Raw genomic sequence first — 57,671 nt, 5'->3', positions numbered from 1 at the left:
AGCGTCAGCGAACGATTTGCGGCCGATGGTCGCGTGGATGATACCTGCCTTGTCGGTACGGTACTGAACCTGGCCGGCTTTCGCGTTTTTCACGGCGGTAGCGACGTCAGGGGTAACGGTGCCAACTTTCGGGTTAGGCATCAGGCCACGTGGGCCCAGGATCTGACCCAGGGTACCAACGATACGCATGGTGTCTGGCGAAGCGATGACGATGTCGAAAGGCATGTCGCCGGCTTTGACGCGCTCAGCCAGGTCTTCCATACCAACCACGTCGGCGCCAGCTGCTTTAGCAGCTTCAGCCTTGTCACCGGTTGCGAACACAGCAACGCGCACGGTCTTGCCGGTGCCTGCTGGCAGAACCACGGAACCGCGAACAACCTGGTCCGATTTCTTCGGATCCACGCCCAGTTGCACGGACACGTCGATCGATTCGTTGAACTTGGCGGTAGCCAGTTCTTTGACCAGGGCGACAGCGTTGTCGAAAGCGTACACTTTGGTACGGTCTACTTTAGCCTTGATGGCTTGAGCGCGCTTGGACAGTTTTGCCATGATCAGATGCCCTCTACGGTGATGCCCATCGAACGAGCGGAGCCAGCGATGGTGCGCACAGCGGCGTCCAGGTCGGCAGCGGTCAGGTCCGGGGTTTTCAGTTTAGCGATTTCTTCCGCTTGAGCGCGGGTCAGCTTGCCAACCTTGTCGGTATGCGGCTTGGACGAACCTTTGGTCACGCCCGAGTGCTTCTTGATCAGGTAGGTTGCTGGAGGGGTCTTCATCACGAAGGTGAAGGACTTGTCGGCAAATGCGGTGATCACGACTGGGATCGGCATGCCTGGTTCCATACCTTGGGTCTGCGCGTTGAACGCTTTGCAGAATTCCATGATGTTCAGACCGCGCTGACCCAGCGCTGGACCGATTGGAGGGGATGGGTTTGCTTTACCTGCTGGCACTTGCAGCTTGATAAAGCCAATGATTTTCTTTGCCATTTGGGCACTTCCTATCGTTGGATTGAGTAGTAGCGCCCCACCTGGTCATACAACCTGGCAGGGCTCCTCTTGTTTCACAGATTTGACCGGAGCCGCGCTCCGTGCGGGCGCTTGATACGTCAGACTTTCTCGACCTGGCCGAACTCGAGTTCGACTGGTGTTGCGCGGCCGAAGATGGTGACCGAGACGCGCACTTTGGATTTCTCGTAGTTGACTTCCTCGACGTTGCCGTTGAAGTCGGTGAACGGACCATCCTTGATGCGGACTTGCTCGCCCACTTCGTACAGCACTTTTGGCCGAGGCTTTTCCACGCCTTCCTGCATTTGCTGCATGATCTTGTCGATCTCGCGCGCAGGAATCGGGGTTGGCTTGTTCGATTTGCCGCCGATGAAACCGGTGACTTTGCTGGTGTTCTTCACCAGGTGCCACGTTTCATCCGTCATTTCCATTTCAACCAGCACATAGCCAGGGAAGAAACGGCGTTCGGTCACGGACTTCTGGCCATTGCGCACTTCGACCACTTCTTCGGTCGGCACCAGGATCTGGCCGAACTGGTCTTGCATGCCGGCGCGCTCGACGCGCTCCATCAGAGCGCGCTGTACGCTTTTCTCCATGCCGGAATAAGCGTGCACCACGTACCAGCGCTTGTTGCTGACTGGCTTGCTCAGCTCTGCGCCAGCGTCTTGCGCCGGAACACTGTCCGGCGCGTTATCTTGCACATTGTCGCTCATTATTGTTTCCAACCCAGGATTACGTCGTACAACAGGAATTCCAACAGCTTATCCGTGCCCCACAGGAACACAGCCATGACCAGCACGAAACCAAACACGATCATCGTGATCTGCGTCGTTTCCTTACGGGTCGGCCAGACGACTTTTTTCGTCTCGCGGACAGATTCTTTGGCAAAATTCAGGAAATCGCGGCCAGAGGAAGACGTGTACGCAATGCCGGCGGAAATAAGCAAACCAACCACAAGCGCAGCTGCCCGCACCAGGGTTGGTTGACCTGCCAGGTAAAAGAACCCGACTACGCCCGCAATCGCAGCAACCACGGCCAGCACGACTTTGAACTTGTCGTTCGACGTGCCAACGGTTTGCACGGATTGATTAGACATTTATTTTACTTTCGGTGCCCTGCACCAGAATTCGGTGGCAGGGGCGGAGGGCATCGAACCCCCAACCTTCGGTTTTGGAGACCGACGCTCTGCCAATTGAGCTACGCCCCTACGTAAAACTTACTTACTTCTAACTTGCTGAATCCGTTATTCTAGCACCCAACAGCGTTGGGCGCTAGTACTTTGGCAGGATTCTTAGGCGATGATCTTAGCAACCACGCCGGCGCCGACGGTACGGCCGCCTTCACGGATAGCGAAGCGCAGACCTTCTTCCATAGCGATCGGGCTGATCAGTTTAACGGTGATCGACACGTTGTCGCCTGGCATAACCATTTCTTTGTCTGCTGGCAGTTCGATCGAACCGGTCACGTCAGTCGTACGGAAGTAGAACTGTGGACGGTAGTTGTTGAAGAACGGAGTATGACGGCCGCCTTCATCTTTCGACAGAACGTAGATTTCGCCGGTGAAGTGGTTGTGCGGCTTGATCGAGCCTGGTTTTGCCAGAACTTGACCACGCTGAACGTCTTCACGCTTGGTGCCGCGCAGCAGCAGACCAACGTTGTCGCCTGCTTGACCCTGGTCCAGCAGCTTGCGGAACATTTCCACGCCGGTGCAGGTGGTTTTCACGGTGTCAACGATACCAACGATTTCGATCTCTTCGCCGACCTTGATCACGCCACGCTCAACACGGCCGGTCACCACGGTGCCGCGACCCGAGATCGAGAACACGTCTTCCACTGGCATCAGGAACGTGCCGTCAACAGCGCGCTCTGGGGTTGGGATGTAGGTATCCAGGGCTTCGGCCAGGCGCTCGATGCACGCTTCGCCCATTTCGCCAGCTTGGCCTTCCAGCGCCATACGTGCCGAACCTTTGATGATTGGCAGGTCGTCGCCTGGGAATTCGTATTTGGACAGCAGCTCGCGCACTTCCATTTCAACCAGTTCCAGCAGCTCGGCGTCGTCAACCAGGTCGCACTTGTTCAGGAACACGATGATGTACGGAACGCCAACTTGGCGGGCCAGCAGGATGTGCTCACGGGTCTGTGGCATTGGGCCGTCAGCAGCGGAGCAAACCAGGATCGCGCCGTCCATCTGCGCGGCACCGGTAATCATGTTCTTGATGTAGTCGGCGTGGCCTGGGCAGTCAACGTGAGCGTAGTGGCGGTTAGCCGTTTCGTACTCAACGTGAGCGGTGTTAATGGTAATGCCGCGCGCTTTTTCTTCTGGAGCAGCGTCGATCTGGTCGTAAGCTTTGGCTTCGCCGCCGAATTTCTTCGACAGAACGGTTGCGATCGCAGCGGTCAGGGTCGTTTTGCCATGGTCAACGTGACCGATGGTACCAACGTTCACGTGCGGTTTGGTCCGCTCGAATTTCTCTTTTGCCATTTTAGACTCCTAACAATATATGAGAATGCCGGGCAATCGCCCTTCTGTCTTGTGGGATACGTACTGCAGGTACTGCGAATTCTGGTGCCCTTGACGTGGATTGAACACGTGGCCTCTCCCTTACCAAGGGAGTGCTCTACCACTGAGCTACAAGGGCTTATATTTGCGATGCCTGACACATAATGACATCGTGGCATTGCAAGAATCTCTGGAGCGGGTGAAGGGAATCGAACCCTCGTCGTAAGCTTGGAAGGCTTCTGCTCTACCATTGAGCTACACCCGCGAGGTTTCCACTTCACTGCTATACCCACTCAGTCTCTTGCAAGAAACTTGGTGGAGGGGACTGGATTCGAACCAGTGTACTCTGAGAGAACGGATTTACAGTCCGTCGCCTTTAACCACTCGGCCACCCCTCCGCGGGAACCGCAGAGTATGAAGCACTTACTTTGACTTGTCAACCTTGCCTACATTGTCGCTTTTGCTTTCGCATCTGCTTTACTCTGTAAGCGACGATGTTTCGTCTGCTTCGGGGCGAGATTATAAGCACACATTTTTCAAACTGCAAGGGCATTTTTTTAGATTTTTCTCATAATCCCCGTACAATTAAATTTATCGACGACAACGGAGTTACGCAAAGTGGAACGGACTTCTGCCTGGCGCGCTGCATTGCCTTCTTGCCTGCTCCTGTATATGGCCTACGTGGTGGCGGGCCGGCTGGGCCTGGCGCTGACAGTCGGCCCCACCTATGCGTCACCGTTATTCCCTTCCGCCGGCATTGCGCTGGCCGCCATCTTCACGTTCGGCCCCCGCCTGCTGCCCGCCGTCGCGCTGGGCGCCATCACCGTCAACCTGGTGCCGCTGGCGAACGGCGTGCCGATCGACAGCGGCCAGGTAGCGGCGGCGCTGGCCGCCGGACTGGGCGCTACCCTGCAGGCGTGGATCGCCATGCTGGCCCTGCGCCGCACGATCCATCCGGCCATCGGCGCCGGCCGCCACGTCCTGACCTTCATGCTGGCCACGCCCGTGCTGGCCACGATCAGCAGCACGGTGGCCATTTGCGGTGCAGCCCTGATGGGCAAACTGACGCAGGAAGAGCTGGCCATCAACTGGTTCACCTGGTGGCTGGGCGACACCATCGGCATCTTGCTGGCGGCGCCGCTGACCTGGATCGTCATCGGTCAGCCGCGCGTCCTGTGGCGCCGCCGGCGCATGCTGGTGGGCTTGCCGCTGCTGCTGTCGGGCGCCGCCTTCATTGCGATTTACTTCCAGGCCGAGCACTGGGAAAACGCGCAGCAAATGCAAACTTTCCGCCTCAAGGCGCAGCAGGCGGGCGATTTGCTGCAGGCACAGTTTTCCGAACACGAACGCTTCCTGCATGCCATGTCGCGGGCGCTGGGCGATCCGCGCCGCACGCTGGCGGCCGATGATTTTTCCGCGCTGGCGTCCGGCTACCTCGACAAGCGGCCGGAACTGGCGTCCATGAGCTGGCTGGTGCCGGTGCGGCGCGAACAGCGCGACGCATTCGAACAATGGGGCCGCGAACAGCTGGCGCCGGACTTTGAAATCCGCGAAGTGGGCGGTCCGCAGCATTTGCAGCGCGCGGGCGAGCGCGACCTGTACATGGTGCCCACCTTTATCGAACCGCCCCGCACCCGGCTGTACCGGGGCATCGACTTGCTGAGCGAGCCGCAGCGGTCGGACGTGGTGATCCAGGCGCTGCGCACGGGCCAGCCTGCCGCCAGTGCGCCGCTGAATTTCCTGCAAAAACAGACGGCGCGGGCCCTGCTGCTGCTGCAAGCCGTGCACCCGGCCGGCGGCGGCGAGTCGCCGGGCATGCTGCTGATCTCGATCCAGATCGAGCCGTATTTGCAGCGCATGCTGCAACAAGTGAATTTCCCGTCGCTGCAGGTGCGCCTGGAAGACATCACTGGCGGCAGCGGCATACCGCTGGTGGACCAGGTCCACCGCACGGCCCGCAATGGCGATGTGCAGCGCGTCATCAACTTTGGCGGCCGCCAGTATTTGCTGTTGCTGGCCCCCACTTCCGCTTACGCGGCGGCGCAGCGGGGCTGGCAAAGCTGGACCGTGCTGACGTGCGGCTTGCTGCTGACGGCGCTGCTGGGCGGCATGATGCTGCTGATCTCCGGCGAGCGGGCGCAAATCCAGGCCCAGGTGAAGGACAGCACGGCGCGCCTGCGCGAGCGCGAAGCGCGGCTGCAAGCGATCCTCGACAAGGCGGCGGACGCCATCCTCACCATCGCCCCGGATGGCGTGCTGCTGTCGGCCAATGGCGCGGCGGGCCGCCTGTTCGGTTATCCGCCGGAACAGATGGCCGGCCTGCCGCTGGCGACCTTGCTGCCGCCGCGCGAAGACCAGACTCCGGCCGACTTGCTGCGCATGGTGGCCGGCGGCGGCAGCCACGAGCATGAGGCGCAGGGTTTCCGCAGCGACGGTACCGATTTCCCGCTGGCGATTTCCGTCAGCGAAGTCGAATTACCCGATGAACACCTGTTCGTCGCCATCCTGCACGACTTGACGGAACAGCGCCGCGCCCAGGAACACATCCACCGCCTCGCTCACAACGACCCGCTGACGGGGCTGGACAACCGCCTGTCGCTGAACCTGCGCCTGGACCAGTTGCTGGCCCGCGCCCGCCGTACGCACGGCACGGCGGCCGTGATGTTCATCGACCTCGACCACTTCAAGAAAATCAACGATACGCACGGCCACCAGACCGGCGACTTGCTGTTGCTGGCCGTGGCCAACCGCTTGCGCGACATGCTGCGCGAAGTCGACACCATCGCGCGGCTGGGCGGTGACGAATTCATCATCGTCACCGACTGCGACATCACGCCGGAAGCGGCGTCGACAGTGGCGGTGCGCATCGTCGAAGCGCTGGCGGCACCGTTCGTACTGGCCGGAACAACCGTGCACACGGGCACCAGTGTCGGCGTCGCCATGTATCCGGCCGACGGCGACGACAGCGCCACGCTGCTGCGCCACGCGGACACCGCCATGTATGCCGCCAAGAGCCAGGGCCGGGGCAATTTCCAGTTCTTTTCCAGCACCATGAACCGCGCCACGCACGAGCGCCTGCTGATGGAAAGCCGCCTGTCGCAGGCGCTGGAAAAACAGGAATTCGAACTGTATCTGCAGCCGCAAGTAGCGATGTCCACTGGCCGGATCATCGGCGCGGAAGCGCTGCTGCGCTGGCACCATCCGGAACTGGGCATGATCAGCCCGGACCGTTTCATCCCCATCGCGGAAGAGTCCGGCCTGATTTTGCCGCTGGGCGACTGGGTATTGCGGCGCGGCGCGCAATTGCTGGTGCGCTGGCGCGAACAGGGCCTGGGACATTTGCGCCTCGCCATCAACCTGTCGGCGCGCCAGTGCCGCGGCACCAGTTTATTGCCGCTGCTCGATAAATTGCTGGCCGACAATGGCATCGCCCCATCGCAGCTGGAACTGGAAATCACGGAATCGGCCGCCATGCAAGACCCGGAAAGCAGCAGCATCCTGCTGCACGAATTGCGGGTGCGGGGCATCAAGGTGGCGATCGATGACTTCGGCACCGGCTACTCGTCGCTGAGCTACCTGAAGCTGTTCAAGCTGGACCGGCTGAAAATCGACCGCAGTTTCGTCAAGGATATCGAAACCGACCCCAACGATGCGGTGATCGTCAGCGCCACCATTGCGCTGGCCCATTCGCTGGGATTGGAAGTGACGGCCGAAGGCGTGGAAACCGAGGCGCAGCGGGCCTTCCTGTGCGGCAAGGGCTGCGAAACCGCGCAAGGGTATTTGTTCGCGAAGCCGGTACCGCTGGCGCAGTTCGAGGACATGGTGACCGGCGTCACCGTGTAGCCCGGTTCGAAGGTACGCCGGCTCAGGCCGGCGTCAGCGCCACGATCAACTGCGCCTTCAGCGCGCGGATCAGCGACGCCTCGTCCGGCGGCACCCCTTCCGGCGCCGGCACGGCGCGGTCCGCGTAAAACAGGCCCAGTTGCTGGCCCTGCACCACCAGCGGCAGCACGATGAAGCTGCGTGCATCCGGCAGCAACGTGCGGTGCCAGGGCGGCAGCAATTCGCGGATCTTGTGCGTGGCCGCCTCCGAGATCATCAGGTCGGCGTCGTTTTGCATCGCCAGGTGGAACAGGTCCGCGCCCGTCAGCGGGAAGGTAAAGCCCGCCATGCGCTGCGCATGGTCGTCGCCGAACGCGATGCGGGCGCGGTACTGGCTGGTCCGCATATCGCGCAGGCAGACCGTGGCAAAACGGAAGCCCATGCTGCGGTACAGGGTTTCCAGCACGGCCTGGATCAGTTCATTCAAGCGGCTGTGACCAGCGGCGCGCATTTGCGCCACTTCCTGCACCCCGGCCAGCAATTGTTCGCGCGCATTATGCGGCTTGCCGCTGGGATGCACGCCGGACGGCGCGCTGTCGCTGTCATTCATCGTGGCCATCAACAGCACATCCGGCAAGACATGGTCATCGGCTTCGCTTTCCTGGTCGCGCGGCCGCAATTGCATCGAATCCAGCAAATCGTTCATGCCGCTGCGCACATTGGCCAGCAACGCGGCCAATTGCTCGCGGTCCAGCCCCAGCGCCACGCCATAACGGTCCAGCAGTGCCTGCAGCACGCCATGCGCAGGCCCACCCTTGCGCGCCAGGATGCGCGCGACTTCCATGCTGAATGACACCACCACGCGCACCCATTCCGCCTTGCCTTGCGGCGCCTTCACGACGCCGGGCGGCAGCGGCGCAATCGAGCGCACGATCGGGTCCGGGATTTTCCACTCGTTGAGGATGGCGGCCGACAAGGTGTCGTAACTGCTGCCGAGCACGGATTGCGACGCCTGGTTGACGGTATGGGTACCGGCCGTGACCAGCGCCCCGATGTCGCGGTAGCGTTCATGCTGGTGGGCGGCAATCAGCAGTGGCCCGATATTGCGGAACAGCGCGCCGATGGACGCTTCTTCCGTGCCCTGGTGCGCGCCCGTGCGCGACATTTCCCGTCCCACCAGGCTGGCGCACAGCGCGGCTTCCAGTTCCGTGCGCACGCTTTGTTCCTGGCGTGTATTGATCAGCGTATCGACCAGCATCATGGCCAGCGCCGATGCTTTCACATTGTTAAAGCCCAGCAGTGAAATCGCGCGCGACACCGTGGTGACGGGCGTGCCGGCCTTGGTGCGGTATTGCGGCGTATTGGCCAGGCGCAGCACTTTTTGCGTCAGCCCCGCATCCGACAGCACGTAGTACGCGAGGTCGTGCGTGCCGCCGTCGTCGGAATCGATCAGTTGCACCACGCGCGCCACGGACACACCCAGCGCAAACACGTTTTCATCGCCGCACAGCTTTTTCAGCAGCGGTCCACGCACCGGCCGGGCAGGCTGATCCGGAGGTTGAAAGGCGATGCTCATGAAGTCTCCTGCAAGCGCGGCGCGCCCGGCTGTCTATGTGAAAGTATATGCCGGTGGTGCAGGAAAGAAACAGAATTCCGTGGGATTTGGAGAGAATTATCCCTGCGGCGGTGCTGGGCCGCCACAGGGTGTCAAATTGAACATGTCAGAGTGTCACGCCGCGTCATGCGGCGGCTGCTGCCCCAGCTCCGGGTCGCGCTCGATGACGTCCAGCAGCGCCTGCACCACGGCCGGATCGAACTGGGCGCCGGCACGCGCCTTTATGTACGTCATGACTTCCGGATAAGGCCACGGTTCCTTGTAAGGCCGTTCGTGCAGCAGCGAATCGAACACATCGACCACGGCGACGATGCGCGCGGAGATGGGGATTTGCTTGCCTTTCAACCCATTCGGATAGCCATTGCCATCGAAATGTTCATGGTGCCCGCCAGCGATTTCCGCACCGTAAGTCAGGTAGCTGACGCCATCGACCATGTTGGCGGCGCGTTCGAGGATGGTGCGGCCCACGCCGGCGTGGTCTTGCATCAGCGCCCGCTCTTCCGGCGTATGCGCGCCCGGCTTCAGCAGGATATGGTCGGGTGTCGCCACCTTGCCCACGTCGTGCAGGATGCTGGCCAGGCCGATCATGTCGACCAGTTGCGGCGTCACTTCATCTTCGTAAATGCCCTGCTCTTTCAGGCGGTTGGCGATGGCGGACGACAGCGCCTGCACGCGGCGCACGTGGCCGCCCGTGCCGCGGTCGCGGAATTCGGCCAGGTCGGCCAGCGCCACCACGGTGGCTTCCTGCGCCTTGCGCAACTGGCCGAAGATATACAGGTTGTCGAACGCCGCCGCGATGCGCTGGCAAAACACTTCCAGCAAGTCGCGCTGGATTTGCGCCAGCGGCCATGGCGGGGTGACGGAAATCGCCACTTCGCGGTTTTCCTGCGTGTGGATGAACAACACGTTGGCCGGATGGTCGAACTGGCTTTTCTTCTCGGCAAACGCCTTCGCAATGGTGGGCCACAACGGGTGGTTCTGCGGCATGCGCTCGTTTTCCGCCAGCGGCGCATAACCGCCGGTGGCCGCCACCACGGTGGCCGGTCCCGTATCGCCCTGCATCAGGCACAGCACACCGTCCGCGCCCACGTCGAGAATGGCGGAGACCTGGTTCAGCACACCGGAAGCGAATTCGCGCAGCGAATGGATTTGATACAGGTTGGTCGCGCCGGCGAGGATTTTGCCCAGGCCGATGCGCGAGCGTTCCAGCATGTTCAGGCTCTCGTATGCGCGCAGCGCGGAAATCACCGTGGTGAACAGCTTTTGCGTGGTCAGTTCCGTCTTGGCCTTGTAATCATTGATGTCATATTCAATGATGACGCGCTGCTCGGGCGCCTGGCCCGGCTGGCCCGTGCGCAGCACGACACGGACAATGGAGTTGTGCAATTCTTCGCGGATGCGGCGCGCCAGCAGCAAGCCCGCATCGTCTGTTTCCATCACGACATCGAGCAGCACCAGCGCAATGTCCGGCGTGTCGCGCAGGATTTCAAATGCTTCGCGCCCGGAGTGGGCGGAAAACAATTCCAGTTCCCGGCCTTTGAAGCTGACATTGCGCAGCGCCAGGCGGGTTACGGCGTGGACATCGACGTCGTCGTCGACAATCAGGACGCGCCAGAGGCGCTGATCGGGGGACGGCTGGCCGGCAGCTGGCGTCTCATCTTCATCCTCGTCGAGCAGCCAGTTGTCATCTGCGGCAGTTGAATCGGTCATACAGTCTCCCAGGTCGCACGGGCCGGATTGCGGCTGTGCGGTTCGCGCTCGAGGCGGCGCTCACATCACGTCTAGTTCCCAGCATAATCAGAATTTAATACCATGACAACCCCTGTTCCTGGCAGCGCCGCATCCTGGCAACATTCTGCAGGAAGCACTGAAAACCGTTACTCTGATGGTCTGGCGCGGCGCTGCCGCACGTCCACTTTCGTTACAAGGATGACATTATGCAAGTCCCCACCACAGCAAATACCGACAGCGATATTGCAGGCCGTGAATTCCTCGCTTTCAGACTGGGCAAGGAAGAGTATGGAATCGATATCCTGAAAGTGCAGGAAATCCGCGGCTATGAAGCCGTCACCCGCATCGCCAGCGCGCCGGAATTCATCAAGGGCGTCATCAACCTGCGCGGCATCGTGATCCCCGTGGTGGACATGCGCATCAAATTCCAGCTGGGCGAAGCCGTGTATGACCAGTTCACGGTCGTCATCATCTTGAACATCAATGGCCGCGTGGTGGGCATGGTGGTCGATTCCGTGTCGGACGTGACGACCTTGACGCAAGACCAGGTCAAACCGTCGCCGGAAATGGGCACGGCCTTCTCGACGGAATACATCATCGGCCTGGGCACCATCGACGACCGCATGCTGATCCTGGTCGACATCGACCGCCTGATGACCAGCCCGGAAATGGGCCTGACCGATCCGACTGCCGCCTGATTATTTCATGAACCTGTCCCGCTATAACATCCGTACCCGCCTGAACGCAGCGTTCGGCATCATGGTCGTGCTGCTGGTGATCGTCATTGCGGTCGCCTTCGCCCGCTTCACGGCAATCGACCGCGACAACCGCCACATGCGCGAATTCGACTTCGTCAGCGCGCGCGCCGCCAATACCGTCGATGCGCTGGCCCGTGAAAACGCGGGCCGCACCCTGGCCCTGTTCATCCTGCCGGACAAGGCCCAGCGCGGCCAGTTCTACGGCATCATCGACGCCAACAAGAAAACCATCGAGGAAGCGCTGTCGGCCATGGAAAAAACCGCCGATACGCAAACCGACAAGGATGGCCTGGCCCGGATCCGCACCGCCCTGGCCACGTACACCACCGCTTATATCAAGGTCGCGGAACTGGTCGAGGAAGACCGCAAGGACGACGCGGCCAAGCAAATGAACAGCGAAGCGTTCCCTGCCCTCAATACGCTGCTGGAAGCCACCAAGGCCATGGCGCAAACGCAGATCGCCGACATCGACAACGCCAGCAACAGCAATGAGCGCGATATCGCGTTTTCGCGCGGACTGATGATCGCCATCGGCGTCGCCGGCCTGGCGCTGACGGCGCTGCTGTCGGTGCTGATCACCCGCTCGATCACCGGTCCGCTGGACAAGGCCGTCAATGTGGCCAAGAACGTGGCCGACGGCGACTTGACGGCATCGATCGCGGTCGACGCCAACGACCGCACGGAAACCGGCGAATTGCTGCTGGCCTTGCGCCATATGAATGAAAGCCTGTCGATGACGGTGTCGGGCGTGCGCGCCAGTTCGGCCACGATTTCGCGCGCGTCCAGTGAAATCGCCAGCGGCAATATGGACTTGTCCGGCCGCACGGAATCGCAAGCCAGTTCGCTGGAAGAAACCGCCAGCTCGATGGAAGAACTGACGTCGACCGTCAAGCAAAACGCGGACAACGCGCGCCAGGCCAACCAGCTGGCGATCTCCGCTTCGTCCGTGGCGCAACAGGGTGGCCAGGTGGTGTCGCAAGTGGTCGAGACCATGGGGTCGATCAAGGAAAGTTCGAGCCGCATCGTCGACATCATCGGCGTGATCGACAGCATCGCCTTCCAGACCAATATCCTGGCGCTGAATGCTGCCGTGGAAGCGGCCCGCGCCGGCGAACAGGGCCGGGGCTTTGCCGTGGTGGCGTCGGAAGTGCGGTCGCTGGCGCAGCGTTCCGCGTCCGCCGCGAAAGAAATCAAGACGCTGATCGGCGATTCCGTGGACAAGGTCGACAGCGGCGCCAAGCTGGTCAACGAAGCGGGCCAGACCATGGAGCTGATCGTCACGTCGGTGCGCCAGGTGGCCGACATCATGGGCGAAATCACGTCCGCCAGCCAGGAGCAGAGCGCCGGCATCGAGCAAGTCAATGAAGCGATTTCGCAGATGGATGAAATGACGCAGCAAAATGCCGCCCTGGTGGAACAGGCGGCCGCGGCGGCGCAATCGATGCAGGACGAGGCGGGTACGCTGGCACAGTCGGTCAGCATATTCAAGCTGCTCGGGGAAAGCGCGGTAACGCCACCTCCTGCGCCCAAGGCGGCGTCCAAGCCGGCCTCCGCGCAGCGGCAGCTGGCGGTGAAAGCGCCGGTCAAGGCGGCGCCGGAGAATGACGGCTGGGAAGAGTTTTAAGCGCTTGAACAGCCATGCATGCGCCACGTTGACGGATGCATGGCGGCTTGATGAACCCAAGCCGCCCTACGGAGTAACGCCTCGCGCAATCAAACGGAACGGCCTGTCTACTTGCGCCGGCAACCGGCGCGGTCTATCCCCATATCCAGGTTCTGGTAGCGGATTTCATACTTCCCCGCCATCAGCTTGTCCACCACCAGCGTATCGCGCGGCTGCACGTACGCATAGCGCACATTGGACTTGCGCTCCAGGTCGAACACCTTGATGAACACGGCGGACGTATTGTTGCTGTTGTCCAGGGTCAGCTGCATGTCGTCGCCCTTGTTGCCGATCGGGAAACCGTCCACATAACCCGATTGCGCGGGCCACGCTTCGCCATTCGGCGCCACCAGGGTCGGCTGGTCCGCTTCGCAATCCTGTTGCGCCGAGGGGCCCGGTAACACCACCTGCGACAGCGCCATCACCTTGATGGCAGGGGGACGCGCGGCGGCATCCGGTACATGGGGTTTCACGACGGCCCAGCTGTCGGTCAGCGGATCCGGCTTCGGCTGCACTTCCGCCGGACGCAGCGGCACATGGGCGCTCACCATGGTCGCGCTTAATTCACTCTTGCCGCCCAGCGCGGACGCCAGCGCGGCTTGCAAGCGGGGTTGTCCCGCCGACAGCACGCCGCCGATCCAGCCGCCGATAATGCCGACACCCAGCGCCACGCCCCACTTCCAGTTGCGGCGCAAACGCGATTTCACGGGGCGCGGTTCGCCCACGTGGCCCGGCCAGTGTTCGCCGCGCGCGGCCGGCCGGGTTTCACCATCGTCGTGCGTGCTTTCCAGCCAGCCGATTTCCCATTCCTCGGCCGCGATCCATTCGTCGTGTTCCTTGCGCTTTTGCGGATCCGACAGCGTGCCGTAGGCGGTATTAATGATCGCCATGATGCGCGCAGCCTTGTCATCGCCCGGGTTTTTATCCGGGTGATATTTCTGGCTCAGCGCCTTGTAAGCTGCACGTATGACTTCCTGCGGCGCCATGCGGGACACCTTCAGGTTGTCATAGTGAGAATGTACTTTTCCCATCGTTACGTTCGTTGTTGGAGCTGTGCGCCGCGCGGCAGGATTGCCACGCCCGGCGAAATATCATAGCGGATTCCCATTGCCAAGGCGCAGCGAACACGGCAGGTAAACGGTGCTATTTCTTCATCTTACAACTTGTGAGTGCGGTCTGCGGCAGCAATTTGCGGCGGCAATTCGATGTTTTTCCCGACAATCAGCACCTTGAACAATTCGCCCATTTCCGCCGGCGATAACAGCTTTTGCACGGCGTTGGCTTGCGGCAAATACGCTTTGGCGTCGGCCGGATCGGTGCGCGTCAACAAGTCGCCGATTCCCGCCGACAACAGGAAGGAAGCCTGATTCATATAGCCCAGCACGTCCGCGCCGGCATCCTGCGCGGCAATCGCCATGGCCGTGAAATCCACGTGGGCGGTGATGTCCTGCAAGCCCGGCAGGTAGAACGGTTCCCCGTGCGCATGGTGGCGGTAATGGCACATCAGCGTGCCCGCATCGCGCTGCCCCAGGTAATACTCGTGGGCCGGGAAACCATAGTCGAACAGGAAGGCTGCGCCGTTGTTTCCACGCGACAACATTTGCCCCAGGGTGGCCATGAACCCGCAACCGGCGCCATGCACTTCCGTCGTGTAGCCGTCGGCCAGGTATTCCTGGTCAGGAATTTGCGCGGCAATTTGCGCGGCCAGCGCGGCGCCCGGCTCCCGTTCGACATAGGCGAATTCGCCGTCCGCCACCGTCACGTACAGTTCGCGCCAGCCGTGCGCGGTTTTCTTCACCAGTTGCACGGGCATGGCGTCCAGCACTTCATTGCCGAACACCACGCCTTCAAATGACTCCGGCAAGGCATCGAGCCACTGGACTTGCGGGAAGGGCGCCAGCAGCGCTTGCTGGCGCGCGCGCAATTCGCCGGACAGTTCGACGATGGCATACGACGCCACGGCAATGCCGGACGCTTGCGCCTCGGTCAGGATATCGAATGCGAGTTTGCCGGTGCCGGCGCCGAATTCGAGGATATTGGGCGCACTTTGGGCGATAATAGCGCCTGCCAAATGCGCCAGCGTGGCGCCGAACAGTGCCGACATTTCCGGCGCCGTAGTAAAGTCGCCATCTTTTCCCAGCTTGGCGGCGCCGCCGCTGTAATAGCCGAGGCCGGGCGCATACAGCGCCAGTTCCATAAAGCGGGAAAATGGGATGGCTCCCGCGTTCGCGCCGTCCTGCTGCGCGATTTCCGCGGCAATCAGGCGTTGCAGGGCTTGGGACGCTTCCAGCGCGTCAGGGGTGGGTGCAGGTAAGGACATCCCGGCATTGTAGATTATGTTGACCACGGACCATGAATTTGACCACCGCCATACCCGACTCTGAATCCCCCCGCGTCGCGCTCGTGACGGGCGCCGCGCGCCGCATCGGCCGCGCCATTGCCCTGGGCATGGCGCAGGCGGGCTGGGATATTGCCGTGCATTACCGGCATTCGCACGCGGAAGCCTTGCAAGTGGTGGAGCAGATCCGCGCACTGGGCCGGCGCGCCGTGGCGCTGCCGTGCGACCTGTCCGACGAAGCCCGGACCCGGGCGCTGCTGCCGCAGGCGATCGCCGCGCTCGGCCCCGTCCACTGCGTGGTCAACAACGCGTCGCTGTTCGACTATGACAGCGCCGCCGACTTCACGCAGGCCCGGCTGGCGTCGCACATGTCGGCCAATGTGGCGGCGCCATTGCTGCTGGCGCAGGCGCTGCATGCGGCCACGCAAGATGGTCATCAGGCCGTGGTTATCAATCTGCTTGACCAAAAACTGTACAATCTCAATCCCGACTTCCTGTCCTATACCCTGTCCAAGGCTGCGCTGCATACGGCGACCACCTTGCTGGCGCAGGCCTTGGCGCCGAAATTGCGCGTGGTCGGCATCGCGCCAGGCATCACCCTGGTGTCCGGCGACCAGACCGAGGAAGGGTTCGCCAACGCGCACCAGCAAACGCCGCTGGGCCGCTCCAGCACGCCGGACGACATCGTCCAGGCCGTGCTGTATGCAGCCCGGGCCGCCGCGCTGACCGGCAGCACCTTGCTGGTCGATGGCGGCCAGCACTTGATGGCCTTGCCGCGCGATGTGATGTTCCTCGCCAAGTAATTACAATTTTTAGTAGAAAGTTCAACCATGTTGTCCGCCCTCACCCACCCGCGCCTGCAAGACTGCCGCCGTTTATTCCTTCGCGATTACGAAGTGATGATCAACATCGGCGTGCACGAATTTGAAAAGAAGGGCGAGCAGCGCGTCCTCATCAACGTCGACCTGTACATTCCGCTGGCCGTCTCCACGCCGCATGCCGATGAATTGCACGAAGTGGTCGACTACGACTTCATGCGCGACACCATCGCGCGCCGCATGGCGGAAGGCCACGTGCACTTGCAGGAAACCCTGTGCGACGACGTGGTCAAGGCCATGCTGGCCCACCCGCGCGTGCGCGCCGTGCGCGTATCGACCATGAAGCCCGACGTGTACCCGGATTGCCTGGGCGTGGGCGTGGAAGTGTTCAGCATCAAGGATGACGTGTAATGAATGCCGTAATTGACAACCTGCAGGCGGCGGAGACCCCTGCCACCGGCAAATCCGCCGACAAAATCGCGCGCGAAGACCACAAGCTGCACAAGCGCCTGTGCCGCCTGGTGGGCCAGGCCATCGGCGACTTCAACATGATTGAAGAAGGCGACAAGGTCATGGTGTGCCTGTCCGGCGGCAAGGACAGCTATGCCTTGCTGGACATCCTGATGACGTTGCGCGAACGGGCGCCGATCAATTTCGACATCATCGCCGTCAACCTGGACCAGAAGCAGCCGAACTTCCCGGCCGACGTGCTGCCGCGCTACCTGACGGAACTGGGCGTGGCGTTCCACATCGAAAACCAGGATACGTATTCCATCGTCAAACGCCTGATCCCCGAAGGCAAAACCACGTGTTCGCTGTGCTCGCGCCTGCGGCGCGGCATCCTGTACCGCGTGGCGGATGAACTGGGCGCGACCAAGATCGCACTGGGCCACCACCGCGACGATATCCTGGAAACCTTCTTCCTCAACATGTTCTTCGGCGGTAAGCTGAAAGGCATGCCGGCCAAGCTGGTGTCCGACGATGGCAAGCACGTGGTGATCCGCCCGCTGGCGTACGTGAAGGAAGAAGACACGGAGCGCTACGCGCAAGTGAAAAACTTCCCGATCATTCCTTGCGACCTGTGCGGCTCGCAGGAAAACCTGCAGCGCAAGCAAATCAAGGCCATGCTGCGCGAGTGGGAAAAGAAAACGCCGGGCCGCGTGGAAAACACGTTCTCGGCCCTGTCGACCGTGGTGCCGTCGCACCTGATGGACCGCGATTTGTTCGGCTTTGCCGAGATCAAGGCCGATGGTGTGGCCAATCCGCTGGGCGATATCGCGTTTGATGAAGAACCGTGCTCGACGCCAGCCACGGTGCCGGGCATCATTCCGCTGCAGCAGGGATAAGCGCAGCGAAAAGCGCCCGCGTGCGGGCCGTCAGTCTTCCGACGGCTCCGCCAGTTTGATGCGCGAGCGCGCCAGCTTCCAGTCGCCGCCGCGCGTCATGTCATCCAGGCTGCGCACCGACATCGTCGGCAGCGCGGCAAAATTGCCGTCAAACGCACCCAGCGCCGCTTCCATCGCCGCGGCTTTGCGTTTCTGCTCGTCATACAACGCCGCCGCCTGTTCCGGCGTGGCGGCGTTGGCAAAAACCGGCGCTGCGCGTGGCGCAACCTCGCCATCAGGAATGCCGTCGAGGCTGGTGCTATCGGTGCGGGTCATGGTGTTACCTCTTCAAAGCTGCGGATCTGGATAATGCTGGACGATGCTGGAACTCAGTATCAAATTACTATTAACTAATTGATAATTTGATTTCCAATTTTACCAGCAATTATCCGATGCGACCCAGAGTGTCGCGCCAATGACAATGATTAGAGTCAACGCACCACGGCGCTGCGCAGCACCGGATACAGCTGATAGCGTTCATCCCACGACGCGTGGCGGCGCGCAAAGAAGTCCAGGCGGGCTTCCGGATTGGCGGCAAACGCGGGATCCGTTTCCAGCTTGCGCTTGAAGGCCGCCGCCAGTGCCGGATCGGCCGCCAGCTGTTCGCGCGCCACCTGTTCCGCCACGTACTCTTCCATGTATTCCTTGCGCTCGTAAGCCGTGTTGAACACGCCCCACGTGTGCAGCGAATCGGCGCTCAGCGGTTCGAGCATGGCCACCACCAGCCGCACTTTCGGCTGCGCGGACGGCACGAACAGCGCGCCCTTGCCGACGTCGCGCTGTTCCGCCTTCCATGCCCCCGTCACCGTCACCGACTGGTGGCCTTCGAACGATTGCGCATTGAATTTCATGGTGTCGGCGCGGAACGCTTCCACCGCGACCTTGCCCAGTTCCTTGTCCAGCACCTTGTACGTGATGCCGTGCTGTTTCAGCTTGGCGCCGATCTGTTCCGCCCACGCGGCCGGCACGATATAGCCGCCTGCGGGCGCCGCCACCTGCAAGTCCGGCACCACTTCGTCGCGCAGCGGCACAGTCCACATTTGCGGTTTGCTCTCGTCATAGCGGGTCCACAGCGCGCCCGACACGTCGGACGGCGTGCGCGTGTATTCATAGCCGGCGAACTGGATCAGCCGCACCTTGTCTGTCGCCTTGTAGCTGAGGGGAACCGGCTGGCCGCCCAGCGCCAGCGCGCGCTGGTCCGCTTCACGCGCCTGTTTGCTCCACACGGCGCCGTGGGCCGCCACCTGCGACAACAGCGACACGATGGTGTTGCGCGTGATGCGCACGCGGGTTGGATAGTCTTTCCACGAATGGGTTTCCACCAGCATGGCAAAGCGGTTACGCAGCGGGAAATAACCGGTCGAGAAGCGGGGTGGCGCCATGCTGTCGACAAAGCCGGACGTGGGATCGTCGGTCTTGTCGAACGAAATATAGAAATGCTTGGGATCGGAACCCGCCGCGCGCAAGTCCGCCATCACGGCGTCGCGCAGCGCCACGCCGGATTGCATCAGCGCCGCATCGCCGCCGTGCACGGGTTCGACCTGGATCGACACGTCCGGCTGGAACTTGGCGCCATCGGTGACGTGCAGGTCGATATACGCGAGCGGATCCCACTGGTTGACCAGCGCCAGCATGGCTTGCATCTCGGGCGCGTCCGCTTTCACGTAATCGCGGTTCAGGTTGTAGTTCTGCGCCGTGGTGCGCCAGCCCATCTCGACCGGGCCGCGCTGGTTGGGGCGGTTGTTCGGGCCGAAACGTTCATGGCCATCGACGTTAAACACGGGGACGAACAGCAGCACCTGCTTGTCCAGCGCGCCCGGCGCCGCCTTGTTTTCCAGCGCTTCGCGCAGCGCCAGGAAACCGGCGTCCTTGCCATCGATTTCACCGGCATGGATGCCGCCCTGCACCAGCAGCACCGGCACGTTCTGCTTGCGCGCCTGCGCCGCCGTCAGCGCGCCCGTGCGCGACACGGCCAGCGCCAGCATCGGCCGCCCCTCCGGTGTGCGGCCGAACTCGAAGCAGCGCACGGCCTTGGGATAGGCTTGCTGGAAGGCGCGGCACAGCCGCTGCACTTCGTCATAACGGCCCGTGGCCTGGAAACCCGAACGTTCGGAGACAGTCGTCAGGGCAGGTTGGGAAAAGGCCAGGGGAACAGCGGCGGACAAAGCGAGCAGCAGGGCGCAGCGTTTCATCAAAAAGTCTCCGGAGGTTGATAAAGATCAAACAGCCGGAAATTATAGACAAGCAAACGATACCTTGCTCAGCCGGTGCGGAATGGCTGGCGCACCGGCAGCAAAATGCGGAAGGTGGAACCCGCCCCCGGCGTGCTGTGGACTTCCATATTGCCGCCATGGCGCTGCACCACGCCGCTGGCAATGGCCAGGCCCAGCCCCGTTCCTTTCACCTTGGTCGTGTAAAACGGTTCAAAGATACGCTGCTGTACTTCGGGCGGAATGCCTTTGCCATTGTCCGCCACTTCCAGCCATACCAGGCCGTGGCCGGAACGTCCCGTGCGGATATGGATGACACCGCGCTCGCGTCCCATGGCTTGCGCCGCGTTGACCAGCAAATGCATGACGGCCAGGTTCAGGTGCGATGGCTGGCATTCGATTTCCGGCAAGTCGCCATATTCCTTGACGACGTCGGCGCGTGCGCGCAGTTCGCTGGAGGCCAGGTTCAGGGTGGCGTCGATGCCGCGGTGCAGGTCGCTCCATTGCCACGGCTCGGCGGTATTCACGCGCGAAAAATCCGTCAAATCCGACACGATCGCACGCACCCGCTCGATCCCGAGGCGGGAATGGTCCATCAGCACCGGCACGTCGTCCTGCAGGAAGTCGAGCTCCAGCCGGTCGTACAGCTGGTCCAGGCGCAGCCGCGCCGGGCTGTCCGGCATGGCGCCGAATTCCTTGCCGTAGGCGGTCAGCATGGCTTGCATGGCATTGAAGTATTCCGCCAGGGTCGAGAGGTTGGCGTACACGTAATCCATCGGCCCGTTGATTTCATGGGCAATGCCGGTGGTCAGCTGCCCCAGCGACGCCAGCTTGTCCTGCCGCAGCATCTGGTTTTCCAGGTGCTTGCGTTCAACCATCTGCGATTCCAGCGCCGCGTTGGTGCGGCGCAGTTCCGACGTCCGCTGCAGCACTTCATCTTCCAGCCCGCTCATTTGCAGCGACGCGCGCAGGCTCATGTTCCACTTGGCGGTCAACGTGCAGGCCATCTGGCTGACTTCGATACTGTCGAACGGTTTCTTCAGCACCAGCAAACGGTCGCGCACGTCGAGGCGGCGTAACATCTCCGCCCACGAGTAATCCGAAAAGGCCGTGCAGATAACGACTTGCAATTGTGGATCGAGGCGCCACAGCCGCTCGATGGTTTCGATACCATCCCAGCCGGGCGGCATGCGCATGTCGACAAAGGCCAGCGCAAACGGCCGTCCCGCCGTCAGCGCTGCATCCACCCTGGCCACGCCTTCCTGGCCTTGCAGCGCAAACTCCACCTCATATTGCGCGGCAGCCGCACCGGAGGCCGGCAGTGGCGGGGCATCGTCGAACAGCGCCATTTCCAGCGCCGCCACTTCGCTGCGCGCGGACGGCGCCGGGCACAGGATCTTGCGGAAATCGTCGTGGATCGACGGCATGTCGTCGATCACCAGCACGCGCAGGTTGGGCGCCAGTTTGATCATGCTCGGCCATCCTTCCGCTGTGCCGGCAAGACGGGCAACTCCAGCGTGAAGATGGCGCCCTTGCCGGGACCATCACTGTGCGCTGTCAGTACACCATTCATTTCACGGGCGGCGATGGCGCAACTGTGCAAGCCATAGCCATGGCCGCCGCGCCGCGTGGTGTAGCCATGGGCGAAGATGCGCGTCAACTCCGCCGCCGCGATGCCGACGCCCGTGTCGCTGACGCAAAACCGCAGCCGGTCCGGCGCGGGCTGGTCCAGCGTCACCGTGATGTCGCGGGGTTCCGGCCGGCCTTCCATCGCGTACTTGGCATTGCTGATCAGGTTCAGCAAAATCATCAGCGTACGGTGGCGGTCCAGCGGCAATACCGGCATCGCTTCCACCTCGCGCCGCACCGTCACGCCGTGCCGTTCCAGCGCATCGGCGCTCATGCGCAGCGCATCGTCCAGCAGTGCCGCCGGCGCCACGTCTTCCGACAAACTGGCCACGCCCGCATACGATTGCTGGATCGCGACAATTTGCTTGATATGTTCAACGCTGGACATCAGCGACGCCACTTCCTCGGCAATGCTGTGCTGTTCTTCCGTCAGAGCATCGGACAGCTTGGCAAGATAGGCAGGCAACAGTTTTCCTTTCGGATCTTCGGACAGGAACGTGGCAAGGTCGCCATCGGGCCGGTCCATCAGGCGCACGGCGCGCGCCAGGCCGGACGCTTCCGATGCCTGCACCTTGTGGCCGATGACATTGGCCGACACATTCACACTGTTGAGCACATTGCCGACATTGTGCAGCACGTTGGTGGCAATTTCCGACATGCCGGCCTGGTGTGCCGCCACCAGCAAATCGGCCTGCGCCTGTTCCAGTTCGCGCGTGCGGTCGCGGATGCGCTGCTCCAGCTCTTCGTGCAGCAGCGACAAATGGTGATTGGCGGTTTCCAGCTCGGCCGTGCGGTCGCGCACGCGCTGTTCGAGTTCCAGGTTCAAATGCTTCACTTGCTGTTCCGCCTCCTTGCGCTCGGCAATTTCACGGCGCAGGTTCTGGTGCACGGTTTCCCATTGCGCGGGCCCCGGCAACGCAACGGCCGCCGGCAGCAAGGCCCCCAGCGCGATGGCCGTGCCCACGGAGGCGATGGCCGTCACCACTTTCACCATGCCAGCCACGAGGTAATCCGGGCGCCACAACGTCCACAGGTTCATCACGTGGGTGGCGCCGCACGCGAGGATAAAGACGCCGAACAGCACGAACATCCAGCTGAACTGCAAATCCTGGCGCTGGCGCACCAGTTTCAGCAAATACGCGGGAATCACGAAATACGCCAGCGACACCACCAGGTCCGCCCCCGCATGCAGCCATAGCAGGCCGGGTTGCCACGACAGGCAATAGCCATGCGGATACAGGTTAAATGCCACATCCGACCAGTTAACCATTGTCGCCTCACGAGCGCTGATTTGCGCTGATTTGCGCAGGATTGCACGGGCAGCGTTGCAACGGCTTACCCGGGAGTAAGCCATTCTACAATGTAGCTACCGGCGGCAAATACCGTCCGTTGTTTTTGTCACTCAGGGCAGCGGTCAGAAGCCGCGAATGGCGATTTCGCTGACGGGATGGCGAACCGGCACCGGCTGCGGCGCCATGCCGCCGGCCCTGGCGCGCACGCTGGCCGCGCTGCACTTGCCCGTGCGGCGGTAATGCAGCGCCTCCGCCAGCAATGCCTCTTCCGGGTCGCCCTGCGCGCGGGTAAAGTCATCGGCCACCTGGCAGGTCGGCGCAAACCCGTCGCCATAATCGCCAAAACCCTTGTGGTTGACACCCTGCAGCTGGATCGTGAAGTACGTGGTGCCGCAATTGGGCGTGGGATAGAACGCATACGGCTTGCCGCACGTCTGGCCGCCGATCAGGTTCACTTCCACATCGATGCCGCGCAGGCTGTTGATGATGGATTCGCTGGCCGAGCACGTGCCGGGGCCCGTCAGGATGGTGACGCGCTTCAGGTTCAGCGAGGGCAGCGGCTTCAGGTAAGGGGCGGGTTTGGGTGCGTTCAGGCCCATCGACAGCGGCAGGAAAATCAGCGGCGTTTCCGGCTTGCCCTTGCCATTGTTGAGCGTCAGTTCAAACGTCTTGCCGGTCGTCTGCGCCGATCCGGCAATCATGTACGCCACTTCGCTGGCCACGGCCAGCAAGCCGCCGCCGTTATAGCGCAAGTCCAGCACCAGGTCATCCACGCCCGCTTGCGCCAATGCCTTGAACCCTTCGATCAATTGCAGTTCCGATACCACGTTGTGGCTGTTGAACGTCATGTAGCCGACTTTGCCGGTCGACGTTTCCAGCACCCGCGTATTCTGCACCGGCGCCACGTCGACTTTCGCGGCCTGCATGAAGACCATCAGCTTTTGCAGGCCACGGGAAAAGATCATTTCATGGGTGTCGCCCGCCTTGGAGGGGAACAGGCCCGCGTTGAGCAGATCGACCGTTGCGCTGTCGCCCGCCCAGACGAAATCCTGGTAATCGACCTGGTCGAGCCGGTCGCCCCGCTTCAGTCCCGCCTTTTCCGCGGGAGATCCCGGTGCAACGGAAGCGATGCGCCACTCGCGGGGAATATTCGGCGCGGCATTGCGCATGAATGACAAGCCATAGCCCAGTTCCACGCCGCGCGACAGTTCGTCATATTTGGCGCTGTCATAGGTGAAGTGATAACGGTCCTTGGGCTTGCCGCTGGCGGTCAGCGCCGGGGTCTTGAGGACGGCAAAGTAATCGGCGGCGGTCGCGTAGCCGGCCGGGTCCGCGCCGGGGATTTCGTTGTACCACAGATAAGTTTCATCGCTCCACAGGCGCAGGAAGGTTTTTTCATCCCCCATCGTGCCCTGGCGGTCCGGGTAGTAATGCGTGGCGTCCGCGACACGGGGCGCCGCGCACAGGTGCTGGTAAGCCGCCGATGCGGGCAGCGATGCTTCCGCCCCCGCCATGACACGCTGCACGGCGGCCACCTGTTCGGAAGTGGCCTGGCTTTCGGCAGGCACGGCGCCACCCTGGCGCTGTGCGTTGACACGACCGGATTGATCGGCGCCGCCGCAGGCGCTCAACAAGGCTGCGGCGGCCAGCGCCAGCGCGGAAAAATATGCGATCTTCATCCACGCATTATAGGGTGGCAGACTGGCCTTGCCACCCCGTTGTTACATTACGTTGCTAGCGGAAATACGGCCGTTCGCTGGCAAATAATAAACGCTTGCTTGCCAGCCGCCAGGCGGCAGGCGCCTTGTCGCCCGCTAGCACCAGCGCCGCGCTGTAGGCCAGCATGCGCGCTTCCGGATGGGTTCCCTGCAGCAGGGATTCCGCCCCCTGCCCTTTGCCGGCGCGCACGGCGTCCAGGAACGCGCTGATACGGGGCTGTTCCGGGCCGAAACGGGCGCGGGCCGCATCCAGGTAGGGCGCAACGGGCGCGCCATGCTTCATGGCGAGCGCCACGGCCACCCAGATGGTCGCCTCATCCATGCCCTGGTCGGGCGGCAATGCCAGCGCGCGTTTGATGGTTTCCTGCCCGGCGCCGTCCGATGCCGCCGTCAGGCGCAGCACGCGCGCTTTTTCCGGCACGTCATCGGTCAGCGCCAGCGCGGCGGCCAGCGCCCCCTTGTTCAACTGGGCGTAGGCGCGGGTCGGGGCGTTGGTCTCGCCATAACCGTCTTCCAGCGCCGACAGGTGCCGCAGCCGGGCCGACGCGGGCGACAGCGCCGCAAAATCCATCCAGCCCCGCTGCAGCCGCTGGATACGCGCCAGCATCAGGCTTTGTTCCGCCGCCAGCGATGGCAATTGCTTGCGTGCGAAGTCGACGTGCGCTTCCGCCGCCGCGAAGTCGCCGTTGCGCAGCAAATCCCAGCCCACCGCATTGCGCAGCCAGGCATTGTTGGGCCAGCGCTGCGCCGCCTGGCGGAACGCCGCATCGTTTTGCGGGCCGTCCGGCGCACAGCGCAAGGCCAGGTAAGCCAGGTCCGCATTGTCGGGAGCGGCCCTGGCGCGCGCGATGTGGCGCGCACACACGGCCGCGTGCCCGCCACCCGCCGCATCCTGCTCCATCCGCAACAGGACCACGTCGTCCGGCGCCGCCCGCACCCGGCTGGCCAGCAGTTCGGCGCCCGCCTTGCTGGTCTCCGGAATCCCCGCGGCATACGCCAGCCATTCCGCCGTGGCGGGCCGGCGCGTCTCGTCCCAGCGCGCGTGCAACAGGATGACGCGGTGGCGCTCCGCGTCATCGGGCAGCAATTGCACCTGCTCCGACGGCGCCAGCGCCGCCATCCCTTCCAGCACCGTGCGGGTACTGCCGCTGCGCGACGATACTTTTTCCGGCGGCTTGGCAAACAGCACGTCGGCGTGGCTGCCCAGCCAGCGCGGGGCGCCCAGGCGGCGGTCCGGCACCTGCCCCGCGCGGCCATAGGTGGCGGTCCATTCCATCAGTGGCGCCGCGCCCGCGACGTTGTAGACGGCCGCGCCGCCCGCATCATTGGCGTCGAACTGTTCGATCAGGCGGCCGTTCGCCGTGTAGGCGGCCAGCTGGTGGCTGTCTTGCGGCGCGATGGGCAGTTGCGCCGTCGCTTGCGGCGCCACCGTGGTTTCATGGCCATCCGCCACCACCCGCACCGCCGTACCCAGGCCGTTATAGACCGTCAGGGTGGCGTCGCTTTGCTGGCTGCCGGCCCCCAGCACCAGGGCGACGATGCCACCCGCCGCCGCCAGCCGCGCCGTGGCAGGGGCGATGCCTTCCGCTCGCAGGAAGCGGGCCCACAGCCCAAGCTGGGTCTGGCGTTCCCGTTCACCGCCCTGTGGCAGCAATTCATAGCGGCCCGGCACGCGCGACGGTTCCGGCGCGGTCTCCGCAGTGACTTCGGAGGCGGCGCCCTGGTGCGCCTGGCGCGCCACCTGGGTTTCCGTCAGCAGCAATTGCTCCAGTGCGGCGGAGCGCACCGCCAGCAAGACGCCGGTCGCATGGCCCACCCAGCCGCCGATCGCCCCCATCCAGTCATTGAGATTTTCCCGCTCCGCCTGCGGCAGATGGAATTCACCCAGCATTTCTTTCCAGTTGCCCTGCAATTCCAGGCGCGCCACCAGCTGCGCATCGAGCACCACGCCCGTACTTTGCTGGTACTGCAATTCCAGCAGCAGGTGCAAGGCATTGGCGGCGCCCTGGATACGCGCAATGCCCTTGTCCGACACGCGGCGCGTCGCGGTTTCCACGCCCGTCGCATTCAGCAGGAAACCATACGCGTCCGACAAATTGGCTTCCGTATGCTCGCAGTAATGCAGCAGCGCCAGCAAGCCGTTCAGGTAAGCGTCCCAGCCCCCGCCCAGCCGCGCGGCGGTCGCCACGTGCCAGCTGCGGCAACGCAAGTCATGCGCACGCAGGCGCGCTTCCACGGCAGCCATGTCTTCCTTGACTTGCGCCAGCGCGGCAGGCAAGTCCTTGCGGCGGTATTCGGCGCCGCGCACATGGATACTGCGGCCGTGCAATTCCGCGACACCCGCCACCAGCGCCTGCAACTGGTCCCGCTCATCGGCCAGCGCGCGCAATTGCGCCACGTCCGCGCGCAGCGACGGCGGATAAAACTGCGATGCGTCGCCCTCGGCGGCGGACTCCGGCGCCACCAGTTCCGACGCCCTGGCCACATGGCGCGTCAGCGCGCGGCCGAAATAAATACCGCAATAACGGCGGTGGTATTGTTCGCGGCGGTATTGCTCGCCCAATTTGCGCAGCGACGTTTCCAGGTCCGTCTCGTCCAGCGGCGGCGCATCGGCCGCGCGCCCGTCCAGCAATTGCGCCGTCATGCGCTGGCGCAGGCCGGCCGGGTCGTCGAACAGCGACCAGGCGCTGGTCTGTTCGATCGCCACCGGCACGTAGACGCGCTTGGCGTTGGCTTCCCGCTCGTGATTGAGCGGGTGGGTCTGCCACATTTTCGGCGGCTGGGCGAAGCTGGTCTTGAAAACACGGTGCGATTCCGGCTGCTCGGCCGGCACCTCGGGCACGCGGCCATACAGCGGGTCGTCCAGGATGGCGGCCATGCGCTGCGTGATATGGCTTTGCACGGCAAACGCGTCGCGCGTGGCGCGCTTTTCCGCCGCTTCGCCATGCACGAACGACACCGCGCGGCCCCAGGCGTCATCGGCCGCGTTCAGGCGGTGCAGCGCATGCACCAGCGCATCGCTGCCCGTCAGCGACACAGCCACCAGGTCGGCCTGCATTTCCATTTCGCGCGACAGCGCGCTTTGCATGGCAATCACCACCCGGAACGCGGATTCCACCAGCGAGCGGATCGCCCACACCACCAGTTGCAGCAGCCACGCAAACAGGCGCAGGCGGATATCGATGCGGCCCAGGCCATCGAGGAAGCCATCGAATTTATCGCGGTGCGATACCAGGTGCGTGGCCACCTGCTGCGCCACATAAGCCCAGCGTCCCACGGCCATCGACCGCTGCGCGAAGTGGCCGAATTCATGCGCCAGCACGGCGCGCAACTCGCCCAGCGGCAGTACGTTCACCAGCGGCAAGCCGATTTCCAGGTTTTTCCTGGATGGGAAAATCAAGTTCAGCAGCGACAGATCGTAAAACACGGCCGCGTTGACCCGGTTCGACAGGAACACCCGGTGCGGACGCGGCGCGCCGGCCTGGTCCGCCAGGCCATGCAGGAAGGCGAACAGTTTCGGCTGCTCCTTGGCCGTCACTTCCGTCAAGCCTTCCGGCAGCGGTTTGCGGATCGACAGCACGGCTTTCAGCATGAAGAGGCCGAAGAACGCGGCGCACAGCGCGCCCACGCCGAGCCAGAAGCCGTTGTTGCCGGAATGCTGCACCACCAGCACCAGCCGGTACGCGGTCCACAAGAACCAGCCGGCCATGGCGAAATACAGCAGCACAAAACCCAGCAGGCCGGCCACGGCCAGCCGCGCGCTGCGCTTGTAAGCGGCGGAAGGTTGCGTCAGGCGCTCCAGCAAACCCTCCGGCGCCGTCGCCAGGGTGGTGGAAGTAGCGGTGGTGTCGATGATCATCTCCCATGTGTCCAATGGGAAATTGTATTGGATAGTTAGCGGATTGACTATTTAAAAAAACAACACCGGCAGCCGCCAGGCGGGTGCCGGTGTTGTTCAGGTCAGCAAGCCGGAATTATGCGGCGTGCGGCGCCTTGGCGGAGGCCGGGGCGTGGAATGCCGCCAGCAGCGCGGCTTCTTTTTCCTTGGCCGACTTCAGGTGGCGTTCCTTCACGTGGCCATAACCACGGATGTTTTCCGGCACGGAAGCAATTGCCACGGCTTGCGCCAGGTTGTCCGCCGTCAGCTTGCCAAGCAGGCCGGAAACGGTCTGCTGGTATTCACCGATCAGGGCGCGTTCCATCTTGCGCTCGTCCGTGTAGCCGAAGACATCCAGCGCGGTGCCGCGCAAGCCTTTGAATTTGGCGAGCACGTTGAACGCCTTCATCATCCACGGGCCGAACTGCTGCTTGATCAAATGGCCTTCCTTGTCCTTCTTGGCCAGCAGCGGCGGCGCCAGGTGGAACTTCAGCTGGTAATCGCCCTCGAACATGGATTCGATCTTGGCGCGGAATGCCGGGTCGCTGTGCAGGCGCGCCACTTCATACTCGTCCTTGTACGCCATCAGCTTGTACAAGTATTTCGCCACGGCTTCCGTCAGGCGCAGCGGCTTGCCGTTGGCGACCTTGTCTTCGGCGGCGCGCACCTGGTCGACGAACGCCTTGTACTTCGCGGCATAGGCGCCATCCTGGTACGCGGTCAGCAGTTCGACCCGGCGGCTGATCACGTCGTCGAGCGACTGGATGCGCTTGAATTCGATCACCTGGGCCGGCGTGGTCAGTTTCGTGACCAGTGCCAGGTCGTGCGCGGCGGTACGGCCCCACGTGAAGGCAGCCTTGTTGAAGCCGACCGACACGGCGTTCAGTTCGATCGCCTTCATGATGGCCGCTTCCGACAGCGGCACGTGGCCCTTCTGGAATGCATAGCCCAGCATGAACATGTTGGTGGCGATCGAGTCGCCCATCAGCGCCGTGGCGATCTGGCCCGCGTCCACGAACTCCACGCGGTCCTGGCCGCACGCCTTGATGATTTCAGCCTGCGACGACGCGCCCGGGAATTGCCAGTCAGGGTTTTTCACGAACGCCGCCGTGGTGGCGCCGGTGGAATTGACTGCAGCCCACGTGCGGCCCTCACCCATGCGCGACAGGGCGTCGCGGCTGGCCGTGACGATCTGGTCGCAGCCGATCACGAGGTCCGTCATGCCGGTGCCGACGCGGGTCGAGTGCAGGTCGGACTGCTTGTCCGCCAGGCGCACGTGCGACATCACGGGGCCGCCTTTTTGCGCCAGGCCGCTCATGTCCAGCACCACGGCGCCTTTGCCTTCAACGTGCGCCGCGACCGCCAGGATCTGGCCCACGGTCACCACGCCAGTGCCGCCGATACCCGTCACCAGGATGCCGAACGGTTCCGCCGTCGATGGCGTGGCCGGCGTCGGCAGGACCGGCATGGGCGTGTCACCGGCAGCGGCTTTCTTCGGCTTCTTCAGCGCGCCGCCTTCCACCGTCACGAAGCTCGGGCAGAAACCGGTCGTGCAACTGAAATCCTTGTTGCACGACGACTGGTTGATCTGGCGCTTGCGGCCCAGTTCCGTTTCCAGCGGTTCCACCGACAGGCAGTTCGACTGGACCGAGCAATCGCCGCAGCCTTCGCACACGGCTTCATTGATGACGGCGCGCTTGGCCGGATCCGGGAATTCATTGCGTTTCCGGCGGCGGCGCTTCTCGGACGCACAGGTCTGGTCGTAAATCATGGCCGACACGCCCGGCGCGTCGCGCAATTCGCGCTGCACGTCCATCAGTTCGGAGCGGTGGCGCACCGTGACGCCCGGCGCCCAGTTGTAGTCATCCGGGTATTTTTCCGGTTCGTCCGTGACGACGATGATCGGGCTCACGCCTTCCGCGGCGATCTGGCGCGAAATCATGCCCGGATCCAGCGGACCGTCGAAGGTCTGGCCGCCCGTCATCGCGACCGCGTCGTTGAACAGGATCTTGTACGTGATATTGACCTTGGCGGCCACCGCGGCGCGGATCGCCAGCAAACCGGAGTGGAAGTACGTGCCGTCGCCCAGGTTGGTGAACACGTGCTTTTCATTGGTGAATGGCGCCTGGCCGACCCACGTGATGCCTTCGCCGCCCATATGGGTGAACGTCGACGTTTCGCGGTCCATCCACTGCACCATGTAGTGGCAACCGATACCGGCCAGCGCGCGCGAACCTTCCGGCACCTTGGTCGAGCTGTTGTGCGGGCAGCCGGAGCAGAAGAATGGCGTGCGGTCTTTTTGCGGATCCGGCTTGGTGTTGATGTTCTTCAGCACCAGCTCTTTCTGTTCCAGGAACGCGATCCGCTCCGCTACGCGCGCCGCCACCGGATGGCCGGCGCAATAGTGCGAAATGCGGGAAGCGATGGCGCGTGCGATTTGCGCCGGCGACAGTTCGTAGGTCGCAGGCAGCAGCCAGTCGCCGTGGCCGGTTTTCGGGTTCAGCGACCATTCGCCCGTGTCGTCGAACTTGCCGACCACGCGCGGACGCTGGGCATCCGGCAAGTTGTACAGTTCTTCCTTCAACTGGTATTCGAGGATCTGGCGCTTTTCTTCGACCACCAGGATCTCGTCCAGGCCGCGCGCGAAATCCTGCACGCCGGACGCCTCCAATGGCCACGTCATGCCGATCTTGTACAGGCGCAGGCCGATATCGGCGGCCGCCTGTTCGTCGATACCCAGGTCGGCCAGCGCCTGGCGCGTGTCCAGGTACGACTTGCCGGCCGTGATGATGCCGATCTTGGGTTTCGGGCTGTCCCAGATGATCTTGTTCAGCTTGTTCGCACGCACATAGGCCAGCGCGGCATACCATTTATAGGTATTCATGCGCGCTTCCTGGTCCAGCACGGCGTCCGGCCAGCGGATATTCAAGCCGCCCGCAGGCAGTTCGAAGTCGGTCGGTGTCTGGATTTGCACGCGGTCCGGATCGAAGTCCACCACGGCGCCCGACTCGATGATGTCGGTCACGCATTTCATCGACACCCACAGGCCCGTGTAGCGGCTCATGGCAAATGCGTGCAAGCCGTAATCCAGGTATTCCTGCACCGACGACGGGTACAGCACGGGGATGCCGCAGGCATTCAGGATATGGTCGGACTGGTGCGCGATCGACGACGATTTCGCCGCGTGGTCGTCACCGGCCAGCACCAGCACACCGCCGTATTTCGACGTGCCCGCATTGTTGGCGTGCTTGAACACGTCGCCACAGCGGTCCACGCCCGGGCCCTTGCCGTACCACATGCCGAATACGCCGTCATATTTCGCGCCCGGGAACAGGTTGGTCTGCTGCGTGCCCCATACGGCGGTGGCAGCCAGGTCTTCGTTCATGCCCGGGTGGAATTTGATGTGGTGGGCGTCCAGGTATTTCTTCGCCTTCATCGCCGTCATGTCGACGCTGGTGACGGGCGAGCCACGGTAACCCGTGATGTAGCCGGCCGTATTCAAGCCGGCCTTGACGTCGCGCTCGCGCTGCATCATCGGCAGGCGGATCAGCGCTTGCGTGCCCGTCATAAACGCGCGGCCACGTTCCAACGTCCATTTATCGTCCAGCGTAATCTCGTTTGCCGGCGAACCCGGTTCCAGGTCGGAACCTTTGACTGGTGCATTCATTCAATGTCTCCAATTGTTACTCGGGACGCCCCTCGTGGGAGCGCCACCGCAAAATAGATGTAATGGCCATGCAACCCGGTGGATTCAGGGTAGCACAGCCAGGCGCGCCATTCTGCCGTGGCGCTGCCGTTTAAAAGTCAGGTTTTCGCCGTGTCGTCTTTCAGCACGCCGCGCTTGATCTGGTCCAGTTCAATGGACTCGAACAGTGCGCGGAAATTGCCCTCGCCAAAGCCCTGGTCGCCCTTGCGCTGGATGATTTCAAAGAAGATCGGGCCGATGACGTTTTGCGTAAAGATTTGCAGCAGCAACTCGCGTTCCTGATCATTGCTGTGGCCATCGATCAGGATGCGCAAGCGTTTCAATTCTTCCAGGTTTTCGCCATGGTTCGGCAGGCGGCGGTCGACCAGTTCGTAATAGGTGGCGATGGTGTCCTGGAACACGATGCCGGTGTCGCGCATGGACTGCACCGACTGGTAAATGTTGTCCGTGCCCAGCGCAATATGCTGGATGCCTTCGCCGTGGTAGGCATCGAGGTATTCCGCGATTTGCGACTTGTCGTCCGACGATTCATTGATCGGGATACGGATCTTGCCGCACGGCGACGTCATTGCCTTTGACTTCAGGCCCGTCAACTTGCCTTCGATATCGAAGTAGCGGATTTCGCGGAAGTTGAACAGGTTTTCATAGAACGACGCCCATTCCTTCATGCGGCCCCGGTGCACGTTGTGCGTCAGGTGGTCGATGTAGGTCAGGCCGTTGCCAACCGGGTTGGCGTCCGCGCCGGGAATGGCCACGAAGTCCACGTCATAGATGGAAATGTCGCCAATGCCGCCCTGCGGATTCTTGCCGCGCCAGCGGTCGACGAAATACAGCAGCGAATCGCCCACGCCCTTGATGGCGGGGATGTTCAGTTCCATCGGGCCGGTTTTGTTGTCAAAACCCCACGCGCCCATTTCCAGCGCCCGCTGGTAGGCAAACGCCGCATCGTTGACGCGGATGGCGATCGCACAGACGGACGGACCGTGCTGGCGCGCAAAGCGCTGCGCAAACGAATCCTGTTCGGCATTGATGATGAAATTGATGCCGCCCTGGCGGTACAGGGTCACGTCCTTGTGGCGATGGCGGGCAATGGCGGTAAAGCCCATGCTTTCAAACAGCGCGCCCAGGGCCTTCGGGTCCGGCGCCGCATATTCGACGAACTCGAACCCATCGGTCCCCATCGGATTGTCCCACGGCTCAAATTTCATAGTGCCTCCGGTTTACGTATACGTAAAGTATTTTTCGCACAGTATAGACCCCAAAGGGCGGCATTTAATTGCGAATAATTCCTGAGCGCACAGAAATTGCGCAATAATATTGCTGAATGCCTGACAAAAACAGGAATTTGTGACCAAGACTGCGGTCGGCAAAACCGATCGCAAAAAGAACAAGAGGAATTTATGACCAAAATTGCGCTCGACAAAACCGACCGTAAGATTTTGTCCATTTTGCAGAACGATGGCCGCCTGTCGAACCAGGACGTGGCCGAACAAGTCAACCTGTCGCCATCCCCGTGCCTGCGCCGCATCAAGCGGCTGGAAGAGGAAGGCGTGATCCGCCAGTACGTGGCGCTGCTGGACCCGGACAAGATCGGCCTGGGTTTGCTGGCCTACGTGAACGTGCGGCTGGAAAAACACAGCGACGCGGCGGCGCACAGCAATGCCCGCGCGCTGGGCGTGAACCCGGCCGGCGCGTCGCCCCGCGCGGATTTCGCGGTCGCGGTGGAACAGTGGCCGGAAGTGGTGGCCTGCTATGCGATGACGGGCGAGATGGATTACCTGTTGCGCGTGCACGTGGAAGACATGGACCACTTTTCGCGATTCATGATGGCGACCCTGCTGCGCCACCCGGCGGTGCTGGATGTGAAGTCGTCGTTCGCGCTGCAACGGATCAAGGATACGACCGCCCTGCCGCTGCTGTAAGCGGCGCTGGCGTACGCGCTATTCGTGTTCATGCTGGCGCAGTTGCGCCGCTTCCAGCCGGCGGTATTCCGCCGTGGCGCGCACCGTGGCGATGGCGTTCCAGATCGCCTCGAAGCGCGCCGGTTCCCTGTCGAACGCCTTGCGGCCGATCAGCAGGTGAAAGTCGAAGGTGGCGAACGGCTGGCGCGCCACCACGATCTTGCCGTGGAAACGGGGATCGTCGCGCAGTGATTCTTCCGCGCTCCGGCCCATCAGCACCGCCACGTCGGCCGCCCCCACCGCCATCAGGCGCAAGCCCTCTTCCGCCGACTTGGGCGTGTCGATGACTTTCTGGCCCAGCGCCTGAAGCATGTCCACCGTGTAGTAACTGCGCTGCGCCACCACAACGCCGCGCGGGTTGACCAGGTGCTTGCCATCCCAGCTGGCGCCGCTGCCGGTGCGCAGGAACAGGTCCACGTGGTCATGGTACATGGCGCGCTCCGGGTCCTGGCTGCCGTCCGGCTTTTGCGGCGGCACGCTGAAGGCACGACGGCGCGGGTTGTCGGACGGCCCGATCATGCCATCCATGACGCCGCTGCGCGTTTCTTCCTCGCAGCGCTTCCAGGGCCGGGAAATGTAATTGAAATGCTCGCCGGTCAGGCGCTCGACGCGCTTCAGCAATTCGATGTTCAAGCCGGTACCGTCCGGCATGGTCCAAGGCGCCTGCGGGATGTCTTCGTAGCACAGGTTGAGCGGGGCGGCGGACACGCCGGTCATCAGGCCCGCGGTGAACAGGACCAACGCGCATGATGTGTACCGCATGACCGCCTCCTTGTCGGAATTGTTATCGTGGTTCAGTCGTCGGATTTCATGCCCGGCAGCTTGTCGAGCAGTTTGACGGCGGCGCGCGTGTTGGCCTTCAACGCATAGTCGAGCGTCGCCAGTTGCTCGTCCAGCGCTTCCTGCAGTACGGTGGCGGGGCTGGGCGCCGGCAGCTTCAGGTAAGCATCCGCCTCGCCGTAATCGCGATGGATTTCCATGCCCGCCTTTTTCGCGATATGCATCATGGTCTTGTTGGACGACAGACAGTGCATGTACAGCGTATCAACGTCATTGTTGCGGCAGTGGATGGCGGCGCGCTCGAACAATTTCGAGCCGATGCCGAGGCCGCGCGCCGCCTTCAGCACGGACACGCCGAATTCAGCCACCCGCTCCTTGTCCGACGTCGAGTTTTTGGCTTCACGCGGCGCAAACGCCAGGTGCCCGACCGCCACCAGCTTGAAGACGCGGTTATAGACGCCAAACACCATGTCGCGGGAAAAATCGATGCCGAACACATAGTTGCCGATCTGGTCGTCCGTCGTGTGGGCGCCAAAGCGCAGCAGGCGGTCCGGTTTTTCCAGCGCGAGGAAATGCTTGAGCATGCGGCGGCGGTCGCGCTCCGCCAATTCCTTGACGGGCACCGTGGGACGGTCCTTGCCATCGGCGGACATCCAGCGGCGGAACGGGTTGCGGAACAGGTTCAGCTTCATGGGGAGGCTCCCGGCCGCAGGATGCGGCGCAGCATTGCCTCCATCTTACCTTATGCCTTTAAATCAGGCAGTCCGAGTGCCGCCCGCACCGCCGCCACCCGCGCCTGGTGCACCCTCTCCGGAATGCGCTGGGGCGTATCCGCACAGGACTGGGCGATTTCCCCAGCATTGACCGCGCGGGCGGCCGACAGGGCCTTTTCCAGGTAGTCCCGCTGCGGATAAGAACAGTCCTGGCTGCCGCCGGCACAGGCGCCTGCCTGCGACGCTTGCAGCAGCTGGCTGAAACGGGCCGGTTTGCGGAAGCCGTCGCAGCGTTCCAGCAGCTTGACGATGGCGCCGGCGTCCAGCGCGAGCGCGCCGGCCACGGCGCCGCGTTCGCGCACCGCCATCACCGCCAGGTCGCGGCACTCGGCCGGCACTTTCAGGCGCTTGCACAATTGTTCGACCGCCTTGATATCGCCGCCGCCATCGCCCTGCCCTTGCAGCAGTGCGGCAAAGCGCACCGGCAAATCCAGTCCGAGGAGCGCCGCATGATCGATCACTTGCATGGCCTGCTGCCCTGCATCCAGTTCCGGCATGATGCGCTCCAGCGCACCGCACTCGCGCAGCACGTCGAACATGCGCGACGGCGCCGCTTCCATCAGCCCGCGCGACACTTCCTGCCACACGCGCTCGGCCACCAGCGCATCGGCTTCGCCCTGCTCCACCATGTGCCGCATCAGCGCATTGGTTTCCGGCGCCACAGTGAAATCGCGATAGCGGGCCGCGAAGCGCGCCACGCGCAGGATGCGCACCGGGTCTTCGGCAAAGGCATCGGACACGTGGCGGAACACGCGCCGCGCGATGTCGGCACGGCCATTGAACGGATCGATCAGTGTTCCATCTTCCGCCTTGGCAATCGCATTGACAGTCAGGTCGCGCCGGATCAGATCCTGCTCCAGCGTCACGTCGGGCGACGTGTGGAACACGAAGCCCTTGTAGCCGGGCGCGGTCTTGCGCTCGGTACGGGCCAGCGCATATTCTTCCTGGGTCTTCGGGTGCAGGAATACGGGGAAATCCTTGCCGACGGGGCGGAAACCCTGTTGCACCATCTGTTCCGGCGTCGCCCCCACCACCACGTGGTCATGGTCCTGGACGGGCAATCCCAGCAGCTCGTCGCGCACCGCACCGCCAACCACGTAGATTTGCATCGCCATCAGTCCGGCATTTCCGCGTCGTGCAGCGGGCAGGTTTCCGTTTCCGCCATGGCTTCCGCGACCCAGCGCGCCACGGCAGGATGGTTGCGCACGCGTTCGCAATAGCCGTTCAGCGCGGGCGGCAGCGTCACGCCATACGTGTGGAAGCGCATCACCACGGGCGCGTAATAGGCGTCCGCAATCGAGAATTCGCCGAACAGGAAGCCGGAATGGCCGCCCGTGTGGCCAAAGCGCGCCAGGCATTCTTCCCAGATTTCACTGATGCGGCCGATGTCGGCCTGGGTGCCGGGCGTGCGCCCCTTGCCCGGATAGCGGCCCTTGATGTTCATCGACATCGACGTACGCAGGCTGGAAAAACCCGAGTGCATTTCCGCGCAAACGGACCGCGCCATGGCGCGCGCCGCCACATCCTGCGGCCACAAGTGTTTTTCAGGGAATTGCTCGGCCAGGTATTCGCAGATCGCCAGGCTGTCCCAGATCGTCATGTCCCCCGCCAGCAGCACGGGTACACGGCCGCAGGCGGAATAGGCGGCGATTTTCGTCGCCGTATCCTGCTGGTCCAGCAATACGCGCACTTCATGGAATGGAATATTGAAAGCAGTCATTGCGACCCAGGGCCGCATCGACCACGACGAATAATTCTTGTTGCCGATCACCAGGGTCAAGCCTGGTTCACGGGCGGCAGCGAGGGTTTGCGACAGCAGGGGATCGAGTTCAGTTTGCATGGATGGGGGTTCCAGTAGTGAAGTGTTTAGCGGCCGCCAAAGGCGGCTTCCTGCAATTGCTGTTCCGTGTAGCCCTTGGGCGCCACGGCGCCGATGCGCGCTTTCAGCGACTGCGGCTTGCCCTCGAACAGGGCGGCGTAATACGTGGCGTTGGACATCACATTTTTCACGTAGGTGCGGGTTTCCACGAACGGGATCGATTCGATGAACACGGCCGATTCCATCGGCTTGTCCAGCGTGGCGCGCCAGGAACGCAGGCGCCCCGGCCCGGCGTTATACGCGGCCGACGCCAGCACTTGCGAGCCATCCATGTTCCCCAGCACCATGTTCATGTAATTGGTGCCCAGCAGGATATTGGTGCGCACGTCGGTGATGGCGTCGGACACGTAATCCGTCAGGCCGATTTTTTTCGCCACCCAGCGCGCGGTGGACGGCATCACCTGCATCAGGCCGGACGCCCCCGCATGCGATTGCGCATCCATGATGAAACGCGATTCCTGGCGGATCAGGCCATATACCCATGCTTTATCAAGGCCCAGGGTTTGCGTGGCGGGATGCATGATGTCGTCATGCGGCGCGGGGAAGCGCTGCGTATAGTCCACCTGCACGCGGGTGCGGTCCGACGTGTTGACCATGCGGTCCAGGATATGGTTTTGCCGCGCGAATTCCGCGGCCGCCAGGTGTTCCCGTTCGTTCAGGCTGCGCAATTCCCAGTTCCATTCGCGCGTGCCTTCGAACCGCAGGCGCATGCCGAAGAATTTCAGCGCGCGCTGAAAGCCGGGACGGGCGGCAATCGCCGCCACTTCGCTGTCCGTCAACGGCGCGCCTGGCGGCGGGATCGTCACCAGCTTGCCCAGTTCTTCCTGCGCCAGCAAGCCATAGAAATTCTGCTGGTCCGCGATCGAGCGCAGCAATTGCGTGGCTTCGGCGGATGGCTGCGCCCCCGGATGTTCGGCCATCAGCGCGCGGGCTTTCCAGTACACCCACGTGGGGTCGCTGCGCAGCGCTTCCGGCATGGCGTTGATATTCTTTTTGACTTGCTTCCAGTCGCCGCTGCGCAAGGCGAAGCGGGTCTTCCACTGGTGCTGGTCCAGCGACAACGGCGCGCCGTTCGACTTGTGCCAGTATTCCGCCGCTTCCGGCGCCAGCGTATATGACGCTTGCAAGGCGATATTTGCCCAGCCGATCGCCTGTTCCTGCGCCGTCAGTTTCGGCGCCGCCTTGTTCAGCGCCAGCACGGCGAGTTTCATGCTGGTCTTGGCGGAACGCCCCACGGCGACCAGGAACGTTTCGTGATCCGCCTTGGTCGCTCCGGCGCCTTTGGCCAGGGCCAGCAGCGGCACGTCGACCGCCTGGGAAATCTTTTTGTCGACGCCGCCCAGCAGCAGGATGGCGCGGCGCGCCTGTCCAGTGGCGTTGAATTCGCCGGACAAGCGCACCTGCGCCCACACGTCGTCGGCGGAGAACTGCCCCGCCTGGTACAAGGTGGCGATCAGGCCCGCGCACGCTTCGCCATAGCCATTCGGCTGCGTCAGCAGCGCGCGCGCATCGTCCGCGACTTTCAAGCCTTTCAACGCTTTCGATTGCAGCGCGTAGCATTTGACCTGGGTATCGTCGTTCAAGACAAACAGCGGCAACTGGTCGTCGAAATTCGGCCAGTCTTTCTTGCGGCCCAGTTCCAGCAGCCAGTCATTGCGCAGGCGGTCGGCAATGGCGCTGCCTTCGTAGCGCTTGAGAAACTCGCGGATATCGTAGGTAGGCGCATCCCGCAGGCGGGATTTCAGCCGATAATAGTCGACGTACGACGGAATGGAATAATTGTTCAGGCGCGCGCCGTAAAAATCCACCTTGGCCGGTTCTTCCTTGCGTACGGCTTCGCGCAGCAGCAGGAAGGCATCGTCTTCCTTGCGGGTATCGATGTCGTCGGCGTGGGCTTGGGATGTTGCGGATGCGAAAGCACAGGCAATCGCAATGCCGGCTATCCATTTCGAAGGGGAAATCAAGGTACGACTCTCACAAAAAATCCAGACATGACCAGCGATCCAAGAATACCACGCAACCCAGCCGCCCCACCAGATAAACTGCCCGTAGGCAAGGCCGAACTCCGCAAGCAACTGCTGGCGGCACGCCGCGCCCTGGCGCCGGAAACGCGGGCTGCGTGGGACCAGGCGTTATGCGTCAAGGTGCTGGCGTGGCAGGCGGAAAACAAGGTGGAAACGCTGGGTGTGTACTGGCCGCTGCGCGACGAGCCGGATTTGCAACCTGCTTATGACGAACTGGCAAGGCGCGGCGTGCGCCTGCTGTTGCCGGTGGTGGTGGCGAAGCATACGGCGCTGGAATTTGCCGAATGGACCATCGGCGAAGCCATGGTCAAGGACACCATGGGGGTGGCGGTGCCGGCCGACTTGCGCATGGCGGCGTATCCGCCCGCCCTGCTGGTGCCGTGTTTAGGCTACAACGCGCACCGCTTCCGGCTCGGTTATGGCGGCGGCTTTTATGACCGCACGCTGGAACATACGCCGCGTCCGCGCACGGCGGGCATTGCCTACAGTTGCCTGCAGGCGGACTTTCCGGACGATCCGCATGACGTCGCGCTGGACGTCATGCTGACGGAAGCACAATCCATATGCTCCCCTTAGAATTGGCCGACTTTCTGGTTCCGAATATGGCACTGGGTTTCCGAGTGCGAAACTATTTCATATAGTGGTAGCGCCAAACGAACCAGAAGAGCAGCGACGATATGACACCTATCGCGGTGCTCACCAAAACGTCGCGAAGCGCAGCCATATCCGGAAATCGAATAACGTACGCACTAAGAAAGGCGATCGCAGTGCCTCCCAGCAAGATTGTTAGGAGGTTCAGCCTGCGGTAATAATTTAAGACAAGATAAAGCGGGATGCCAATTGCGAATGAGGGTGCCGCAGCAAAGAAATAGAAGATGGGAATTAGCCCAATCATACTTAAAAAATCAAATTTATCTGCTACAGGCGTCAGAATTGCCATCATCACAGCAGCTCCCATCGGTGCAACGATGAATGCTGTAATAATTGGCCAGGATCGGACGTTTTTCATGCTATTGCTTGCATCCACATTTTTTGCTGACTCGATAATTTTGCTCATCTGACGCCCCCATAAGGCTTCATTTGCAGCGGACTGGACCGCGTGGCTGGTAACGGCTGGACTTTGCTTCCAATTTGTCCCCTCTCCTGCCGTATGTGCCACACCATCTCTCACGTAACGCGCGACATAGCCAGGACCAAATAACGACCCATCCCCCACCCCCGCTATGTTTACCTCAACCAACGCGCCCGTGACGAGGTCATTTGTGCGATATGACGTCACCCAGTTATCAACGCCTCCCACTACGGCATTGTTTCGAGTCCCTTGGGGGAGTGCGGGACTTGGAGACCCTGGCGTTGGGGCCTGCATCATACCTTCAATTACACAAGAACTATCGGCACCGTTAAGGTCACGCTGAACATCATAGGCATGGTAAAAATCATCGCCTGGCCCCATTGATTGTGGAAAACCTGGAGGAGTAGGGACCCTGAAAGTCGGGCCGCCTGCACCGAAGCATGTGGTAAATCCATTTCCGGAAACACACATGAGGCCGAAAGGGTCGGTGTAGCCGACTGGGTTATTGGCAACGTACCCATAGGTATTGATTCCGCCACGCAGCCCAATCGGATCACTCTGCACATACCGCCCCGTCTGCGGATCGTAATCCCGATAGTAGTTGTAGTGAAGATTACTCTCCCGATCAAAATACTGCCCCGCAAACCGCGGATTGAACTCAAACGCCGGCGCCGTTCCCGGCTGCTCGTTCGGTGGCATCGAGCCAAACCCGTCGCTCTCCCACTTCCACACCACCGCCTGGCTCTGGTCCGCAATTACGCGCGGGGTATTGAGCTGGTCGGTATGAATATAGTACACAGCGGCGCTGGCCGCCGTTCCGCCGGTAATCGTCAGCGCAACGGGGGTGGAGGTCAGCATCGTATTTTGTCCATCCGCCAGCGTCACGTAAGCCTTGATGACGTAGTACCCGGGACCAAGATTGGGCAAATTCAGGCTGAACGGCGCAGTGGTGACGACACCCAGGGAACTGTTGCCGTTAACGTATTGGACGCGCGTCACCGTAACCGGATCGGGATCAGCCGTCACCGCCACGGACAGCGTGACGTTGGCCGGCGCCACCGCAGACGACGGCGACGCGACCACACTGGCCGATGGCGCCGCCCAAGCCGCCGTGCAGCAGAGCCAGGCCAGCACCAGCCATACGGCCATCAACATGGTTTTAAGTACGCCCGGGATTGGATGTTTGATGTGCATGTCTGGTGCTCCTAGAAGCTGCCCTGATAGAGCGCGGGTGTGTATGTAACCATCAAACGTGCCGGGCCGCTGAACGTCAGCGGCACACTGATGGTGGCGTCCGCGTTCAGTGGACCGGACACCGTAACGTACGGTGCACCCGCATCGATGCCGCTGGCGTTGTCCAGCGTAAGGCCGGAGGTCAGGTTGTTCAGCTTCAGCTGCAAGGGCCCCGCCAACGCTGCGCCGCTGGTATTGGTCACCGACACACTGGCGACATATTTGCCGGTGACGCGGTTGTACGCCGCGCCCTGCTGTGTCAGGCGCACAAGGCCGCTTACATTGAGCGGACCGCCCATATACCTCAGCACAGCAACCGGCACATCATCGAGGTAGACATATTCGGTGGTGGCGGCGCCGGTGGTTTCGGCGATCAGCCTGCCGGCCAGGTCGTAATGAAATACGGTCGTGGCCGTTGGCGTCACCTTTTGCACGCGCTGGCCCAGCGCGTTGATCCGGTAACTGACCGTTCCGATGGTGGTGGTCGCCGACACCATGCGGCCGCGCGCATCGTAATTGAACTGGCTGCCGGCGCCGTTATTCGTGGTGCTGCCGTTGGCATCCAACGTGACGGTATTGCCTCCGGCTGTGGCAAGGCGGTTGCTGGTGGCCGCGTACGTGTAGCCGGTGACGGCGGCATTCAGCGTGGATTGCGTGCGGTTGCCCACGGCGTCGTAGGCATAAGCGCGGCTGCTGTTCGGGTACTGTTCGCTGGTCAGGCGGTCCAGCTGGTCGTAACCGTAGGTGCGGCTGTTGTTGGCGTTGCCCGCGTCGGCAATACCGGTTAAACGGCTGGCAGCGTCATAGCTGACCGTCTGTACCTGGCCGTTGAGCGTAAAGCTGGAAAGGCGGCCATCGAGGTCGTACGTGCGGCTGTAGGCCTGGCCATTGCCCAAGGTCAACGACTTCAGCGGACCAAATGGCTGATATTGCGCATCGCTGGCCAGCGTCGCCGTGACGCCCTCCACCGTGGTCGTGACGGTGACAATGCGTCCCATGGCGTCGCGCGTGTAATCGACGCCGCGCCCGCTGGGATACGTCATGCCGGACAGGCGTCCCGCATCGTCATACCGGTAGGCAGTGGTATAAGCCTGCCCGCCGATGGTGCGGGTTTCCTGCGTCACATGGCCCTGCTGGTCGTACACGTACCGCGTGACGCCGCTGATGTCGGTTACCTGCGTCAGCCGCCCAATCCCATTCGTGCCCTGGTCATACACATACGTTGCGCTGCCGCCGTCGCCATATGCCACGGACGTGACGCGATTGAGGACATCGTACTGGTACGTCGTGACCTGATTCTTCGCATCCGTGCTGGTTTTCAGGTTGCCCGCTTCGTCATAGGTCCGGTTCGTGACGCCCGTATCAGGACTGGTGGTTTTACCGAGATTACCGAGACCATCGATCGTGTAATTCGTCACCAGGTTGCGCGCATCGGTCACCTTGTTCAGTTGGTCCAGGCCGTCGTAGCCGAACTGCGTGATGCCGTTTTTCGCATCGGTGGTCTTGATGCGGCGGTTCAGGGCGTCGTAGTCGTGCCTGGTGATCTGGTTCAGCGGATCGGTCACCTGTTTCAAGTTACCCATCGTGTCATAGGCGTATACCGTGGTGGTGTTCTGCGCCTGGGCATAAGCGACGCCGCCCAACGATGCCAGCACCATGGCGAGAACGGTAGGGATGGGGCGTTTCATTGCAGGGCTCCGGTAATCTGGGTCAGGCGGTTCAGCGTGTTGTACGTGCGGCTGATCTGGCGCGCCAGCACGCCACTGCTGTCCTTGACTTGCTCGCCGATGCGGTTGCCCGCCAGGTCCAGCGTGTAGGTGACGCTGTTGCCGTTGCGGTCGGCAATGGCGGTCAGGCGGTGCGCGGCATCGTAGGTGTACGAGACCCAGGCGCCATCAGGCAGCGTGGCTTTGGTGAGCTGCCCCACACCATCGTATTCATACACGGTACTTTCCCCACCCGTGGTGCTGGAAGCCAACCAGCCACGCGGCGTATAGGTCATGTCGGTAACCAGTCCGTTCGGATCCGTGATCCGCCCAAGCCTGCCGTTGGCGTCGTAGTTGCTCAAGCTGGTGATGTGGCCGGCCGCATTGGTGACGGTCGCCAGGCGTCCTTCGCTGTCATAGGTATAAGTGGTGGTTGCGCTGCGCGGCCCGGCTACGCTGGTGACTTGCCCCAGGTCGTTGTAGGTATAGGCCCAGTTGCGCGCAGTGCCATCGGCCGTTGCGCTGAAGCCCTGTGCCCCGGATGCATCCGTGGTCGGCTGAACGGACCTTGTGGCGAGGTTGCCATTGGCGTCGTAGGTGTACGTAGTGATGCGCAGCGGCTCCGCCATCCTTGCCCGCAGTCGCAGCGTGGGGTGCCATTCTGTCGTGATGGTACGGGCCACGCTGCTGCCTGCCGCTTCGACCCGGCGGGTTTCCAGGTTGCGGGCGAGGTCATAGGTGTAATTGGTCTGATTGCCGTTCCAGTCCCTGGCGGTCGACACGTTGCCATTGGCATCGTAAGTTCGCGCCATCATGCCGTCGCAGCCGGCGCAGGGCTGGTCCAGCGTATCCCCCTTGGCAACGCCCAGGATGACCTTGAAGTGGTAATTACGCACGATGGTGGCCGGGCTGGCCGTCGTGCCCAGATAAGAGGTGACGGTATTGGTTTGCGAACCGTCGGCGGCACGCGTGCCATAGGCGATCCTGACTTTATCGACACCACCCGCATGCTCCGATCCAACCACCGCGCCCTTGCAGCTGTAATCCCAACTCGCGTAACGAACACCCTTTTCATCAGTGATGCCGGTCAGCGCATTGAGCAAATGACCATAGGTGACGCTGATGTTCGTCACGTTATTGGTGCAGTTCGATCCATCGTTGATCCGTGCACGCTCGTTGTAGTGGTAAGTCTTTTTCTTCCCATCCGGGTAGGTCACCTGCGTCAGGTTGCCCGCGCTGCAGGCCTTGTTGGTGGTGCCATCGAGTACGCAACCTCCAGTACTGCCGTCGTAGGCATAAAGATAAGCCTGGTTGGCAGGATCGTAGGCTTTGACGACGCGCCCCAGTGCGTCATATTCATACTGCACCTGCCGGTTCCAGTTATCCGTCACGCACACCAGCAAGCCCGCCTTGATTACCGCGCCCGCCTGCACATTCGGGCACACCGGCGCATCGGCCGGCAGGCGTGCCACGCTGGTGTCGTTGCTGGCGCCGTCGCTGTAGGTAAAGCGCTGCGAAGCGCCAGTTCTGGCGGTCAGTGCTATCAGCCTGCCATTGGCATCGTATTGCTCGGTGTCCTCGTGTGGTGTGGTGTAGGTCCACACTGCCGGCGTCACGCCGTCAGCCCCGTACTGCGCACTGATGCGGGCATCGACATCGGGATCGCCCACCCAGCATTACCCGAGCGGACGAAAATATGGATTTTCCCATCCGGCCTGGTGACGGAGACTGCCTGAGGCGCATTCGCGACCGGGGCGTTCTCGCAAAACTGCGCGCCAGTGTCATTGCGCGTATAGCACTTCGTTTCGACCCGGTTGGGCAACAATTGCACCTTGCGGTCGATCGGGTGCGTCCAGTTGCTGCCGAAGGAACCGGCAACGCCCTCTATCGCGTTCTGGCCATAGTTATAAGTTCGGGTCAACGACAGTGGCAAGCCTGCGGACCGGTCTTCGTAATCAACTTCCTGCTGTACCTTGGTGCCGGAACCGATGCCAACTGGGTTACCGCAGGATGGCTGCCGGTTCTGCGGATTGACGGGGCAGGATGGCCCATTGTCCTTGGGATTGGAGGGCGTCGGTGTGGGTACCGGGGTGGTCCCCACACACTTGTTGACATCGGTGAAGTAGCGGATCTTATCGCTGTTCTTACAGGCATAGGCCGCAAGCAAATAAAACCTGTAGGTGCCTGGCGGCGTGGTTTTATCTTGAATCCATCCACCATAAATATTGCTATATCCGTCCGTGGGAACTGTTGGCGCGCTGGCGCCGCACCACGTCGCCACACTCTGGCCGATGCTGCCAACCAGGCTGGCGCATTCGGCATATAATGCGGCCCCTGTTTCATAATTGCCCACCCATTTGAAATGGGTGCCTGGCAATACGACTTCCAATGCCGCATGGGCATTGGCGCCCGCCAGCAGCGCGGTCACGCATGCGAGCTTCCTGATTGGCGTCAGGGCATCAGCTAACAGGGGAATCGCTGGAACGCTTGCAGAGAGAAAACGCATCTCGGTGCTGGGAAAGGGCATCGCATCACTCCGGGAAACGTAATTGTTTCCACATGGAAACATTGGCACTATAACCCGAAGTTCCTGCGCAAATTCTCACCAATTGTTTCCTGGTGGAATTTTTTTAAGCACGCATGGTATCCACAGTCCTGTCGGCTTAGCGCAGGAAGGCATGAGCCACCGGATTGGGCGCGATATGATGCGCGCTAAATCAACAAAGGCGCCCGCAGGCGCCTTTGTTCTTTACACCAGGCGCTGCCACAGCGCCGTGGTCGGCGCCGCCTGGTTCATGCTGTAGAAGTGGATGCCGGGCGCGCCGCCGGCCAGCAGGCGCTTGGCCAGATCCGTCACCACGTCGAGGCCGAACGCCTTGATGGATGCCGTGTCGTCGCCAAAGCTGGCCAGTTTCAGGCGCACCCAGCGTGGGATTTCCGCGCCACACATGTCGGAAAAACGCATCAGCTGCGTGTAATTCGTGATCGGCATGATGCCCGGCACGATCGGCACCGTGACGCCGGCCTTGGTCGCCTGGTCCACGAAGTTGAAATACGCATCTGCGTTGTAGAAATACTGCGTGATGGCGGCATTGGCGCCGGCATTCACCTTGCGCACGAAGGCTTCCAGGTCATGCTGGGGCGAACGGGCTTGCGGGTGCACTTCCGGATACGCGGCCACCTCGATGTGGAACCAGTCGCCCGTTTCCGCGCGGATGAATTCCACCAGTTCGTTGGCATAACGGAATTCGCCCGCCGCGCCGTAGCCGCTGGGCAAATCGCCGCGCAGCGCCACCAGGCGCTTGATGCCATGCGATTTGTATTCGTTGAGGATGGCGCGGATCGATTCGCGCGTGCCGCCGATGCACGACAGGTGCGGCGCGGCATCCTCGCCGGCCGCCATGATTTCCCGCACTGTGTCCAGCGTGCCGGTTTGCGTGGTACCGCCGGCGCCGAACGTGACGGAGAAATACTTCGGGTGCAATTCGGACAGCTTGGCGCGCGTCACGCGCAGCTTTTCCGCCCCTTCCGCCGTCTTGGGCGGAAAGAATTCAATACTGAAATTAGGAGTTTCCATCTGCATTCTTCAAAAGTAAGGTAGACAGAGCCCAGGAAATCACGCTGTACAGGATGGCGCCGCCCATCGCGGACCAGAAACTATCGACGTGGAAGCCGTCCACCCATTGCGCCACCAGCCAGAACATGAAGCCATTGATGACAAGGATGAACAAGCCCAGCGACAGCACGGTCACAGGCAAGGTGAGCAGCAGCAAAACAGGACGTATCAGGGTGTTGACCAGGCCCAGCACAAGGGCTGCAACCAGGGCGGCGCCGATGCTTGTGACATCGACGGAATGCATCAGGTAGGGCACGGCAAGCAGGGCGGCCGCATTGATTAACCAGGTAAGGACCAAACGCATAGAGAGCCTCGCAACCGCGAGTTGAAAAGGGCCGCCGGAGCGGTCCTTTTCAACGGTCTACGGATTAATAACGGTAGTGATCAGGCTTGTATGGGCCTTGCACTTGCACATTAATGTAAGCAGCCTGCTCTTCGGTCAGGGTGGTCAGCTTCGCGTTCAGCTTTTTCAGCTGCAGGCGGGCGACTTTCTCGTCCAGGTGCTTCGGCAGCGTGTACACGCCCACCGGATACTGCTTGGTGTTGGTGAACAGTTCGATCTGTGCAATGGTCTGGTTCGCGAACGACGACGACATCACGTACGACGGGTGGCCCGTGCCGCAACCCAGGTTCACCAGGCGGCCTTCAGCCAGCAGGATGATACGTTTGCCATCAGGGAAGATCACGTGGTCCACTTGTGGCTTGATGTTTTCCCACTCGTATTTTTTCAGCGCCGCGACGTCGATTTCATTGTCGAAGTGGCCGATGTTGCAGACGATGGCCTGGTCTTTCATGGCCAGCATGTGCTGTTCGGTCAGGATGTGATAGTTGCCCGTGCACGTCACGAAGATGTCGCCCTGCGATGCGGCTTCATCCATCGTCACCACGCGGTAGCCTTCCATCGCGGCTTGCAGTGCGCAAATCGGGTCGATCTCGGTCACCCACACTTGTGCGGACAGCGCGCGCATGGCCTGGGCGGAACCCTTGCCCACGTCACCGTAGCCGGCGATCACGGCGATCTTGCCAGCGATCATCACGTCGGTGGCGCGCTTGATGCCGTCCACCAGCGATTCACGGCAGCCGTACAGGTTGTCGAACTTCGACTTGGTGACGGAATCGTTGACGTTGATGGCCGGGAAGGCCAGCTTGCCATCCTTGTGCATCTGGTACAGGCGGTGTACGCCGGTGGTGGTTTCTTCCGTCACGCCCATGATTTCCGGCAGGCGCTTCGAGTACCAGGTGGCGTCTTTCGCCAGGTGGGCCTTGATCGAGTTGAACAGGCAGATTTCTTCTTCCGAGCCAGGGTTGTTGAGCACGGAGATATCTTTTTCAGCGCGCACGCCCAGGTGCAGCAGCAGGGTGGCGTCGCCGCCATCGTCCAGGATCATGTTCGAGTACACGGCATTGCCGGCGGCGTCGTTCGGCCATTCGAAGATGCGGTGCGTGTATTCCCAGTATTCGTCCAGGTTTTCGCCCTTGACGGCGAACACTGGCGTACCGACGGCGGCAATCGCGGCGGCGGCGTGGTCTTGCGTGGAGTAGATGTTGCACGATGCCCAGCGCACTTGGGCGCCCAGTGCTTCCAGCGTGCGGATCAGCACGGCGGTCTGGATGGTCATGTGCAGCGAACCGGTGATGCGCGCGCCTTTCAGGGGCTGGGCAGCGGCGAATTCTTCACGGATGGCCATCAGGCCAGGCATTTCCGTTTCAGCAATCTTGATTTCTTTTTCGCCCCAGGCAGCCAGGCCAATGTCAGCGATGATGTAGTCTTGCGAGGATTTCAATGCGGCGTTCATCACGCCCTCCTTTCAGTTAGTTGAAAAAAGTAACGTGAGCGCGGTGTTGATTTTTCCGAGCCTGGCCAGGTGACTGGTCGCAGCGCTCCTCGGAGGGAGATGATTCTAGCACACGGATGCGTCTGTTTGAACAGACGCATCGACGCATGCATGGCGGCTTTCGCTTCGCGAAAACCGCCCTACCGTGTTGACGACAACTTACAGGCCGGCAGCGGCGCGCAGGATCGCAGCCTTGTCGGTGCGTTCCCACGTGAATTCCGGTTCTTCGCGGCCGAAGTGGCCGTAAGCCGCGGTTTTCGCGTAGATCGGACGCAACAGGTCCAGCATTTGCACGATGCCTTTCGGGCGCAGGTCGAAGTGTTCCTGCACCAGTGCGGCGATTTTCTCGTCAGAAACCACACCCGTGCCTTCGGTGTACACGGTGATGTTGATCGGACGGGCCACGCCAATCGCGTACGACACTTGCACCTGGCACTGGCGCGCCAGGCCGGCGGCCACGATGTTTTTCGCCACATAGCGTGCCGCGTAAGCTGCGGAACGGTCGACTTTCGACGGATCCTTGCCGGAGAACGCGCCGCCGCCGTGCGGCGCAGCGCCGCCGTAGGTGTCGACAATGATCTTGCGGCCGGTCAGGCCGCAGTCGCCCTGCGGGCCGCCGATGACGAAACGGCCGGTCGGGTTGACCAGGAATTTGGTGCCGTTCAGCCATGCCGATGGCAACACCGGCTTGATGATTTCTTCGATGACGGCTTCTTCGATCTGCTTGTGCGTGACATCCGGGTGGTGCTGGGTCGACAGCACGACGGTATCGACCGCCACCGGCTTGCCATCCACGTAGCGCAGCGTGACTTGCGACTTGGCATCCGGACGCAGCCATGGCAGGCGGCCGTCCTTGCGCAGTTGCGACTGGCGCTCGACCAGGCGGTGCGAGTAGTAGATCGCGGCCGGCATCAGTTCCGGGGTTTCATCGCAAGCGTAGCCGAACATCAGGCCCTGGTCGCCGGCGCCCTGGTCCAGGTCGATACCCTTGCCTTCATCGACGCCCTGCGCGATGTCCGGCGATTGCTTGTCATAGGCAACCAGCACGGCGCAGCCACGGTAATCGATACCGTAGTCGGTGTTGTCGTAGCCGATGCGCTTGATGGTTTCACGCGCCACGTTGATGTAATCGACGTTGGCGTGGGTGGTGATTTCACCTGCCAGTACGACGAGACCGGTATTGCACAGGGTTTCAGCGGCGACGCGGGCTTTGGGGTCCTGCGCCAGGATGGCGTCCAGGATGGCATCGGAAATTTGGTCGGCAACCTTGTCCGGGTGGCCTTCCGAAACGGATTCAGAGGTAAACAGATAATCGTTGGACATCGCAAGCTCCTGATAATGGTTGAATAAAAATTGTCGCAACAACCAAAACCGGCTTGCGACGCTTTAGCGAGATTTATATTCCGCCTCGCAAGTTGTCTGTTAACTCAGCGGATACTACGAACGTGGTATTTTACGCTTCTTTGAAAATTTTGGCAGGGCAAATGCCCTTGCTGCACCGAATAATACATGCTCGTTTCCATCTTTCGCTTCTTCTCACACTTCCCCTTGCCGGTGTTGCATGCACTGGGCGCTGCACTGGGCTGGCTGGTGTATTTACTGTCGCCGTCGTACCGCCGCCGCATGAAATCCAACATGCGCCAGGCAGGCTTTGAACAACACTTGGGCGCCGCCATTGCCGAGTCAGGAAAAAGCATAGCCGAACTGCCGTTCATCTGGTGCGCTCCGCCTGAAAAAGTATCGCGCCACGCCACACTGGAAAACTGGCAACTTGTGCAAAGCACACTGGAAGCGGGACGCGGCATTGTGTTCCTGACGCCACACCTTGGCTGCTTTGAAATTGTCGCCCAGGAAATCGCTTTGCGGCAGGAATTGATGGTGATGTATCGCCCGCCGAAGAAGGAAGCGCTGAAGCCGCTGATCGAAGGCGCCCGCGCCCGCAAGAACCTGTTGCTGGCGCCGGCCAACATGTCGGGTGTGCGCATGCTGGCCAAGTTCCTGAAAAAAGGGTCGCCGGTCGGCATCTTGCCGGACCAGGTGCCGCAGGAAGGCGAAGGCGTATTTGCGGATTTCTTTGGCCGCACGGCCTATACGATGACCCTGCCCGCCAAGCTGGCGCAGCTGGGCGACGCCATCGTCATCGCCACCTTTGCCGAGCGCCTGCCGTTCGGCCGCGGCTACGTGATCCGCTTCGTCCCGTTCGACGGCACGCTCGATGGCGACTCGGCGCAGCAAGCGCGCGCCATCAATGCCTCGATGGAAAAACTGATTGCCCGCGCACCCGCGCAATATTACTGGAGCTATAACCGCTATAAGGTTCCCGCCGGCGCTTCCGCAAAACAGGAGGCGGCATGAGGGTCTTGCTGGGATTCATGTGGCTGCTGCACTGGCTGCCCTTGCCGGTGCTGGGCCGCTTTGGCACGGCGGTCGGTTCGCTGCTGTTCGTCGTCATGAAACCGCGCCGCGAGATCACGCTGACGAATTTGCGCCTGACCATGCCGGAATTGACGGAGCAGCAGCGCGAAGACCTGGCGCGCCGCCATTTCCAGGGCTATGCGCGCAGCGTGTTCGAACGGGGCATCCTGTGGTGGGCGTCGGAACGGCGCCTGAAGCGGCTGATCACCGTGGTGTCGTACGACGGCCCCCATCCGGAAACCAATGGCGTGCCGGTGGCCGCGATTTCCGAAAAACCCACCATCATGCTGTGCCCGCACTTCGTGTGCCTGGACGTGGCGGGCGCCGCCATCGCGATGGAAATGTCCGCGTCGTCGATGTACGTGCAGCAAAAGAACAAGGTGTTCGACCAGGTATTGCGCGATGGCCGCGCCCGCTTCAAGCCCGTCAAACTGTTCACGCGCCACGACGGCATCAAGCCCATCCTGCGCGCGCTGAAGGACAAACTGCCCTACTTCATGTTGCCGGACATGGATTTCGGCGAAAAGGATGCGGAATTCGTCCCCTTCTTCGGCATCGAATGCGCCACGCTGACCGCCACGGCGCGGATCGCCGCCGCCACCAGCGCACAGGTCATGCCCGTTATCAGCACCTTCCTGCCCGGTTACCGTGGCTGGCAAGTAAAATTTTATGCGCCATGGCAGAATTACCCAGGCCCTGACATGGTGGAAGCCACGCGCCGCATGAATGCCTTTATCGAGGAGCGCGTACGCGAGGCGCCGGCAGAATATTTCTGGACGCATAAGCGATTCAAGACCCGCCCGAATGGCGAACCGTCGCTCTACACAGGAAAGTAAAGATGAAACTGAAGTTCACCAAAATGCACGGCGCCGGCAACGACTTTGTCGTGATCGACGCTATCAACCAGAAAATCGATTTCACGCCGGCGCAATGGAAGCACTTGGGCGACCGCCGCTTTGGCGTGGGCGCCGACCAGATGCTGGTGGTGGAAAAATCCACGCGCCCGGATTGCGATTTCCGCTACCGCATATTCAACAGCGACGGCGGCGAAGTGGAACAGTGCGGCAACGGTTCGCGCGCCTTCGTGAAATTCGTCGTGGAAAAAGGCCTGACGGACCGCAAGAGCATTTCAGTGGAAACCATGGCGGGCGTGATTGCGCCGCGCCTGGAAGACGACGGCTCCATCACGGTCGACATGGGCGCCCCGATCCTGGAACCGGCCCTGGTGCCGTTCGACGCGGAAGGTTTAACCGGCGTCAAGGAAGGCCGCGACACGCTGTGGCCGCTGACCCTGGAACTGGGCGGCGACAAGGAAACCGTGCTGGTATCGGTGGTTTCGATGGGCAATCCGCACGCCGTGCAAATCGTGGCCGATGTCGACACGGCGCCGGTCGAACTGACCGGCCCGCTGATTGAAAACCACCTGCGCTTCCCGCGCCGCGTCAACGCCGGCTTCATGCAACTGGTGAACCGCCAGCACGTGCGGCTGCGCGTGTTCGAGCGGGGCGTCGGCGAAACGCTGGCCTGCGGCACCGGCACGTGCGCGGCCGTGGTGGCCGGCATCCGGCGCGGCTTGCTGGATTCGCCGGTACGCGTCGATGCGCGCGGCGGCCAGTTGTCGATCGCATGGGAAGGCGAAGGCCAGCCAGTGTGGCTGACGGGCCCCGCCGTCACCGTCTACGAAGGCGAAATCGAAATTTAAAAGTCACGCCACCGCCAGCCCGTCGTCTTCCGCCGCCTGCCACGTCTTCAGGCGGTACAGGCGCTGGCGGTAATTCCCTTCCGGACCATCCACGCTGCAATCGACGGCTTCGAACAGCCGTGCGATGCGGTCCAGCGCCTGCCGCTGCTGGGCCGTCCGCACCAGCACCAGACGGCGCTTGCTGCGGCCGTAACTGGCGCGGATGTCGACCACCAGGCAATGCCCCTGGTCTGCCGCACACACATCGAGCAACAGCGCTTCCGCCCGCGTCAAGCCAAACAATTGCGCCAGCTCGATACGGGCCGACAACAGCGGCTGGCTATGCTGCCATTCCCGTACTTCCGGCAATCCGGCCGCCCAGGCCGCCGCGTCAGGCGTGTCCGGCGCGATGCGCAACAACGCCGCTTCCGCTTCCTTCGCGCCCTGCGCCGCCGCCTGTTGCAGCCAGTACGCGGCGCGCACGTCGTTTTGTTCATCGCCGCGGCGCGCGCGCCACGCATGAATCCCGCACTCGAGCTGGGCGCCGCTGTGCCCCATGCCCGCCGCGCGCTCCAGGCAAGCCTGCGCTTCGGCCACGCTGCGCTGGGAAAATTCCGGTTTGATGTAGATGCGCGACAGGGCAAACCACGCGTCGGCCAGTCCCTGCTCGCCCGCCTGCGTCAGCCAGCGGATGGCGCGCTTGAAATTGGCGGCCGCGATGCCGTCCGACACGCGGACGCCGTCGCACGTCATGCGGGCAAACCACAGCCCGAGCGCCAGTTGCGCGGCACGGTCGCCGCCAAAAGCCGCCAGCTCGCAATAACGCTGCCGCTCGGCCTGGCGCGCCTGGTCGCCCGGGTCATCGGTTTCCGCCATGGCTTGCGCACAACGGGCCAGCAACAGTACCTGGTCCGGCGTGGGCTGCCAGCCACAGGCGCGGGCCGCTTCCGCATCCTGCGGCGCGTCGTGCACCAGTTGCCGTGCCAGCGGCAGCGCCTGCGCCAGGAACAACGGGCGCGGCAACTTTTCCCACGCTTGCGTCAGTGCCGTACGGTGGCTGCCGGCATCGCCGCAGTCGGGCGGCGCCAGGGGCGGGACGGCAGCGCTGCCGGCGGGACGGACCTGGCGGCGCTGTTGCCCCAGCAGCCGGACCGCGTCGGGCAAGCCGGCGCGGGCCGCGGTTTCCAGCGCCTGCATGGCCTTGGCGCGCAACGGCGCGCTGACGGCTTCCGGCGCCAGCAAGACCAGTTGCGCCAGCACCAGGCCGGCCTGGGTCACGCCGGCATCCCAGGCCCGCTCGTACCACGGCAGCATGCCCGGATTTTGCCGGGCATGTTCGAATCCCACGTGCCGGCCAATCAGGCGCCATGCCTCGTCCCGGCCCTGTAAAGCGGCGCGGTTCAGCCAATGCAGCGCGGTCGGCTGGCTTTGCGGCAGGCTCGCGCCGCCGAACAAATAAAGCTTCCCCAATGCCAGCTGGCATTCAGCATCGCCGGCGCGCGCCCCTCGGATCATTCCTAGTTCTTCACGATTTGCCATCGTTCCACTATTAATATGATTCATTCAAGAAAACGCCGCGTTTAGCCGCAAAATTAAATCCCTTCGGCCAGTGACATTTACTAATATTGCCACATTCCAACAATACGACACTACTCCCACGTACCGTGCTGTGGCGTTCACACGCCATACAACAACGGCGTCAGTTTTACGTAAGTATTTGATATTAATCAATTATTCCATTACCTCACGGCAGTTACTCTGTACTACTACGTATTTACAACCGAAAGGAAATATGGATAAAACGACAGCAATCGTGGACAATAGCAAGCGTTACAAAAATACAACAGAAAGCCCGGCATCTTTGGCTTTCAACCAATACTAACCATCATAATCGACCAATCCATCGTCGGAATTCGCGGCTGGCAATTAAGGTTTAGGCCAACTGCGCGCCATCGGCCGCACTTTATGCTTTTGGATTGTTGAACGATTTCTATGAAAAGGAACAGCAAATGAAAAAATCATTGGTGGCCCTGGCATTGTTGGGGGCATTTTCCGCCGCGCATGCTCAGTCGTCGGTAACGATTTACGGCACCCTGGATGCAGGCTTTGCCAAAACAACCAATACCACGCCTGGCGTGTCCAGCCCGACCACCATCGGCAAACGCGACAACAACAAACTGGGTTTCCGTGGCCAGGAAGACCTGGGCAGCGGCCTGAAAGCGCTGTTCCAGTTGGAAATCCGTTTCGAGCCTGACACCGGTACCATCGAAGGCGTGACCCGTCCGCTGTTCCAGGGCCAGAGCCGCGTCGGCCTGCAAGGCGACTTCGGTACCATCCGCCTGGGCCGTGGCCTGACCGCGCTGCAGGAATCGACCGTGGCTTATGAGCCATTTAACGGCTTGCCGAACGTGGCAGGCTTCCAGACCGACCTGCAAGTGGGCGGCTACCGCACGTCGCTGGCCGGCAGCGGCAGTGATCCGCTGGGCCTGGCGGGCAATTCGGGCAACCGCTTTGCCAACGGCGTGTTCTACAACTCGCCTGTCTACAACGGCTTCCAGCTGAACTTCACGTGGGGCACCAAGGAAAACAATGGCGGCCCGGGCGCGGCCATCGTCGGCCGTGGCACGGCAGCGGCGCCGCAATACGCGGCTGGCGCGATGGGTTCGGCCTATCCGTATTCGGTCAGCGCCACCTACACGGAACCAGGTTCCGCACCGCGCTATTCCATCCTGCTGGCCAACGAGCGCAACGCGACCGAAGCCAAGCTGTGGCAGATTGCCGGCTATGTCCGCCCGATGCCGGCGCTGAAACTGATGGCAACCTACAACAAGCAAGACCTGGACAACTTCATCGCGGCCGGCAAGCCTAACCACGAAATGGATTCGTGGGTGGTGGGCCTGAACTACACGATGGGCCCGGGCAAGCTGTTGCTGGGTTATGGCCAGAAAAACCCGGACATGGTGGCCAAGACCAAGCAGGCCTCGATCGGCTATGAATACAGCCTGTCGCCACGTACCTATGTGTACCTGGACCTGTCGAACAAGAAGCTGCCAACCACGGCGACTGCCACCACCGAAATCACGCAAAACCATTATTCGATGGGTATTCACCACAACTTCTGATGGTGTAAGACTGCCACTAGTTGCCTGCAAGCCTCGGACTGGTTCCGGGGCTTTTTTTTGCACTTCCTTTGCCGCACTGTGTCATTTTTGCAACCATGACCGTTCGAGCCACGTGGCTCCCTGTACAACGCGGCGGATAACTGTCATCCTTGCGATCAAGAATAGTACGCACGTACTATTTCAACTCAACTACAAAAGCAATCTCACCGGAGACACTAATGAAGGCCAAGTTACTTGCAGCTGGTATTGCAGCCGTATTCGCCGCGCCTGCCATGGCGCAATCGTCCGTGACCATTTACGGTATCGCCGACGCCGGCATCATGTACGTCAATAACGGCGGTGGCGACTCCAAGACCAAGCTGGTCAGCGGTATCGCCGACGGTTCCCGCCTCGGTTTCCGCGGCACGGAAGACATGGGCGGCGGCTTCAAGGCCATCTTCAACCTGGAAGCCCGCGTCGAACTGGACAACGGCAAGCAACAGACGGGTAACTTGTCCAGCAACCAGACCATGGCGCTGACGGAAGGCTTGAACTACACGCTGCCGGCAGCCGCCGGCGGCGCCGCAACCGCAGCCAAACTGCTGGCCGGCGTACAAGCCGCGCTGAATCCGGCAGTGAACGTCAATATCAACAATGCGCTGTTCGACCGTACGTCGATGGTCGGCCTGGTAACCCCGGCCGGCGCCATCTTGCTGGGCCGCATGTACACGCCAGGCTATGAAGTGCTGGCGGCCGGCGACGTGTTCGAGTCCGGCACGGCAGCGGGTTGGGGCGGCATCGTGGGCGGCACCGGCGGCCTGCTGACGGCCGGCGTGTCGATCCGTTCCGACAAATCGGTCCAGTACCGCATTGAAACGCCGTCCGGCTTCAAGGCTGCGCTGATGTACGGCTTTGAAAAATCCGGCTACGTCGGCATGGACAAGCGCACGTGGGGCGCCAACGCCCGCTACGTGGCCAACGGCTGGGATGTCGGCCTGGGCTACAACTACGGCACCGACCAGGTTGGCGCCAAAGGCCTGGTGACCACCACGCTGGCGGGTTCGTACAGCACCGGCCCATGGAAAGTGTTCGCCGGCGCCCACAAGCAGGAAAACCCGAACTCCGTCATCATCCGCTTCGCCATGGATACGCTGGCGCCGACCTTTGCCGCATTCGGCACCACGCTGGGCCCGATCCTGACGGCCCAGACCACCGCCGCGCTGAAACGCAACTTCAACCTCGATGCGATCAGCTACCAGGCCGGCTTCCACTACAGGATGGGCCAGGGCCGCGTGATGGCGTCCATCGTGCGCCAGGATGACAAGCGCGCCGACGCCAGCGACGCCACCCAGTATGGCCTGGGCTACGACTACAACCTGTCCAAGCGGACCGACGTGTACCTGATCGGCGCCTACATCAAGAATGAAAACGACGGCCAGTATGCGATTGGCGCGGCCAGCGCATCGGGCGGCTTCACGGCCAAGCCGGGCATGTCCAGCAAGGGCGTGCAGATCGGCATGCGTCACCGCTTC

The 57,671-nt window shown here is 62.1% G+C and carries 44 protein-coding genes, 4 tRNA genes and 1 riboswitch (2 of these 49 only partly in view); of the genes, 13 read left to right on the top strand and 35 right to left on the bottom strand.

Annotation, left to right across the window (positions count from 1 at the left end):
- The 9 genes from rplA to GJ700_RS29165 form a co-directional block, all read right to left on the bottom strand.
- A protein-coding gene (gene rplA, locus GJ700_RS29205) for a 50S ribosomal protein L1 (RefSeq protein ID WP_154380668.1) crosses the window boundary here: on the bottom strand, positions 1–549 show its 5' portion. Its footprint begins 147 nt before the window's first position; the window shows 549 of its 696 coding nt (coding positions 1–549); its start codon is at positions 547–549; the stop codon falls past the left edge of the window.
- A gap of 2 nt (positions 550–551) precedes the next feature.
- On the bottom strand, positions 552–983 hold the full coding sequence (rplK, locus tag GJ700_RS29200) for a 50S ribosomal protein L11 (RefSeq protein WP_154380666.1): 432 nt from the start codon (positions 981–983) through the stop codon (positions 552–554).
- A gap of 119 nt (positions 984–1,102) precedes the next feature.
- A complete protein-coding gene (gene nusG, locus GJ700_RS29195; protein WP_154380664.1) occupies positions 1,103–1,714 on the bottom strand; it encodes a transcription termination/antitermination protein NusG in 612 nt (203 codons plus the stop codon).
- On the bottom strand, positions 1,714–2,097 hold the full coding sequence (gene secE / locus GJ700_RS29190; RefSeq protein WP_154380662.1) for a preprotein translocase subunit SecE: 384 nt from the start codon (positions 2,095–2,097) through the stop codon (positions 1,714–1,716). The genes nusG and secE overlap by 1 nt, the downstream gene beginning before the upstream one ends.
- A gap of 35 nt (positions 2,098–2,132) precedes the next feature.
- Positions 2,133–2,208 (bottom strand) — tRNA-Trp (locus tag GJ700_RS29185).
- A gap of 84 nt (positions 2,209–2,292) precedes the next feature.
- Positions 2,293–3,483: an elongation factor Tu gene (gene tuf / locus GJ700_RS29180; RefSeq protein ID WP_154380660.1), complete on the bottom strand. Its 1,191-nt coding sequence runs from the start codon at positions 3,481–3,483 to the stop codon at positions 2,293–2,295.
- An 82-nt stretch (positions 3,484–3,565) separates the two neighbouring features.
- A tRNA-Thr gene (locus GJ700_RS29175) sits at positions 3,566–3,640 on the bottom strand.
- A gap of 52 nt (positions 3,641–3,692) precedes the next feature.
- Positions 3,693–3,766, bottom strand: a tRNA-Gly gene (locus GJ700_RS29170).
- 48 nt (positions 3,767–3,814) lie between these two features.
- Positions 3,815–3,899: transfer RNA gene (locus GJ700_RS29165), tRNA-Tyr, on the bottom strand.
- Positions 3,900–4,119: 220 nt separating this feature from the next.
- On the opposite strand from GJ700_RS29165, the gene GJ700_RS29160 reads away from it, so the two are divergent.
- Positions 4,120–7,344, top strand: coding sequence for an EAL domain-containing protein (locus GJ700_RS29160; RefSeq protein WP_371868189.1), 3,225 nt, complete (start codon positions 4,120–4,122; stop codon positions 7,342–7,344).
- Positions 7,345–7,366: 22 nt separating this feature from the next.
- Here GJ700_RS29160 and GJ700_RS29155 read toward each other — a convergent pair whose 3' ends face one another.
- Both GJ700_RS29155 and GJ700_RS29150 read right to left on the bottom strand, forming a co-directional pair.
- Positions 7,367–8,899 carry an HDOD domain-containing protein gene (locus tag GJ700_RS29155; protein WP_154380658.1) on the bottom strand — a complete coding sequence of 511 codons (1,533 nt, stop codon included), beginning with the start codon at positions 8,897–8,899 and terminating at the stop codon, positions 7,367–7,369.
- 153 nt (positions 8,900–9,052) lie between these two features.
- Positions 9,053–10,648 (bottom strand): DUF3369 domain-containing protein, encoded by a 1,596-nt coding sequence (locus GJ700_RS29150; RefSeq protein ID WP_154380656.1) that lies wholly within the window; start codon positions 10,646–10,648, stop codon positions 9,053–9,055.
- Between the two features lie 227 nt (positions 10,649–10,875).
- Here GJ700_RS29150 and GJ700_RS29145 point away from each other — a divergent pair, with 227 nt between their 5' ends.
- Together GJ700_RS29145 and GJ700_RS35925 are read left to right on the top strand one after the other, a co-directional pair.
- The gene (locus GJ700_RS29145) at positions 10,876–11,367 is read left to right on the top strand and encodes a chemotaxis protein CheW (RefSeq protein ID WP_154380654.1); all 492 of its coding nucleotides are present in this window, start codon (positions 10,876–10,878) and stop codon (positions 11,365–11,367) included.
- Between the two features lie 7 nt (positions 11,368–11,374).
- Entirely contained in the window at positions 11,375–13,051 is a 1,677-nt protein-coding gene (locus GJ700_RS35925; RefSeq protein WP_154380652.1) for a methyl-accepting chemotaxis protein, read from the top strand.
- 107 nt (positions 13,052–13,158) lie between these two features.
- On the opposite strand, the gene GJ700_RS29135 is transcribed toward GJ700_RS35925, so the two are convergent.
- Positions 13,159–14,121 carry a J domain-containing protein gene (locus GJ700_RS29135; protein ID WP_154380650.1) on the bottom strand — a complete coding sequence of 321 codons (963 nt, stop codon included), beginning with the start codon at positions 14,119–14,121 and terminating at the stop codon, positions 13,159–13,161.
- A gap of 125 nt (positions 14,122–14,246) precedes the next feature.
- Entirely contained in the window at positions 14,247–15,410 is a 1,164-nt protein-coding gene (locus GJ700_RS29130) for a class I SAM-dependent methyltransferase (RefSeq protein WP_154380648.1), read from the bottom strand.
- A 32-nt stretch (positions 15,411–15,442) separates the two neighbouring features.
- Here GJ700_RS29130 and GJ700_RS29125 point away from each other — a divergent pair, with 32 nt between their 5' ends.
- From GJ700_RS29125 to ttcA, 3 genes are read left to right on the top strand one after another with little or no spacing between them, the layout of a single operon-like run.
- Positions 15,443–16,231, top strand: a complete 789-nt coding sequence (locus tag GJ700_RS29125) for an SDR family oxidoreductase (protein ID WP_154380646.1) — start codon at positions 15,443–15,445, stop codon at positions 16,229–16,231.
- A gap of 27 nt (positions 16,232–16,258) precedes the next feature.
- Positions 16,259–16,657 (top strand): dihydroneopterin aldolase, encoded by a 399-nt coding sequence (locus GJ700_RS29120; RefSeq protein WP_154380645.1) that lies wholly within the window; start codon positions 16,259–16,261, stop codon positions 16,655–16,657.
- Positions 16,657–17,592 (top strand): tRNA 2-thiocytidine(32) synthetase TtcA, encoded by a 936-nt coding sequence (ttcA, locus tag GJ700_RS29115; protein ID WP_154380644.1) that lies wholly within the window; start codon positions 16,657–16,659, stop codon positions 17,590–17,592. The genes GJ700_RS29120 and ttcA overlap by 1 nt, the downstream gene beginning before the upstream one ends.
- 30 nt (positions 17,593–17,622) lie before the next feature.
- On the opposite strand, the gene GJ700_RS29110 is transcribed toward ttcA, so the two are convergent.
- The 8 genes from GJ700_RS29110 to hppD all read right to left on the bottom strand — a co-directional run bounded on the left by GJ700_RS29110 (position 17,623) and on the right by hppD (position 33,271).
- On the bottom strand, positions 17,623–17,907 hold the full coding sequence (locus tag GJ700_RS29110; protein WP_154380643.1) for a hypothetical protein: 285 nt from the start codon (positions 17,905–17,907) through the stop codon (positions 17,623–17,625).
- Positions 17,908–18,062: 155 nt separating this feature from the next.
- Entirely contained in the window at positions 18,063–19,823 is a 1,761-nt protein-coding gene (locus tag GJ700_RS29105; RefSeq protein ID WP_154380641.1) for a M14 family metallopeptidase, read from the bottom strand.
- 68 nt (positions 19,824–19,891) lie between these two features.
- On the bottom strand, positions 19,892–21,313 hold the full coding sequence (locus tag GJ700_RS29100) for a hybrid sensor histidine kinase/response regulator (RefSeq protein WP_154380639.1): 1,422 nt from the start codon (positions 21,311–21,313) through the stop codon (positions 19,892–19,894).
- Positions 21,310–22,740, bottom strand: a complete 1,431-nt coding sequence (locus tag GJ700_RS29095) for a sensor histidine kinase (RefSeq protein ID WP_229507312.1) — start codon at positions 22,738–22,740, stop codon at positions 21,310–21,312. The genes GJ700_RS29100 and GJ700_RS29095 overlap by 4 nt, the downstream gene beginning before the upstream one ends.
- Before the next feature lie 144 nt (positions 22,741–22,884).
- Positions 22,885–24,441 (bottom strand): S41 family peptidase, encoded by a 1,557-nt coding sequence (locus GJ700_RS29090; RefSeq protein ID WP_154380636.1) that lies wholly within the window; start codon positions 24,439–24,441, stop codon positions 22,885–22,887.
- A gap of 55 nt (positions 24,442–24,496) precedes the next feature.
- On the bottom strand, positions 24,497–28,339 hold the full coding sequence (locus GJ700_RS29085) for a M48 family metallopeptidase (RefSeq protein WP_154380634.1): 3,843 nt from the start codon (positions 28,337–28,339) through the stop codon (positions 24,497–24,499).
- Between the two features lie 115 nt (positions 28,340–28,454).
- Positions 28,455–32,024 (bottom strand): indolepyruvate ferredoxin oxidoreductase family protein, encoded by a 3,570-nt coding sequence (locus GJ700_RS29080; protein WP_154380632.1) that lies wholly within the window; start codon positions 32,022–32,024, stop codon positions 28,455–28,457.
- Positions 32,025–32,161: 137 nt separating this feature from the next.
- Positions 32,162–33,271, bottom strand: a complete 1,110-nt coding sequence (hppD, locus tag GJ700_RS29075; RefSeq protein WP_154380629.1) for a 4-hydroxyphenylpyruvate dioxygenase — start codon at positions 33,269–33,271, stop codon at positions 32,162–32,164.
- Between the two features lie 192 nt (positions 33,272–33,463).
- Between hppD and GJ700_RS29070 the strand changes: the two genes are divergently transcribed.
- Complete coding sequence (locus GJ700_RS29070; RefSeq protein WP_154380627.1) at positions 33,464–33,985, top strand: Lrp/AsnC family transcriptional regulator; 522 nt, start codon at positions 33,464–33,466, stop codon at positions 33,983–33,985.
- Between the two features lie 18 nt (positions 33,986–34,003).
- Here GJ700_RS29070 and GJ700_RS29065 read toward each other — a convergent pair whose 3' ends face one another.
- From GJ700_RS29065 to GJ700_RS29045, 5 genes are read right to left on the bottom strand one after another with little or no spacing between them, the layout of a single operon-like run.
- Positions 34,004–34,786 (bottom strand): substrate-binding periplasmic protein, encoded by a 783-nt coding sequence (locus GJ700_RS29065; RefSeq protein ID WP_154380625.1) that lies wholly within the window; start codon positions 34,784–34,786, stop codon positions 34,004–34,006.
- A gap of 32 nt (positions 34,787–34,818) precedes the next feature.
- Positions 34,819–35,496 carry a GNAT family N-acetyltransferase gene (locus GJ700_RS29060; protein ID WP_154380623.1) on the bottom strand — a complete coding sequence of 226 codons (678 nt, stop codon included), beginning with the start codon at positions 35,494–35,496 and terminating at the stop codon, positions 34,819–34,821.
- Positions 35,497–35,546: 50 nt separating this feature from the next.
- A complete protein-coding gene (locus GJ700_RS29055; protein WP_154380700.1) occupies positions 35,547–36,686 on the bottom strand; it encodes a multifunctional CCA addition/repair protein in 1,140 nt (379 codons plus the stop codon).
- 5 nt (positions 36,687–36,691) lie between these two features.
- Positions 36,692–37,417 carry a glutathione S-transferase family protein gene (locus GJ700_RS29050; protein WP_154380621.1) on the bottom strand — a complete coding sequence of 242 codons (726 nt, stop codon included), beginning with the start codon at positions 37,415–37,417 and terminating at the stop codon, positions 36,692–36,694.
- Positions 37,418–37,443: 26 nt separating this feature from the next.
- Positions 37,444–39,420 (bottom strand): lytic transglycosylase domain-containing protein, encoded by a 1,977-nt coding sequence (locus GJ700_RS29045; RefSeq protein WP_154380619.1) that lies wholly within the window; start codon positions 39,418–39,420, stop codon positions 37,444–37,446.
- A 27-nt stretch (positions 39,421–39,447) separates the two neighbouring features.
- Here GJ700_RS29045 and GJ700_RS29040 point away from each other — a divergent pair, with 27 nt between their 5' ends.
- Positions 39,448–40,056, top strand: coding sequence for a 5-formyltetrahydrofolate cyclo-ligase (locus GJ700_RS29040; protein WP_154380617.1), 609 nt, complete (start codon positions 39,448–39,450; stop codon positions 40,054–40,056).
- A gap of 52 nt (positions 40,057–40,108) precedes the next feature.
- Here the strand turns inward: GJ700_RS29040 and GJ700_RS29035 are convergent, their stop codons facing one another.
- The 8 genes from GJ700_RS29035 to metK form a co-directional block, all read right to left on the bottom strand.
- On the bottom strand, positions 40,109–41,746 hold the full coding sequence (locus tag GJ700_RS29035) for an RHS repeat-associated core domain-containing protein (protein ID WP_154380615.1): 1,638 nt from the start codon (positions 41,744–41,746) through the stop codon (positions 40,109–40,111).
- Positions 41,747–41,757: 11 nt separating this feature from the next.
- A complete protein-coding gene (locus tag GJ700_RS29030; RefSeq protein ID WP_154380613.1) occupies positions 41,758–43,473 on the bottom strand; it encodes an RHS repeat domain-containing protein in 1,716 nt (571 codons plus the stop codon).
- The gene (locus tag GJ700_RS36325) at positions 43,470–45,161 is read right to left on the bottom strand and encodes an RHS repeat domain-containing protein (RefSeq protein WP_154380611.1); all 1,692 of its coding nucleotides are present in this window, start codon (positions 45,159–45,161) and stop codon (positions 43,470–43,472) included. The genes GJ700_RS29030 and GJ700_RS36325 overlap by 4 nt, the downstream gene beginning before the upstream one ends.
- The gene (locus tag GJ700_RS29020) at positions 45,104–46,018 is read right to left on the bottom strand and encodes a DUF6531 domain-containing protein (RefSeq protein ID WP_154380609.1); all 915 of its coding nucleotides are present in this window, start codon (positions 46,016–46,018) and stop codon (positions 45,104–45,106) included. Before GJ700_RS29020 ends, GJ700_RS36325 begins: the two co-directional genes overlap by 58 nt.
- A 222-nt stretch (positions 46,019–46,240) precedes the next feature.
- On the bottom strand, positions 46,241–47,068 hold the full coding sequence (gene metF, locus GJ700_RS29015) for a methylenetetrahydrofolate reductase [NAD(P)H] (RefSeq protein ID WP_154380607.1): 828 nt from the start codon (positions 47,066–47,068) through the stop codon (positions 46,241–46,243).
- A complete protein-coding gene (locus tag GJ700_RS29010; protein WP_154380605.1) occupies positions 47,055–47,411 on the bottom strand; it encodes a phage holin family protein in 357 nt (118 codons plus the stop codon). Before GJ700_RS29010 ends, metF begins: the two co-directional genes overlap by 14 nt.
- Positions 47,412–47,475: 64 nt before the next feature.
- Entirely contained in the window at positions 47,476–48,903 is a 1,428-nt protein-coding gene (gene ahcY / locus GJ700_RS29005; RefSeq protein WP_154380603.1) for an adenosylhomocysteinase, read from the bottom strand.
- 29 nt (positions 48,904–48,932) lie between these two features.
- Positions 48,933–49,000, bottom strand: a riboswitch (S-adenosyl-L-homocysteine riboswitch).
- 101 nt (positions 49,001–49,101) lie between these two features.
- The gene (metK, locus tag GJ700_RS29000; RefSeq protein ID WP_154380601.1) at positions 49,102–50,265 is read right to left on the bottom strand and encodes a methionine adenosyltransferase; all 1,164 of its coding nucleotides are present in this window, start codon (positions 50,263–50,265) and stop codon (positions 49,102–49,104) included.
- 186 nt (positions 50,266–50,451) lie between these two features.
- Here metK and GJ700_RS28995 point away from each other — a divergent pair, with 186 nt between their 5' ends.
- Genes GJ700_RS28995 through dapF form a run of 3 tightly spaced genes read left to right on the top strand, consistent with a single transcriptional unit; the run spans position 50,452 to position 53,059 of the window.
- Positions 50,452–51,297 carry a lysophospholipid acyltransferase family protein gene (locus tag GJ700_RS28995; protein WP_154380599.1) on the top strand — a complete coding sequence of 282 codons (846 nt, stop codon included), beginning with the start codon at positions 50,452–50,454 and terminating at the stop codon, positions 51,295–51,297.
- Positions 51,294–52,193, top strand: a complete 900-nt coding sequence (locus GJ700_RS28990) for an LpxL/LpxP family acyltransferase (protein ID WP_154380597.1) — start codon at positions 51,294–51,296, stop codon at positions 52,191–52,193. The genes GJ700_RS28995 and GJ700_RS28990 overlap by 4 nt, the downstream gene beginning before the upstream one ends.
- A gap of 2 nt (positions 52,194–52,195) precedes the next feature.
- Positions 52,196–53,059: a diaminopimelate epimerase gene (gene dapF, locus GJ700_RS28985; RefSeq protein WP_154380595.1), complete on the top strand. Its 864-nt coding sequence runs from the start codon at positions 52,196–52,198 to the stop codon at positions 53,057–53,059.
- 3 nt (positions 53,060–53,062) lie between these two features.
- On the opposite strand, the gene GJ700_RS28980 is transcribed toward dapF, so the two are convergent.
- The gene (locus tag GJ700_RS28980) at positions 53,063–54,553 is read right to left on the bottom strand and encodes a tetratricopeptide repeat protein (protein WP_371868187.1); all 1,491 of its coding nucleotides are present in this window, start codon (positions 54,551–54,553) and stop codon (positions 53,063–53,065) included.
- Between the two features lie 494 nt (positions 54,554–55,047).
- Between GJ700_RS28980 and GJ700_RS28975 the strand changes: the two genes are divergently transcribed.
- Together GJ700_RS28975 and GJ700_RS28970 are read left to right on the top strand one after the other, a co-directional pair.
- Complete coding sequence (locus GJ700_RS28975) at positions 55,048–56,160, top strand: porin (protein ID WP_154380591.1); 1,113 nt, start codon at positions 55,048–55,050, stop codon at positions 56,158–56,160.
- A 218-nt stretch (positions 56,161–56,378) separates the two neighbouring features.
- A protein-coding gene (locus tag GJ700_RS28970; protein WP_154380588.1) for a porin crosses the window boundary here: on the top strand, positions 56,379–57,671 show its 5' portion. It continues 3 nt past the right edge of the window; 1,293 of the gene's 1,296 nt are visible here — the first part of the coding sequence; it begins with the start codon at positions 56,379–56,381; its stop codon lies beyond the right edge, outside the window.

The sequence above is a fragment of the Pseudoduganella rivuli genome (genome assembly GCF_009674485.1).
GTDB lineage: Bacteria > Pseudomonadota > Gammaproteobacteria > Burkholderiales > Burkholderiaceae_D > Rugamonas > Rugamonas rivuli_B.
This window is presented reverse-complemented; position numbering and strand designations above follow the sequence as displayed.

Coding starts and splice junctions, on each gene's coding strand:
- rplK (WP_154380666.1), bottom strand. CDS start 983: ATGGCAAAGAAAATCATTGGCTTTATCAAGCTGCAAGTGCCAGCAGGT.
- nusG (WP_154380664.1), bottom strand. CDS start 1,714: ATGAGCGACAATGTGCAAGATAACGCGCCGGACAGTGTTCCGGCGCAA.
- secE (WP_154380662.1), bottom strand. CDS start 2,097: ATGTCTAATCAATCCGTGCAAACCGTTGGCACGTCGAACGACAAGTTC.
- tuf (WP_154380660.1), bottom strand. CDS start 3,483: ATGGCAAAAGAGAAATTCGAGCGGACCAAACCGCACGTGAACGTTGGT.
- GJ700_RS29155 (WP_154380658.1), bottom strand. CDS start 8,899: ATGAGCATCGCCTTTCAACCTCCGGATCAGCCTGCCCGGCCGGTGCGT.
- GJ700_RS29150 (WP_154380656.1), bottom strand. CDS start 10,648: ATGACCGATTCAACTGCCGCAGATGACAACTGGCTGCTCGACGAGGAT.
- GJ700_RS29145 (WP_154380654.1), top strand. CDS start 10,876: ATGCAAGTCCCCACCACAGCAAATACCGACAGCGATATTGCAGGCCGT.
- GJ700_RS35925 (WP_154380652.1), top strand. CDS start 11,375: ATGAACCTGTCCCGCTATAACATCCGTACCCGCCTGAACGCAGCGTTC.
- GJ700_RS29135 (WP_154380650.1), bottom strand. CDS start 14,121: ATGGGAAAAGTACATTCTCACTATGACAACCTGAAGGTGTCCCGCATG.
- GJ700_RS29130 (WP_154380648.1), bottom strand. CDS start 15,410: ATGTCCTTACCTGCACCCACCCCTGACGCGCTGGAAGCGTCCCAAGCC.
- GJ700_RS29125 (WP_154380646.1), top strand. CDS start 15,443: ATGAATTTGACCACCGCCATACCCGACTCTGAATCCCCCCGCGTCGCG.
- GJ700_RS29120 (WP_154380645.1), top strand. CDS start 16,259: ATGTTGTCCGCCCTCACCCACCCGCGCCTGCAAGACTGCCGCCGTTTA.
- ttcA (WP_154380644.1), top strand. CDS start 16,657: ATGAATGCCGTAATTGACAACCTGCAGGCGGCGGAGACCCCTGCCACC.
- GJ700_RS29110 (WP_154380643.1), bottom strand. CDS start 17,907: ATGACCCGCACCGATAGCACCAGCCTCGACGGCATTCCTGATGGCGAG.
- GJ700_RS29105 (WP_154380641.1), bottom strand. CDS start 19,823: ATGAAACGCTGCGCCCTGCTGCTCGCTTTGTCCGCCGCTGTTCCCCTG.
- GJ700_RS29100 (WP_154380639.1), bottom strand. CDS start 21,313: ATGATCAAACTGGCGCCCAACCTGCGCGTGCTGGTGATCGACGACATG.
- GJ700_RS29095 (WP_229507312.1), bottom strand. CDS start 22,740: ATGGTTAACTGGTCGGATGTGGCATTTAACCTGTATCCGCATGGCTAT.
- GJ700_RS29090 (WP_154380636.1), bottom strand. CDS start 24,441: ATGAAGATCGCATATTTTTCCGCGCTGGCGCTGGCCGCCGCAGCCTTG.
- GJ700_RS29085 (WP_154380634.1), bottom strand. CDS start 28,339: ATGATCATCGACACCACCGCTACTTCCACCACCCTGGCGACGGCGCCG.
- GJ700_RS29080 (WP_154380632.1), bottom strand. CDS start 32,024: ATGAATGCACCAGTCAAAGGTTCCGACCTGGAACCGGGTTCGCCGGCA.
- hppD (WP_154380629.1), bottom strand. CDS start 33,271: ATGAAATTTGAGCCGTGGGACAATCCGATGGGGACCGATGGGTTCGAG.
- GJ700_RS29070 (WP_154380627.1), top strand. CDS start 33,464: ATGACCAAAATTGCGCTCGACAAAACCGACCGTAAGATTTTGTCCATT.
- GJ700_RS29065 (WP_154380625.1), bottom strand. CDS start 34,786: ATGCGGTACACATCATGCGCGTTGGTCCTGTTCACCGCGGGCCTGATG.
- GJ700_RS29060 (WP_154380623.1), bottom strand. CDS start 35,496: ATGAAGCTGAACCTGTTCCGCAACCCGTTCCGCCGCTGGATGTCCGCC.
- GJ700_RS29055 (WP_154380700.1), bottom strand. CDS start 36,686: ATGCAAATCTACGTGGTTGGCGGTGCGGTGCGCGACGAGCTGCTGGGA.
- GJ700_RS29050 (WP_154380621.1), bottom strand. CDS start 37,417: ATGCAAACTGAACTCGATCCCCTGCTGTCGCAAACCCTCGCTGCCGCC.
- GJ700_RS29040 (WP_154380617.1), top strand. CDS start 39,448: ATGACCAGCGATCCAAGAATACCACGCAACCCAGCCGCCCCACCAGAT.
- GJ700_RS29035 (WP_154380615.1), bottom strand. CDS start 41,746: ATGCACATCAAACATCCAATCCCGGGCGTACTTAAAACCATGTTGATG.
- GJ700_RS29030 (WP_154380613.1), bottom strand. CDS start 43,473: ATGAAACGCCCCATCCCTACCGTTCTCGCCATGGTGCTGGCATCGTTG.
- GJ700_RS29020 (WP_154380609.1), bottom strand. CDS start 46,018: ATGCCCTTTCCCAGCACCGAGATGCGTTTTCTCTCTGCAAGCGTTCCA.
- metF (WP_154380607.1), bottom strand. CDS start 47,068: ATGGAAACTCCTAATTTCAGTATTGAATTCTTTCCGCCCAAGACGGCG.
- GJ700_RS29010 (WP_154380605.1), bottom strand. CDS start 47,411: ATGCGTTTGGTCCTTACCTGGTTAATCAATGCGGCCGCCCTGCTTGCC.
- ahcY (WP_154380603.1), bottom strand. CDS start 48,903: ATGAACGCCGCATTGAAATCCTCGCAAGACTACATCATCGCTGACATT.
- metK (WP_154380601.1), bottom strand. CDS start 50,265: ATGTCCAACGATTATCTGTTTACCTCTGAATCCGTTTCGGAAGGCCAC.
- GJ700_RS28995 (WP_154380599.1), top strand. CDS start 50,452: ATGCTCGTTTCCATCTTTCGCTTCTTCTCACACTTCCCCTTGCCGGTG.
- GJ700_RS28990 (WP_154380597.1), top strand. CDS start 51,294: ATGAGGGTCTTGCTGGGATTCATGTGGCTGCTGCACTGGCTGCCCTTG.
- dapF (WP_154380595.1), top strand. CDS start 52,196: ATGAAACTGAAGTTCACCAAAATGCACGGCGCCGGCAACGACTTTGTC.
- GJ700_RS28980 (WP_371868187.1), bottom strand. CDS start 54,553: ATGATCCGAGGGGCGCGCGCCGGCGATGCTGAATGCCAGCTGGCATTG.
- GJ700_RS28975 (WP_154380591.1), top strand. CDS start 55,048: ATGAAAAAATCATTGGTGGCCCTGGCATTGTTGGGGGCATTTTCCGCC.